General features: G+C 62.5%; 38 protein-coding genes (1 of these 38 only partly in view). 33 read left to right on the plus strand and 5 right to left on the minus strand.

The genetic code is table 11. The features are described from left to right. Positions 1-1,197, minus strand: a 1,197-nt coding sequence (locus BFW87_RS32265) for a retention module-containing protein (RefSeq protein ID WP_254865878.1), incomplete at its 3' end; no start/stop codon positions are given. A gap of 339 nt (positions 1,198-1,536) precedes the next feature. On the opposite strand from BFW87_RS32265, the gene BFW87_RS12140 reads away from it, so the two are divergent. The 10 genes from BFW87_RS12140 (at position 1,537) to BFW87_RS12185 (ending at position 14,537) form a co-directional block, all read left to right on the plus strand. Continuing rightward, positions 1,537-2,895 carry a TolC family outer membrane protein gene (locus BFW87_RS12140; RefSeq protein WP_078740054.1) on the plus strand — a complete coding sequence of 453 codons (1,359 nt, stop codon included), beginning with the start codon at positions 1,537-1,539 and terminating at the stop codon, positions 2,893-2,895. 40 nt (positions 2,896-2,935) lie between these two features. After that, positions 2,936-5,092, plus strand: a complete 2,157-nt coding sequence (locus tag BFW87_RS12145; protein WP_078740543.1) for a type I secretion system permease/ATPase — start codon at positions 2,936-2,938, stop codon at positions 5,090-5,092. Continuing rightward, positions 5,082-6,446 (plus strand): HlyD family type I secretion periplasmic adaptor subunit, encoded by a 1,365-nt coding sequence (locus BFW87_RS12150; RefSeq protein WP_078740055.1) that lies wholly within the window; start codon positions 5,082-5,084, stop codon positions 6,444-6,446. Before BFW87_RS12145 ends, BFW87_RS12150 begins: the two co-directional genes overlap by 11 nt. Before the next feature lie 216 nt (positions 6,447-6,662). Next, complete coding sequence (locus BFW87_RS12155; protein ID WP_078740056.1) at positions 6,663-7,556, plus strand: TauD/TfdA dioxygenase family protein; 894 nt, start codon at positions 6,663-6,665, stop codon at positions 7,554-7,556. A gap of 22 nt (positions 7,557-7,578) precedes the next feature. Further along, entirely contained in the window at positions 7,579-8,430 is an 852-nt protein-coding gene (locus BFW87_RS12160) for an ABC transporter ATP-binding protein (RefSeq protein WP_078740057.1), read from the plus strand. A gap of 12 nt (positions 8,431-8,442) precedes the next feature. Next, positions 8,443-9,291: an ABC transporter permease gene (locus BFW87_RS12165; protein WP_078740058.1), complete on the plus strand. Its 849-nt coding sequence runs from the start codon at positions 8,443-8,445 to the stop codon at positions 9,289-9,291. A 54-nt stretch (positions 9,292-9,345) separates the two neighbouring features. Next, positions 9,346-10,266: a LysR family transcriptional regulator gene (locus BFW87_RS12170; RefSeq protein ID WP_078740059.1), complete on the plus strand. Its 921-nt coding sequence runs from the start codon at positions 9,346-9,348 to the stop codon at positions 10,264-10,266. Between the two features lie 225 nt (positions 10,267-10,491). Beyond that, positions 10,492-12,027 carry an MFS transporter gene (locus BFW87_RS12175; RefSeq protein WP_078740060.1) on the plus strand — a complete coding sequence of 512 codons (1,536 nt, stop codon included), beginning with the start codon at positions 10,492-10,494 and terminating at the stop codon, positions 12,025-12,027. A 15-nt stretch (positions 12,028-12,042) separates the two neighbouring features. Then, entirely contained in the window at positions 12,043-13,101 is a 1,059-nt protein-coding gene (locus BFW87_RS12180) for an HlyD family secretion protein (protein ID WP_078740061.1), read from the plus strand. Further along, positions 13,098-14,537, plus strand: a complete 1,440-nt coding sequence (locus BFW87_RS12185; protein WP_078740062.1) for an efflux transporter outer membrane subunit — start codon at positions 13,098-13,100, stop codon at positions 14,535-14,537. Before BFW87_RS12180 ends, BFW87_RS12185 begins: the two co-directional genes overlap by 4 nt. A 191-nt stretch (positions 14,538-14,728) precedes the next feature. Here BFW87_RS12185 and BFW87_RS12190 read toward each other — a convergent pair whose 3' ends face one another. Further along, the gene (locus BFW87_RS12190; protein WP_078740063.1) at positions 14,729-15,433 is read right to left on the minus strand and encodes a DUF3142 domain-containing protein; all 705 of its coding nucleotides are present in this window, start codon (positions 15,431-15,433) and stop codon (positions 14,729-14,731) included. Continuing rightward, a complete protein-coding gene (locus BFW87_RS12195; RefSeq protein ID WP_078740064.1) occupies positions 15,430-17,595 on the minus strand; it encodes an outer membrane assembly lipoprotein YfiO in 2,166 nt (721 codons plus the stop codon). Before BFW87_RS12195 ends, BFW87_RS12190 begins: the two co-directional genes overlap by 4 nt. Positions 17,596-17,754: 159 nt before the next feature. Between BFW87_RS12195 and BFW87_RS12200 the strand changes: the two genes are divergently transcribed. Genes BFW87_RS12200 through BFW87_RS12215 form a run of 4 tightly spaced genes read left to right on the plus strand, consistent with a single transcriptional unit; the run spans position 17,755 to position 22,462 of the window. Then, a complete protein-coding gene (locus BFW87_RS12200) occupies positions 17,755-18,525 on the plus strand; it encodes an efflux RND transporter periplasmic adaptor subunit (RefSeq protein ID WP_078740065.1) in 771 nt (256 codons plus the stop codon). Next, positions 18,522-19,841, plus strand: a complete 1,320-nt coding sequence (locus tag BFW87_RS12205; protein WP_078740066.1) for an efflux RND transporter periplasmic adaptor subunit — start codon at positions 18,522-18,524, stop codon at positions 19,839-19,841. Before BFW87_RS12200 ends, BFW87_RS12205 begins: the two co-directional genes overlap by 4 nt. Next, entirely contained in the window at positions 19,841-21,937 is a 2,097-nt protein-coding gene (locus BFW87_RS12210) for an HlyD family efflux transporter periplasmic adaptor subunit (protein WP_078740067.1), read from the plus strand. Before BFW87_RS12205 ends, BFW87_RS12210 begins: the two co-directional genes overlap by 1 nt. A gap of 15 nt (positions 21,938-21,952) precedes the next feature. Then, positions 21,953-22,462 (plus strand): GNAT family N-acetyltransferase, encoded by a 510-nt coding sequence (locus BFW87_RS12215; protein ID WP_078740068.1) that lies wholly within the window; start codon positions 21,953-21,955, stop codon positions 22,460-22,462. Here the strand turns inward: BFW87_RS12215 and BFW87_RS12220 are convergent. Next, positions 22,438-22,746 carry a hypothetical protein gene (locus BFW87_RS12220; protein ID WP_078740069.1) on the minus strand — a complete coding sequence of 103 codons (309 nt, stop codon included), beginning with the start codon at positions 22,744-22,746 and terminating at the stop codon, positions 22,438-22,440. The two genes, BFW87_RS12215 and BFW87_RS12220, sit on opposite strands and share 25 nt — an antisense overlap. A 51-nt stretch (positions 22,747-22,797) precedes the next feature. Beyond that, positions 22,798-23,388, minus strand: coding sequence for a phage tail protein (locus BFW87_RS12225; protein WP_078740070.1), 591 nt, complete (start codon positions 23,386-23,388; stop codon positions 22,798-22,800). Between the two features lie 219 nt (positions 23,389-23,607). Here BFW87_RS12225 and BFW87_RS12230 point away from each other — a divergent pair, with 219 nt between their 5' ends. The 19 genes from BFW87_RS12230 to BFW87_RS12320 all read left to right on the plus strand — a co-directional run. Next, positions 23,608-25,221: a glycosyltransferase family 39 protein gene (locus tag BFW87_RS12230; protein WP_078740071.1), complete on the plus strand. Its 1,614-nt coding sequence runs from the start codon at positions 23,608-23,610 to the stop codon at positions 25,219-25,221. Between the two features lie 108 nt (positions 25,222-25,329). After that, a complete protein-coding gene (locus tag BFW87_RS12235) occupies positions 25,330-26,169 on the plus strand; it encodes a sulfotransferase family protein (RefSeq protein WP_176159748.1) in 840 nt (279 codons plus the stop codon). 111 nt (positions 26,170-26,280) lie between these two features. Continuing rightward, a complete protein-coding gene (locus tag BFW87_RS12240) occupies positions 26,281-34,107 on the plus strand; it encodes an Ig-like domain-containing protein (RefSeq protein WP_439848378.1) in 7,827 nt (2,608 codons plus the stop codon). A 41-nt stretch (positions 34,108-34,148) separates the two neighbouring features. Then, on the plus strand, positions 34,149-35,663 hold the full coding sequence (locus BFW87_RS12245; RefSeq protein WP_078740074.1) for a TolC family protein: 1,515 nt from the start codon (positions 34,149-34,151) through the stop codon (positions 35,661-35,663). Beyond that, a complete protein-coding gene (cysC, locus tag BFW87_RS12250; protein ID WP_078740075.1) occupies positions 35,647-36,258 on the plus strand; it encodes an adenylyl-sulfate kinase in 612 nt (203 codons plus the stop codon). Before BFW87_RS12245 ends, cysC begins: the two co-directional genes overlap by 17 nt. A 9-nt stretch (positions 36,259-36,267) precedes the next feature. Further along, positions 36,268-36,513, plus strand: a complete 246-nt coding sequence (locus BFW87_RS12255) for a DUF2789 domain-containing protein (RefSeq protein ID WP_078740076.1) — start codon at positions 36,268-36,270, stop codon at positions 36,511-36,513. Between the two features lie 304 nt (positions 36,514-36,817). After that, complete coding sequence (locus tag BFW87_RS12260) at positions 36,818-37,237, plus strand: MarR family winged helix-turn-helix transcriptional regulator (protein ID WP_078740077.1); 420 nt, start codon at positions 36,818-36,820, stop codon at positions 37,235-37,237. After that, on the plus strand, positions 37,234-39,312 hold the full coding sequence (locus BFW87_RS12265; protein ID WP_078740078.1) for an FUSC family protein: 2,079 nt from the start codon (positions 37,234-37,236) through the stop codon (positions 39,310-39,312). Before BFW87_RS12260 ends, BFW87_RS12265 begins: the two co-directional genes overlap by 4 nt. Beyond that, positions 39,309-39,518 (plus strand): DUF1656 domain-containing protein, encoded by a 210-nt coding sequence (locus BFW87_RS12270; protein ID WP_016969155.1) that lies wholly within the window; start codon positions 39,309-39,311, stop codon positions 39,516-39,518. Before BFW87_RS12265 ends, BFW87_RS12270 begins: the two co-directional genes overlap by 4 nt. After that, positions 39,515-40,405 (plus strand): efflux RND transporter periplasmic adaptor subunit, encoded by an 891-nt coding sequence (locus BFW87_RS12275; RefSeq protein ID WP_078740079.1) that lies wholly within the window; start codon positions 39,515-39,517, stop codon positions 40,403-40,405. The genes BFW87_RS12270 and BFW87_RS12275 overlap by 4 nt, the downstream gene beginning before the upstream one ends. Then, positions 40,402-41,844, plus strand: coding sequence for an efflux transporter outer membrane subunit (locus tag BFW87_RS12280; protein ID WP_078740080.1), 1,443 nt, complete (start codon positions 40,402-40,404; stop codon positions 41,842-41,844). Before BFW87_RS12275 ends, BFW87_RS12280 begins: the two co-directional genes overlap by 4 nt. An 81-nt stretch (positions 41,845-41,925) precedes the next feature. Further along, positions 41,926-42,558 (plus strand): NADH:ubiquinone oxidoreductase subunit N, encoded by a 633-nt coding sequence (locus BFW87_RS12285; protein WP_078740081.1) that lies wholly within the window; start codon positions 41,926-41,928, stop codon positions 42,556-42,558. A gap of 159 nt (positions 42,559-42,717) precedes the next feature. Next, positions 42,718-44,214, plus strand: a complete 1,497-nt coding sequence (locus BFW87_RS12290; protein ID WP_078740082.1) for a YdgA family protein — start codon at positions 42,718-42,720, stop codon at positions 44,212-44,214. A 291-nt stretch (positions 44,215-44,505) separates the two neighbouring features. Beyond that, positions 44,506-46,986 carry a poly-beta-1,6 N-acetyl-D-glucosamine export porin PgaA gene (pgaA, locus tag BFW87_RS12295; protein ID WP_078740083.1) on the plus strand — a complete coding sequence of 827 codons (2,481 nt, stop codon included), beginning with the start codon at positions 44,506-44,508 and terminating at the stop codon, positions 46,984-46,986. A 12-nt stretch (positions 46,987-46,998) separates the two neighbouring features. After that, positions 46,999-48,996, plus strand: a complete 1,998-nt coding sequence (pgaB, locus tag BFW87_RS12300) for a poly-beta-1,6-N-acetyl-D-glucosamine N-deacetylase PgaB (protein WP_078740084.1) — start codon at positions 46,999-47,001, stop codon at positions 48,994-48,996. 2 nt (positions 48,997-48,998) lie between these two features. After that, positions 48,999-50,339: a poly-beta-1,6-N-acetyl-D-glucosamine synthase gene (pgaC, locus tag BFW87_RS12305; RefSeq protein WP_078740085.1), complete on the plus strand. Its 1,341-nt coding sequence runs from the start codon at positions 48,999-49,001 to the stop codon at positions 50,337-50,339. A 2-nt stretch (positions 50,340-50,341) separates the two neighbouring features. Next, complete coding sequence (gene pgaD, locus BFW87_RS12310; protein WP_078740086.1) at positions 50,342-50,824, plus strand: poly-beta-1,6-N-acetyl-D-glucosamine biosynthesis protein PgaD; 483 nt, start codon at positions 50,342-50,344, stop codon at positions 50,822-50,824. 475 nt (positions 50,825-51,299) lie between these two features. Then, complete coding sequence (locus BFW87_RS12315) at positions 51,300-53,024, plus strand: ShlB/FhaC/HecB family hemolysin secretion/activation protein (protein ID WP_078740087.1); 1,725 nt, start codon at positions 51,300-51,302, stop codon at positions 53,022-53,024. Between the two features lie 31 nt (positions 53,025-53,055). Further along, positions 53,056-57,671, plus strand: the 5' portion of a protein-coding gene (locus BFW87_RS12320; protein ID WP_078740088.1) for a two-partner secretion domain-containing protein. It continues 3,787 nt past the right edge of the window; 4,616 of the gene's 8,403 nt are visible here — the first part of the coding sequence; the start codon lies at positions 53,056-53,058; its stop codon lies off the right edge, out of view.

A 57,671-nucleotide genomic window follows, 5' to 3' on the forward strand; every position in this document is an offset into this window, starting at 1 on the left:
GTTGGTCAAGGTGGCGGTGTAAGTAATCTGCCCACCTTCAACCACAGTCTGACCGGCCGTCAGCGTGACAGTAGTGGTATCAACCGAATCAGTAATCGTGGTGACCGCAGGCGTAGTACCCGGCACCAGATTTTCAAAGTTACCGCCAGTCGCGCCAGTAATAGTGGTGCTGACAGTCGAACCATTGTTGTAAACATCGTTAGCCGGGGTATCCACCACCACAGTGCCAGTCGATTCACCGGCTTTGATGGTGATCACCGAGCCATTGCTCAAGGTGACGGTCACCGGCGTCTGCGCCGGGTTGGTCAAGGTGGCGGTGTAGGTAATCTGCCCGCCTTCAGTCACGGTCTGGCCAGCGGTCAGCGTGACGGTGGTGGTGTCGATGGTGTCGGTGACCTGGGTGACAGCTGGCGCCGGGTCAATGGTCAGTACCAGGTTGGTGCCGCCAGTAGTGCCGGTAACATTGACGTTGATCTGGCTCGGGTCGATGTACGGGCTGTCATTCGGTGCCAGCGGTACGTTCACGGTACCGGTCAGTTGGCCGGCGGTGATGGTGATCACCGAGCCGTTGGACAGGGTAATGGTCAGGTCATTGACCGGCGGCTGCGTGACGGTGGCGGTGTAGGTCAGCACGCCGCCAGCTTCGGTGATGGTCGGGGTCGCGCTCAGGGTCAGGGTCGAAGTCTGCAGCAACAGATTGCCGTTGTCGGTGGTGCTTTGTGCGCCAGCGAGCTGGGTTTGCGTCGAGCCGGCCTGGCCAATAGGGGCGGTCGGGAAGCCAATTGTCGGGTCGACACGGCCAGCGGTCGCGTCCAGCACGACGAAGCTGTGGCCGCCGCCCGCGGCGCCATTACCGGCAGCAGCCGGGCCTGCCGCGGTGGCTTCCAGGTCGGTGGTCGGGTCGGCGCCCGCGGCGATGGCTTGCTGCAACTCGGCAACCGACGGCGCGGCTTGTTCGGTGGCAGCGGCCAGGTCGAGGCTGGAGTCAGGCGCATCCGCGCTCCACTGGGTATCGCGACCCAGGTCCAGCGTGCGGCCGTCGGCCAGCTCCAGGCTGACAGCGCCCGAGAGGCCAGTGTCGACCTGGTCGCCCGCGAACAGGCGGTCGCCCTCAATAAGGACGCGGCGCGTCCCTTCCGGAGAAATAACGAAAACTTGACCAACAATGCTTTTGACGATGGCAACAACACTGCTCATTAAAGATTTCTCCGGCGATCCGTTTCTGATGATTTCCATGTGGCCACTGCGGGGGGAGGGCCAAACAGGAGGGGGCGTAGTCTACAAACTTAATGACGTCAATTTATTGGCTAGATTTTTTCGCTATCTAGTTTATGCCAAACTATTGACCTTATGGTCGCCATCCTAAACAATTGGCCCCGTAATGTCACATTGATATTTATGCGGCGAACCGTCCTACATGTGTGAAGCAGTTCCGCTTTTTGAACTTTCCGACGTACGGTCATTACGGTAGCCATTTTCCGACGCAGCCTCCTTAAATGCTGCGATTTGCGACACGAAGTCCTGGGGAATTTTTACATGCGTCTGCACCTGTTCAAGGCAATACCGTTCGCTCTCGCCGCCAGTTTTGTACAAGCTCAAACATTGCCCCAAGCGATGCAGCAGGCATTGGATGTGCACCCGGAAATTCAAGCCGGTGTGAACAGCCGAATCGCCGCCGATTACCAATTGCGCGCTGCTCAAGGTGGTTATCTGCCTCGCGTTGACCTGAACGCCGGTTATGGCCGTGAAGGCACCGATGACTCCAACACTCGCGCCGCCAGCGGGGCGAATGGCAACCAGTGGGACACGCACAACCGCGGCGAATCCAGCCTGCGTTTGCAGCAGATGATTTTTGACGGTTTCGCCACCTCGAGCGAAGTCGGGCGCCAACAAGCCAACGTCAATTCCCGCGCTTACTCGTTGCTGGGTACCTCCGAACGCACCGGGTTGACCGTCGCCCAGGTGTACCTGGACGTGCTGACCCGCCGCGAGTTCGTGCGTCTGGCCGAAGAAAACCTGCGCAACCACGAACGCATCTACGACCAGATCAAACTGCGCACCCAGCGCGGCGTCGGCAACGGTGCCGACCAGGACCAGGCCGAAGCGCGTCTGGCCCAGGCCCGCAACAACCTGATCACCGAGCAGACCAACCTGGCCGACTCCCAGGTCAACTACCTCAGCGCCGTCGGCCAGATGCCCGACCAGCTCGAGCGCCCGGCCCCGTTCATGGCCATGCTGCCGGCTGACTTCAATGAAGCGCGCCGCCAGATGCTGGATAACAGCCCCGTGCTGCGCTCGGCCGAGTCGGACATTTCCGCCGCCGAGAGCCAGTACGACGCGGCGAAGTCGACCTTCTACCCGCGCTTTGATGCAGAGCTTGGCACCAATGCCGACAACAACGTCGGCGGCGATGCCGGCCACAGCAACGGCTGGGAAGCCATGGTGCGCATGCGCTTCAACCTGTTTGCCGGTGGCAGCAACAAGGCTGACCTGCAGTCCAAGTCGTACCAGACCAGCCAGGCCCTGGACATCCGCAACAACGCTCTGCGCCAACTCAATGAAGAATTGGGCCTGGCCTGGAACGCCTTGAACAACGCCAACGCGCAGTTGCCGGTCGCCCAGGAATACGTGAACCACAGCACCCGCGTGCGTACTTCCTACCAGCAGCAGTTCAGCCTCGGCCAACGTACCCTGCTCGATTTGCTCGACAGCGAGAACGAATTGTTCACTGCTTCCCGTCGTCTGGAAGAGATCAAGAACATTCAGTTATTTACTCAATATCGAATCAAGGCGACCATGGGCGAATTGCTCAAAAGTCAGGGTGTAGTCGCGCCGATGGCCTCCGTCGTACAGAACGATGTGAAGCCTAGAGTCCAGCTGCCCGGGATGAATTGAGCCACCCCATAGCCCCATCTGTTAGTCGAGAGTGCACCGCGTGGAATCCGAAGTCAGTCGAGTTCATCTCAGCCATGATCCACGCACGCTACACGACGACCCGTTACTTGACGGGTTGCTTGCGCTCTGTGCCTTGCATCAAAAGCCGGCCAGCGCGGCCATGCTCACCACCGGCCTGCCGCTGCCTTCGCAGCGGTTGAGTGCCGAGCTGCTGCCACGTGCAGCCGCGCGTGCCGGGCTGCAGGGGCGGTTGCTGCAACGCAAGCTCGAACAGATTCCGACCATTGCACTGCCGGCGCTTTTGCTGCTCAAGGACGGGCGCAGTACCGTCCTGGTGGGGTGGCAGGGCGAAGATGAAGCGCGTCTCCTGCTCAGCGAAAGCGACGGCGGTGAAGTGCTGGTCAAGCGCGAGCAGTTGGCCGACGACTACACGGGCAAAGTCTTTTTCGCCCAGCCCCAGCACAAATTCGACGTCAACCACGGCACCCTGATTCCGCGGGCGCGCTCGTGGTTTCGCGACACCCTCAAGCGCTCGCGCTGGCTCTACACCGACGCCATCGCCGCCAGCTTCCTGATCAACATCATCGCCATGGCCGCGCCGCTGTTTGTGATGAACGTGTACGACCGCGTGGTGCCGAACCAGGCCACATCCACTTTGTGGGTGCTCGCGGTGGGTATCTGCGGCGCTTACCTGTTCGACCTGATCCTCAAAAGCCTGCGCAGCCTGTGCCTGGACCTGGCGGGTAAAAAGACCGACCTGATCATCTCGGCCACGCTGTTCGAACGCATCGTCGGCATGTCCATGAAGTACCGCCCGGCGCGGGTCGGCAGCTTCGCCCAGAACATCCACGAGTTTCAGAGCCTGCGCGATTTCCTCGCGTCGCTGACCCTCACCAGCCTGATCGACCTGCCGTTCACCCTGCTGATTTTCCTGGTCATCGCCATCCTCGGCGGGCACCTGGTGTGGGTGCCGGTGCTCGCGTTCCCGCTGGCCCTGGGCATCGGCTACGCCTTGCAAAAACCGCTGGTCGCGACCATGGAGCGCACCATGGCCCTGGCCGCCGAGCGCCAGTCGAGCCTGATCGAAACCCTCGCCGGGCTGGATGCGGTCAAGGTCAACAACGCCGAGAGCGAGCGCCAGTACGGTTGGGAACAGACCATTGGCACCTTGAGCCGGCTTGAGCTGCGGGTGAAGTTGCTCTCGGGCCTGTCGATGAACATGACCCTGCTCATCCAGCAACTGGCTGGCGTGATCATGATCGTGTTCGGCGTGTACCAGATCATCGACGGCAACCTCAGCATGGGCGGCCTGATTGCCTGCTACATGCTCAGCGGTCGCGCGTTGAGCCCGCTGGCCTCGCTGTCGGGCCTGCTCACCCGCTACCAGCAAGCCAAGGTCACCATGACCTCGGTCGACCAGATGATGGAGCTGCCCCAGGAGCGCAATTTCGAAGAGCGCCCCATGAGCCGCCGCACCCTGCAAGGCGCCATTGAATGCCGGGGCCTGAACTTCACTTACCCGAACCAGCAGAATGCCGCGCTGAAAAACATCAACCTGGTGATCAAACCGGGCGAGAAAATCGGCATTATCGGCCGTAGCGGCTCGGGCAAAAGCTCACTCGCCAAACTGATCGTCGGCCTGTATCAACCCGACTCCGGCGCCTTGCTGGTGGACGGCGTGGACGTACGCCAGATCGACGTCAGCGAACTGCGCCACAACATCGGCTACGTCGCCCAGGATATCCAGCTGCTCGCCGGTACCCTGCGCGACAATTTGGTGTCTGGTGCGCGTTATGTAGAAGACGAAATGGTCCTGCAAGCCGCCGAACTGGCAGGCGTGCACGAATTCGCGCGCCTGCACCCCCAAGGCTACGAGCTGCAAGTCGGCGAGCGTGGGCAGAACCTGTCCGGCGGCCAGCGCCAGAACGTCGCCCTGGCCCGTGCGCTGCTGCTCAACCCGCCCATCCTGCTGCTGGACGAACCCACCAGCGCCATGGACAACACCGGTGAAGAACGCTTGAAACAACGCCTGCAAGCCGTGGTGCAAAACAAGACCGTGGTGCTGGTCACCCACCGTGCCTCACTGCTCTCGCTGGTCGACCGCCTGCTGGTGGTCGACCGTGGGCAGATCCTCGCGGACGGCCCGAAAGCCGTGGTTATGGAAGCGTTGAAAAAGGGGCAGATCAGTGTTGCTTAACTCCATCAAAAACGCGGTCGGCCGCTACTTCAAAGGCACCGACTCGTTGCAGGGTCAGCCCCTGCCCGAAGTCAACAAAGCGCTGATCGAAGATGCACCGCGGGTAATCCGCCTGACCATCTGGGCGATCATCGCGTTCTTCATATTCCTGGTGGTGTGGGCGGGTTTTTCCAGCATCGACGAAGTGACCCGTGGCGACGGCAAGGCGATTCCGTCGTCCAAGCTGCAGAAAATCCAGAACCTGGAAGGCGGTATCGTCTCCGAACTGTACGTCAAGGAAGGCCAGATCGTTGAAGCCGGCGCGCCGCTGATTCGCCTCGACGACACGCGTTTCGTGTCCAACGCCGGGGAAACCGAAGCCTTGCGCCTGGCCATGCAACTGCGCGTCGAGCGCCTGAGCGCGCAGGTGGATGACCGCCCGCTGAACATCCCTGACGACGTGCTCAAGGCCGCGCCAAGCCAGGCTGCCAACGAGCGCTCGCTGTATGAAAGCCGCCGTCAGCAGTTGAAAGACGAAGTGGGTGGCTTGCAGGAGCAACTGGTGCAGCGTCAACAGGAACTGCGCGAGTTCAGCTCCAAGCAAGGCCAGTACCGCAGCCAGTTGTCCCTGCAACGCCAGGAAATCAACATGTCCGAGCCGCTGGTGGCCCAAGGCGCGGTCTCCCCGGTGGAAGTGCTGCGCCTCAAGCGTGCCGAGATGGAAACCCGTGGCCAGTTGGACGCCACCACCCTGGCGATTCCCCGCGCCGAATCGGCGATCAAGGAAGTGCAGCGCAAGATCGATGAAACCCGTGGCAAGTTCCGCAGCGAAGCGCTGACCCAGCTCAACGAGGCCCGCACCGAGCTGAACAAGGCCGAATCCACCGGTCGCGCCCTTGAAGACCGCGTCAGCCGAACCCTCGTCACCTCGCCGGTGCGCGGCATCGTCAAACAGCTCTTGGTCAACACTGTCGGCGGCGTGATCCAGCCGGGCAGCGACATGGTCGAAATCGTGCCGCTCAACGACACCCTGCTGGTGGAAGCCAAGATCCGTCCGCAAGACATCGCCTTCCTGCACCCGGGGCAAGAAGCGATCGTCAAATTCACCGCCTATGACTACACCATCTACGGCGGCCTGAAGGCCAAGCTTGAACGCATCGGTGCTGACACCATCACCGATGAAGACAAGAAAACCACCTACTACATGATCACCTTGCGCACCGATCGCAGCCATTTGGGCACCGACGAGAAGCCGCTGCTGATCATTCCGGGCATGGTGGCGTCGGTGGACATCATCACCGGCAAGAAGAGCATCCTGAGCTACCTGCTCAAGCCGATCATCAAAGCGCGGGCCGAGGCGTTGCACGAGCGTTGATCTTCACTGCCTGTACCGGCCTCATCGCAGGCAAGCCAGCTCCCACATTTGAACGTGTTCACAAATCAAAAATGTGGGAGGGGGCTTGCTCCCGATGGGGTCATCAGCTTCACCATAGATTACAACCCTAATGCATATCGATATTCACTAACGGTATTTAAGCGCCCCTTCTTATATCTATAAAGTCACTCCCCTGTCCCACCGGGAGTGCCCCTCATGTCCGCCACCTCTACTGTTCCAACAGCGACCCCATCCACCCAAGCCTTCGAGATTCGGCCGCTCCCCGGCAGCGTCGGCGCCGAGGTTATCGGCCTGGACCTGTCCCGCCCGGTCAGCGACGACGACTTCGCGCGCATCCACCGCGCACACCTGGTTCACCACGTCGTGGTATTCCGCGACCAGCGCATCAACCCCGAACAACAAATCGCCTTCAGCCGCCGTTTCGGTGTGCTGCAGATCCACGTGCTCAAACAGTTCCTGCTGGCCAACCACCCGGAAATCCTGATCGTCTCCAACATCATCGAAAACGGCCAATCCATCGGCCTGGGTGACGCCGGCAAGTTCTGGCATTCCGACCTGTCCTATAAAGAGCTGCCGAGCCTGGGCTCGATGCTGCACGCCCAGGAGCTGCCCTCCGAAGGCGGCGACACCCTCTTCGCCGACATGCACAAAGCCTGGGACCAACTGCCCGAGCATCTGCGCAGCGCCGTGGAAGGCCGCAGCGCCGCGCACTCCTACACCGCGCGCTACAGCGAAACCAAATTCGAAGGCAACTGGCGCCCGACCCTGACCCCTGAACAGCTGGCCCAGGTCGCCGAAGTGGTGCACCCGATTGTGCGCACCCACCCGGAAAACGGCCGCAAAGCCCTCTTCGTCAGCGAAGGCTTCACCACCCGCATCGTCGGCCTGCCCGACGACGAAAGCCGCGACCTGCTGGCCCAGCTCTACGCCCACAGCGTGTTGCCGCAAAACATCTACCGCCACCAGTGGCAGCCCCACGACCTGGTGTTTTGGGACAACCGCTCACTGATCCACTTGGCCGCCGGCTGCCCGAGCCATCTGCGCCGCAAGCTGTTTCGCACCACCATCCAGGGCGATGCGCCTTTCTGATTTGCCGCCACGAGAAGATGAAATGAACGCGCCCCTGCAAGGCCACGCGGCCAGCAACCTCAACACCGTCGGACCGTTGCTGGCGGTGGATAACGTCAGCCTTGAATACCGCACCCCCGAACGCGTAGTGCGGGCCACTCACCAGGTCAGTTTCGAGATCGACCCCGCCGACCGCTACGTGCTGCTCGGCCCGTCGGGGTGCGGCAAGTCCACGTTGCTCAAGTCGATTGCCGGGTTTATCAAACCCTGCGAAGGCGAGATCCGCTTGTTGGGGCAAAAGGTCGAACAGCCCGGCCCCGACCGCATCGTGGTGTTCCAGGAATTCGACCAACTGCCGCCGTGGAAAACCGTCAAACAAAACGTGATGTTCCCGCTGCTGGCGTCGAAAACCTTGAAGCGCCGCGAAGCCGAAGAGCGTGCGCTGCACTACCTCGACAAAGTGGGTCTCAGCGCCTTCGCCGATGCTTACCCGCATACCTTGTCCGGCGGCATGAAAGCCCGTGTAGCCATCGCCCGCGCCCTGGCCATGCAGCCGAAAATCCTGCTGATGGACGAGCCTTTCGCCGCCCTCGACGCGTTGACCCGACGCAAGATGCAGGAAGAGTTACTGCTGCTCTGGGAGGAGGTTCGGTTCACGTTGCTGTTCGTCACCCACTCCATCGAAGAAGCACTGGTAGTGGGCAATCGCATCCTGTTGCTGTCGCCGCACCCGGGGCGGGTTCGCGCAGAAATCCACAGCCATCAATACGACCTGCACAGCCTCGGCGGTGTGGAATTCCAGGCGTCGGCGCGGCGCATTCATCGCCTGTTGTTCGATGAAGCGCCCGAGGCCGAACAAGAGTTGGGCTTCGCCGATATCCGCATCGCTTACTGAAGGGTCAACCCAATGCGCCAGGAATACGAAATTACCCTTGAACCGCTGGTCAGCGTCCCCGTGGAACGCGAGCTGCCCCTGCGCCAACGCCTGTGGCAACAGGGCTGGCTGCGCAAGGGCCTGATCCTGATCGTGCTCGCGATCCTCTGGGAAGCCGTCGCGCGTTATCAGAACAATGACCTGCTGCTGCCGAGCTTCTTGCAAACCTCTCACGCGCTGTTCGACGGCCTGCTCAGTGGCGAATTGCTCAGCAAAGTGAGCATCTCCCTCGCCGTGTTGATCAAGGGCTACCTGATCGGCATCGTGCTGGCGTTCGCCCTGACCACATTGGCCGTGTCCACGCAGCTGGGCCGCGACCTGCTCAGCACCCTGACCTCGATGTTCAACCCGTTGCCGGCCATTGCGCTGCTGCCGCTGGCGTTGCTGTGGTTTGGCCTGGGGCAGAACAGCCTTATTTTCGTGCTGGTGCATTCGGTGCTGTGGGCCTTGGCGTTGAACACCTATTCCGGGTTTCTCGGTGTGTCTGAAACCCTGCGCATGGCCGGCCGCAACTATGGCCTCAAGGGCATGCGTTTTGTGCTGTTCATCCTGATTCCGGCGGCGCTGCCGTCGATCCTTGCGGGCCTGAAAATCGGTTGGGCGTTTGCCTGGCGTACGCTGATCGCCGCCGAACTGGTCTTCGGCGCCACCAGCGGCAAGGGTGGGCTGGGCTGGTACATCTTCCAGAACCGCAATGAGCTGTACACCGACAAGGTGTTTGCCGGGCTGGCCGTGGTGATTCTTATCGGCCTGCTGGTGGAAAACCTGGTGTTCGACACCTTCGAACGGCTGACCGTGAAGCGCTGGGGCATGCAGCGCTAGTAACCCTGCTAGGATTGCACGCAATTCACTCTTCACCGACCACGAGTGCTTGGCATGCAACTACCGGACATGAACCTGCTGGTCGCCCTCGACGCCTTGCTCGACGAGGGTAGTGTGGTTGGCGCTGCGCGGCGGATGAATTTGAGCCCCGCCGCCATGAGCCGCACCCTCACGCGCATTCGTGACGCCGTGGGCGATCCGATCCTGGTGCGCGCCGGTCGCGGGCTGGTGCCGACGCCCAAGGCCCTGCAGTTGCAAAGCCAGGTGCGCAATGTGGTGGAGCAGGCGGCGTTGCTGTTTCGCTCGGCCGATCAAGTGGATTTGAGCACCTTGCGTCGTCGCTTCAGCGTGCGCGCCAATGACTTCTTTGTCGGCGTGTATGGCGGTCGTCTGTTCGACACCATGGAGCGCGTGGCCCCGCTGTGCGAACTGTGCTTCGTGCCCGAAGGCGACACCGACGACGAAGCCCTGCGCGAAGGGCGGCTGGACTTGCGCGTCAGCAATACCAGGCCGCCCAGTCCGGAAGTGAAGGTGCAAAACCTGTTCTCCACCACCTTCGTTGGCCTTGCGCGCGAAGACCACCCGCTGTTCGACGAAGAAATCACCGCCGCGCGTTTCGCCAGCTACTCCCATATCAGCATCTCGCGACGCGGCATCGCCCGAGGGCCGATCGACACTGCGCTGCATGATCTCGGCCTGGAGCGCCGCGTGGCGATGATCGCCCCGGGCTTTCACGGCGCGATGTTCATGCTGCCCGACTCGGACTTGCTGATGCCGGTGCCCAAGGAAGCGCTGTTAAGCGCCAATCGCCTGAAACTGCCATTGCGCGCGTTCCAGTTGCCCATCTCCTTGCCGACGCTGACGTTGGCCCAATCCTGGCACCCGCGCTTCGACAAAGACCCGGCCCACAAATGGCTGCGCGAAACCATGCGCGAGAGCTGCCATGCCACTTGGCTCGAAGCCCAACCCACCTAAAAGTGAACTCGGTCAATGTGGGAGCTGGCTTGCCTGCGATAGCGGTCTGTCAGTCAGCCCAGTGATGTCTGGTCCAACGCTATCGCAGGCAAGCCAGCTCCCACAGATTCCGTTGGTTGCTGATAGTTGCGTCTGGCGCACTTATAAACTGCCAACAAGTAACTTTTTGTCATGTGTGCGCCTGATTAAACTGCTCGGGTATTTATCATTCCGAGTTACCTGTTCATGACTTCCCTCGCTGCCCCCGCCCTCCAGGCCGCAGCCAAACCTACTGCCCTGAGCCCGCCTGTGTTTGATCTGCGGATCATCATCGGCCTGGTCGGCGTATTGCTGGCCGTGCTGGTGTCCGGTCTCAACGAAATGGTCACCAAAGTCGCGCTCGCCGATATCCGCGGTGCGCTCTACATCGGCTTTGACGAAGGCACCTGGCTGGTCGCCGCTTACACCGCCACCTCCGTCGCGGCGATGGCCTTTGCACCCTGGTGTTCGGTGACGTTTTCCCTGCGCCGGTTCACGCTGTGGGCCATTGGTGTGTTCACCGTATTGGGCATCCTGTGCCCGTTTGCGCCGAACTACGAAAGCCTGCTGGTGCTGCGTACCGTGCAAGGACTGGCCGGTGGCGCGTTGCCGCCGATGCTGATGACCGTGGCACTGCGTTTCCTGCCTGCCAACGTCAAACTGTATGGCTTGGCAGGCTATGCGCTCACCGCCACCTTCGGACCAAGCCTGGGCACACCGCTGGCAGCGCTGTGGACCGAGTACGTCGGCTGGCAATGGGCGTTTTGGCAGATTGTCGCGCCGTGCCTGCTGGCCATGGCCGCCGTTGCGTATGGCTTGCCGCAAGACCCGGTGCGCCTGGAGCGCTTCAAACACTTCAACTGGCGCGGCCTGCTGCTGGGCTTCCCGGCGATTTGCATGCTGGTCATCGGCCTGTTGCAGGGCAATCGTCTGGACTGGTTCGAGTCCGGTCTGATCACCTTTTTGTTGTGCGGCGGTACGCTGCTGCTGGTGCTGTTCATGGTGAATGAATGGTCGCAGCCCATTCCGTTTTTCAAGTTACAGATGCTCGGCCTGCGCAACCTGTCCTTCGCGCTGATCGTGCTGGCAGGCGTGCTGATGGTGCTGACCTCGGTGATCCTCATCCCGTCGAGTTTTCTCGCCCAGGTGCAGGGTTATCGCCCGCTGCAAACCGCACCGGTGATGCTGCTGATGGCGCTGCCGCAATTGATCGCGCTGCCGCTGGTGGCGGCGCTGTGCAACCTGCGCTGGGTCGATTGCCGGTGGGTGCTCGGGATCGGCCTGAGCATGCTGGTGCTGTGTTGCGTGGGCAGTTCGCAGCTGACGTCGGAATGGATTCGCGATGATTTCTACGGCCTGTACCTGCTGCAAATCTTCGGTCAGCCCATGTCCGTGTTGCCGCTGTTGATGTTGTCCACCGGCAGCATCCAACCGATGGATGGGCCTTTCGCCTCGGCGTGGTTCAACACCATCAAAGGCCTGGCGGCCGTGATCGCCACCGCCGTGCTGGACACGTTGACCACGCAACGTCTGCACTTTCACTCGACGATGTTGGTGGACAGCCTGGGCAACTCGCCCCTGGCCGACAGCGACGCGGCGGGCCTAGCCCACCGCCTGCATGAGCAGGCGGTCGTGCTGACCTCTTCGGATCTTTATTACGTCATGGCCGCCGTCGCGGTGACGTTGATTCTGCTGATTTTCTGGATGCCGACGCGGATTTTTCCACCGCGCGCACCGACCTAGCCAAAGGGTTTTTTCATGAAACGCAAAGACAAAATTGCCGTCTCCGTCATCGCCGTGTTTGCTGTTGGCGTGCTGGTTTATCTGGTTGCGCCGGGCCTGCTGGGCAGCAAGCGCCAGACCACCAACGACGCCTTCGTCGCCGCTGACTTCACCCTGGTGGCGCCGCGCGTGGCCGGTTTCATCAAGGAAGTGCTGGTGGAAGACAACCAGCGCGTCAAAGCCGGGCAACTGCTGGCGCTGATCGACGACCGTGATTTCCGCGCCGCCGCCCAAGCTGCTGACGCCGACACGTTGGTCGCCCAGGCCCAACTGAAAAACGCCACCGCGACCCTGGAACGCCAAAGCTCGGTGATCGCCCAGGCCCAGGCGACCGTGGCAGCAGACCGCGCCGAAGTGTCGTTCGCCGAGCATGAACTGAATCGCTACAACCACCTCGCCGGTGTCGGCGCGGGCACCGTGCAGAACGCCCAGCAAGCCAAAACCCGTATCGACCAGGCTACCGCGCGCCTGGCCAATGCCACGGCCGTGCTGGCGGCAGAACGCAAGCAGGTGGAAATACTCACCGCCCAGCGCGACGCCGCCGAGGGTGGACTTAAACGTGCTCAGGCCGCGCTGGAGTTGGCCAGTTATCAACTGTCGTACACGCGCATCGTGGCGCCGGTGGACGGCATGGTCGGCGAACGCGCGGTGCGGGTCGGTGCCTATGTGACGCCGGGCAGCAAGATCCTCGCGGTCGTGCCACTGGCCGAGGCCTTTGTGGTGGCCAATTTCCAGGAAACCCAGCTCTCGCACATGCACGCCGGCCAAGCCGTGCAAGTGCGCGTCGACAGCCTCGACGGCGAACTGCTCAACGGCCATCTGGAAAGCCTGGCACCGGCCACCGGCGTGACCTTTGCCTCGGTCAAACCCGACAACGCCACGGGCAACTTCACCAAGGTGGTCCAGCGTATTCCGGTGAAGATTGTGCTGGAGCCGAATCAGCCGCTGACTGAACGCCTGCGCGTCGGCATGTCGGTGGAAGCCAGCGTCGACACCCAGCCGGTCGCGCAGCAGCGTGAGGTGGCGCAGCAATGAAACACTTCGCCTGGCTCACCTTGAGCCTGATCAGCCTCAGCGCCTGCACCGTCGGCCCGGACTTCCAGAAGCCTCAGAGCCCGCACGTCACGCAATGGGCCGAACCCCAGGGTCGCCAAGCCGCCAGCCGCGCCGTGACTGACCCGTTGCAGGAGCGCTGGTGGGATGTGTTCCACGACGAGCAACTCTCGGCCCTCACGCGCCGCGCGCTCACCGACAACCTCGACCTGAAACTGGCCAGCAGCCGCCTGCAACAAAGCCGCGCCGTGCGCCAAGTGACCACCGCCGAGCGCTACCCTAACGTCAACGCGACAGGCGATTACCTGCGCCAACGCAACAGCGCCAAAGGCCTGAGCGACCCGTCCAACAACAACGGCCAGTCCGCCTACAACCAATGGGACATGGGTTTTTCTGCCGCCTGGGAGCTGGACTTCTGGGGCCGCGTCAAACGCGAAACCGAAGCCGCCGACGCCACCCTGCAAGTCGCCGAAAATGACCGCCGCGCCGTGTTGCTCTCGGTACTTGCCGAGACCGCACAGGACTATATCCAACTGCGCGGCGTGCAGAACACCCGCGCCGTCACCGAGCAAAACCTCGATGTCGCGCGCCACAGCCTCAAGCTCTCGCAACTGCGCTTGGCCGACGGCGTGGCAACGGATTTGGACGTGGCCGAAGCCGCCGCCCAAGTGGCTGCCATCGAAGCGCGCCTGCCGGATTTACAGCAGCGCCAGGATCAGCTGATCAACGCCCTGAGCCTGTTGATGGGCGAGCCGCCACAGGCGCTGCACGCGCAACTGTCCAAGGATGCCGCTGTACCGCAAACCCAGCGTCAGGTCGCGATCGGCCTGCCCTCCGAACTCGCCGAGCGTCGCCCGGACATCCGCCAGGCCGAAGCGCGCTTGCATGCCGCTACTGCGAATATCGGCGTGGCCAAAGGCGATTTCTACCCGCGCATCACCCTGTCCGGCAGCCTCGGCTCCCAAGCCCTGCAACTCTCGGATTTCGGCTCGTGGGGCTCCCGCGCGTTTGCCTTCGGCCCGCAATTCAGCTTGCCGATATTCAACGGCGGGCGCCTGCAAGGCATGTTGAACTTACGCGAAGCCCAGCAACAGGAAGCCGCGCTGGCGTACCAGCAAACCGTGCTGCGCGCCTGGCATGAAATCGACGACCAACTGACCCGCTACAACGCCAGCCAACTGCGCCGCGACAGCCTCGCCGAAGCCGTGCGCCAAAACCAGATCGCGCTGACCACGGCGCAACATCAATACGTGGAAGGCGTGGTGGATTTCATCAACGTGCTCACCGTGCAAAGCGCGTTGCTGGCGACGCAAGAGCAGTGGGTGGAAAGCTCTACTGGCGTGTCGTTGGCTATGGTGGGGTTGTACAAGGCATTGGGTGGGGGCTGGCAATCCGTCTACCCCACTCCCGCAGGCTGAACTCAACCTCCTGTGGATGATTTCCTGTGGCGAGCGGGCTTGCCCCGCGTTGGGCTGCGCAGCAGCCCCAAAACCAGACGCCGCGTTCTGCCTGAAAACGCGCGGTGAATTCATTGGGGTTGCTTCGCAACCCAACGCGGGGCAAGCCCGCTCGCCACAACGGCGCTGTTTTCCTGGGTGGTGCTGTGTGATCACGGATTCTGCAAAAACACCACATACCCCCGAAACCACTCATTCCCCTTTAAATACCCTGGCGCTTCCCACTCTCCGCCCTGAATCAACCCCACCTTGAACGGCAGCCCCAGCCGGTTCATCCGCGGCAAATACGCTGCGTAATCCGGAACGCTATGGCGGCCCTGATACGTCTGCACCACCACTTCATCCACCACGCCTTTGAGCTGGGCGATGGCGGCCGGGTCGGCGTTGCTGCTCCAGTCCATCAGGCCGGTGATGCTCAGTTTCAGGTCGGCGGGCAGGCGCTGGCGCAGGTTGCGCAGGAAGTCGGCGTATTCGTGCAGGTATTGGGTGCGGGCGTCGAAGTCGATCTGGATGCCGACCACCGGGTTGCCCGCGTCGCGCCAGCGTTGCACTTGCCCGAGCAGTTGGGTGTAGACCTGTTTCGGCCAGTGCAGGGTGTGGGCGCGGTAGACCACCCAGATGTCGCCGCGGGTGAAGCGCGGCACGCTCATGCCTTGGGCGATCAGTTGCACGCCGCGCTCGGGCGCGCGGCGGGTGGAGTTGATCTGGCCTTGAAGGATGTACAGGGTTTTCGCCTGTTTGAGCACAGGCTGGGGCGTGACGCCGCTCCACAGCCAGAAGGCGTCGTAGTCGCGGGCGTCGACGGCGCCGAAGGCCGGGCTTGCCAGCAACAGCAAGCCGAGCCACAGGTGCTTCACCAGTAGTACTGCAGCGATTTGCCCCACTGGGTGTCGGCAAAACCGGTTTTCAGCTGGCGGAACCAGGCTTTGCGCACCGCCGGTTCGACGTCGACCCCGCCGCAGCTGTTATAGCCGGACGGTGAATAGCAGTTGATGGCGCGAAACAGCGCATACGCCTTGTCATTTTTCGGCGCTTTGGCATTGGCGATCACCTGCTTGTAGCCGTCGAGCCGCGAGAAGGTTTCACCCGGAAACTGCGACGCGGTGCTGCCAAGGCTGCCGGCGGCGCGCGCTTGCTCAAGTGGCATGCCATCCAGGCCGTTGCGCAGGATGAACTCGCCGAAGCAGTTCAGGCCTTGCGGGTTTTTCGCGTCGCTTTGCAAGGTGGCGGCCGTTTGCGCGATGCTCGGGCAGGCATAGCCAGACTCGGCTTTGTCACCGTTCCATTGGAACAGTTTCAGGCTCTGACCGGAGGTGTAGACGTAACCCAGGCTGGTGCCCAGCTTGTCTTCAGGCACTGGGGCCGGCAGTTGCTTGAGGTCGTCGGCGAAAGTGGCGAAGTGGCCGCGCAGCAGGTCTTTGTAGAGCAGCACGAATTGCGCGGTCTCACGTTCCACGGGGTCGCTGGCCTTGGCGATTTGCTGGCGCAGCAGGTCGGGGCCGGCGACGTTGCGCAGCAGGATGTAACGCACCTGCTTGGCGCTTATCGGCGAGTCGGCGGCGAACACGTTGGCCAACTGGCCGCTGCGCTCGTAGTTCATGGCTAGGGCCAATTCCAATTGATCGCGTTGCAGCGGCAGTTTGGCCAGCGGCAGCAATTGCAGCCACAGCGCTTGCGCGCCTTTCCAGTCGCTTTTGGCTTCCAGGGCGAGGGCGCGCAGGGTTTGCTGGCTGAAGGCGAAGTAGTTCAGGCTCGACGGCACGCTCTGCGGCAACAGCTTCAAGGCAGCGTCCGGATCATGTTCGGTATACAACGCGCTTACGGCGAGCAAGTAGTCGTAGAGGTCCGGCTCGCTTGCGAACGCGGCTTTCTGCTTTTCCAGGTCGCTGCGGGCGAGAGCCGGCTGGCCGCCGCCGCGCATGACCATCAGGTCGCTGACAAACTGAATCATCGGCGTCTTGACGGTTTCGCTGTTGACCATCAGGAATTTAAGGTCGGTTTCTTCCACCAACTCGTCCAGGCTCACGTTGCGCTGCGCATCCGTCGCCTGGGTCAACTGCCAGGCGTACGCCTCGGCGAGCTTGTCGTGGTCGTATTGCAACCAGTACACACGGCGCAACAGGCCGCGCGCGGAGGCGGCGTATTCGCCCTGTGGATAAGTGTTCAGGTAGGTGTCGAAGCCACGGCCAGCATCCGCCAGTGCAGATTTATCCACACGCTCAGGCAGCGGCACGCCCTCTTCGTCGTAGACATTGTCCTGAGCCAGGTTCAGCGCATTGCGCGCGGTCATGTACAGCGCCGCCTCTTTCAGCCACGGCGAAGACGCGTTTTGCAGGGCGACGAAGCCCGTTCCGGCTTCGGCAAAACGTCCGGTATAGAAGTCGGCAGCCGCTTGCAGGTAGGTGCTAAAGAGTTGGCCTTGCGGCGACTTGATGGCTTGCGGCGGTTCTATCACCGGGCCGGTCCACTCACACGCAGTGAGCAATTGCAGACGCGCTTTTATCAACAGGTCGCGCTCGACGGCAGGCAGGTCGGCCTTGATCACCTGGCTGACAAATGCATTGGCGCTGGCATCGTCATTGCTGCGGCAGCGGCTGCCCTCGCCATTGAGGAAGGCATCGCCGGCGGCTTTTTTATCGGTGCGTGTAATGCCCAACGGTTCGATCAGGGCATCCAGCGTGAGCGCCTTGGGATCGACCGGAGGGCTCTCGGCCTCAGCTTCGCCGCGCGGGACGAGGCGGTACACCGGAAACGGTACCGGGCCGAAGCCTTGAGACAAATCATCTTCGCTCAAGGCGTTGGGGGTCAGCGGCGTGTTCTTTTTGTCGGCCAGCAGCAGGCGCAGGTTGACCCGGCTGTCGTTGCCCGGGCTCAGGAAGGGCAGGTTGCTGCACGTTTCCAGCGTGTCACGCGACACACGCCAATCGGGGTAGCACGAGTCGTCCGAACTGGCCTGGGCCTGTTGGGAAATGCCGGCGAGCAACGCGAGTGCCAATGGTGACAAAAAGCCGATGCGCATGACGTGTCCTTGATCCTGAGTCCTTGGAGGGGGCCAATCATAGCGTGAACCGACAATGGCTTCGGTGAAGGCCTACACAAATTGCTGATTTGTCCGATTTTGGGTAGTGGCAATTTAACCTCCCTGACATAGACTGCCCTCATCGTCAGGGAGGATCGTATGAAGCATTTGCGAATATGGACGTTGAGCATTACCTGCCTGATGGGCACGGCCTGCGTCGTCATGGCGGACGACCCGCTGCTGGATCACCCGCCTGCGGTTGCCACCGGCACGGATGAGGCGCGCGGCGTGTTACGCGCCCGTGACCAGGCGATGTTGGCCAGCGAGTTGTCGGGGCGCATCGTCGAGCTGCCGTTCAGCGAAGGCGAGTCATTCAAGAAAGGCGACACCCTGGCGCGGTTCGACTGCTCGGCCTATCAGGCCCAGTTGAATGCAGCCCAAGCGTCCAGCCGTGGCGCCGGTGAAGAACTGGCCCACAACAAACAGCTGGCGGCGCTCAATTCGGTCGGGCGCTTTGAAGTCGCCCGCGCCGAAGCCAAACTCACCGAAACCCAGGCCCAGTCCCAGGTCTACCAGGTGCAGGTCAAACGCTGCAGCGTGCTGGCGCCGTTTGACGGGCAAGTGGTGCAGCGCAAGGTCCAGCGCTACGAGAGCGTATCGGCTGGCGCGCCACTGCTGGAAATCGTCGACAACCACAGCCTGGAAATCCACCTGCTGGTGCCCTCGCGCTGGATGGGCAAGCTCAAGCCCGGCCAGACTTTCAGCTTCACGCCCGATGAAACCGGCCAGGCGTTCAGCGCCACGGTCAAACGCCTCGGCGCGCGTATCGATGAAGGCAGCCAGACGCTGCTGCTGGTCGCTACTCTGCCCAACGCCACGGGCTTGATGGCGGGCATGAGCGGCACCGCCCATTTTGCGCAACTGCAATGAACGCGCCTCTGCCGGGCAACACCGAGCGCGTGTTCGCGCAATTTCTCGACCTTGAGCGCCAGACCCGCGCCGCACGCACCACCGAGCAACTGGCCTACAGCCTGGTCAATGACAGCCAGCCGCTGTTCGGCTATCGGCACGCGGCGCTATTGATCGCCGGCAAGGTGCAGGCGGTGACGGCGGTCAGCAGCGTTGACCCGAATGCGCCGTTTGTAGCCTTTGTCGAACAGGCCGTGGCGCAATTGCACAAACGCGGGCTGGGCCAGACCGCCCGCGTGGTGCCGGCCGAGCAGTTGAGCGAGGCAGTGCAGGCTGACTGGCAGAGTTTGTCTGCCGGCCAGGTGTTCTGGTTGCCGCTAATCGATCCCCAGGGCCGCGTGTTCGGCGGTTTGTGGCTGGCGCGGGAGACGCCGTGGAACCCGGCTGAGCAAGTGCTGCTGGCGCAACTCGGCGACACCTACAGCCATGCCTGGCATGCGTTGCAACCGCGCCAGCCCTGGCGCCTGCGCCTGACCCGCAAGCGCCAGGTGGGCGTGGTCGTCGTGTTGCTGTTGTTGCTGCTGATTCCGGTGCGCCAATCGGTGTTGGCGCCTGCCGAAGTGGTGCCGTTGGCCGGGCAAGTGGTGGCCGCGCCGCTGGATGGGGTGATTGCCGAGTTTTTGGTCAAACCGAACCAGACGGTCAAAACCGGCGACCTGTTGCTGCGCTTTGAGAGCACCACCCTCACCGCGCAGGCGGATGTGGCGGCGCGCGCCTTGGGCGTGGCCGAGGCTGAACTCAAGGCCAATTCCCAGCGTGCGTTTGCCGATGCCGAATCGAGTTCGCGCATCGACCTGCTGGCGGCGCGCGTCGAGCAAAAACGCGCCGAACGCGACTACGCCCGCGAGCTGCTCAAACGCAGCGAAGTGCGCGCCGAACGCGACGGCATCGCTGTGTTCGCCGACGCCGAGCGCTGGACCGGCAAACCGGTGCAGACCGGCGAGCGCCTGTTGCAGATCGCCGACCCCGGCCAGGCCGAGTTGCGCATTGAACTGGCGGTGGGCGATGCGATTGCTTTGGCGCCCAACGCTCAGGTGGCACTGTTTCTCGACAGCGACCCGTTGCAACGTCATCTCGCCACGTTGCAACGCGCGGCCTATGAAGCGCAGCCCACGCCGGGCGGGCAACTGGCCTATCGCCTGGATGCGCAGTTCGATGAAGCGCCGCCGCGTATCGGCCTGCGCGGTACCGCGAAAATCTTTGGTGATCGCGCGCCGCTGGCCCTCTATCTATTGCGTCGGCCGCTGGCGGGCCTGCGTCAGAGCGTCGGCCTCTGATGAACCTGCCCAAATTGCGCGAAGACCTGCAACTGTCGAGTGCCGGTGCGGCGCTGGATGGCTCGCCGCGCTGGACCCTGGCCGACCCGGTGCGCGGGCGCTATTTCAAACTTGGCGCCACTGCCATTCGCTTGCTGCGCCACTGGTCATTGGGCGATCCGGAAAAAGTCCTGCAAGCCGCCAACCGCGAGCCGGGTTTGCCGCTGGGCGGCAGCGAAGTGGAAGAGCTGCTGGTTTTTTTGCGCGCCCACGACCTGATCACCGCCCTCGACCCGCAGCAGCGCGCCAGCTACCTCTATAAATCCGCCGCGCAGAAACAGAGCCTGGGCAAAGTCCTGCTGCATCAATACCTGTTTTTTCGTATTCCGCTGTGGCGTCCGGATGCCTTTCTCAACCGCGCCTGGCCGTGGCTGGCGCGCTTCGGCCCGGGGCTGTTGCGCTACGGTTTGCCGATCATTCTGGGGCTTGGCATCTTTCTGGTGGCGCGGGATTGGCAGCGCTTTCTGGCGACTTTCCCGCACCTGTTCAGCCTCGGCGGCGCGCTGGCGTTCGGCGTGGCGCTGTTCTTCGCCAAGCTGTGCCATGAATTTGGCCATGCCTTTATGGCCAAGCGCGCGGGGTGCCGAGTGCAGAGCATGGGCGTGGCGTTCATGGTGCTGCTGCCGATGTTCTACACCGACGTGAGTGATGCCTGGCGGGTCAATGACCGCCGCGCGCGGCTGATGATCGGCGCCGGCGGGGTGATGGCCGAGCTGCTGCTGGCGTGCATCGCCTTGCTGGTGTGGTCGCTGCTGCCGGACGGCCCGGCGCGCACGGCCGCGTTCATGCTGGCGAGCGCCACTTGGCTGACGACTTTGGCGATCAACCTCAACCCGTTCATGCGCTTTGATGGTTACTTTTTGATCAGTGATTTGTGGGGGGTGGATAACCTGCAAGGCCGCGCCTTTGCGCTGTGCCGCTGGCGCTTGCGTGAGCTGCTGTTCGGCTATGGCGAACCGGCGCCGGAGCCTTGGTCGCCGACGATGCAGCGGCGCTTGCTGGGGTGGGGCTATCTGGCGTGGCTGTGGCGCGCGGCGCTGTTTTTGGGGATCGCGCTGGCGGTGTATCACCTGTTCTTCAAGCTGCTCGGGATTTTCCTGATGGTGGTGGAACTGGTGTGGTTCATCTTTTTGCCGATTTTCAAGGAGTGGCGCGAGTGGTGGAGCCGCCGCAGCCAGGCCCATGCGCCACGGGTGCTGCTGAGCAGCCTGGGCGTGGTGCTGATCGTGCTGGCGCTGGTGGTGCCGTGGCGCAGCGCGGTTGAGCTGCCGACCATGCTTGACGCCGGCCGCGCCAGTGCGCTGCATGCGCCGGTGGCGGCGCGGGTCAAGCAGTTGCGCGTGGTGGACGGGCAGGTGGTGACCCAGGGCCAGGTGCTGATTGAACTGGAGTCGCCGGACCTGGATGCGAGGCAAAGCATCGTGCGCCGCGAAGTGGACATCTTGCAGTTACAGATGCGCCGTCAGGCCGGGCGCAGTGAAACGGCGGCGGACGCCGGCATCAATGATCAGCGCCTGTCCCAGGCATTGGCCGAATACCGTGGCCTGGCCGCCCAGCGTGAGCGCCTGCTGCTGCGCGCGCCGCATGCCGGCACAGTGCGCGATGTGTTGCCGCAACTGAGCGTGGGCCGTTGGCTGTCGCCCAAGGACCCGCTCGCGCAAGTGGTGGAAGAGGGCGCGCGCCTGCGCGGTTACTTGGCCGAGGCCGAGCTGTGGCGCGTGGCGCCGGGCGCGACCGGGCGATTTATTGCCGATGACCCGATGCACGCGGCCATCCCGGTAGAGCTGACGGATATCGACGCCAACGGTGTGGCCTATCTGGACCTGGAGGCGCTGACCTCCGACCACCACGGGCCGATTGCGGTGCGCCGCGATGAAAACCAGCGCCCAGAGCCTGTGCAGGCGCAGTACGGCGCGCGCATGAAAAGCTTGCAAACCCTCGAGACGCCGCATCAGCCGCTGCGTGGTGTGGTGGTGTTGCAAGGGCGCAGCGAATCGGTGTTGGGCGTGGCCTGGCGACGCGCGGCGGCGTTGGGCGTAAGGGAAAGCGGTTTCTGACAGGAGTTGAATGCCATGTTGAACAAAGACACTGCCCTGGGCCTGGTGGTGCGCCCTTCGCGCGATACCGACGGGCCGTTTTTGCACAGCCTTTACCGCTCGGCGCGTGCGGATTTGCAGTGGATCGACGGTGAGCAGGCGTTGGTGGAAGAGGTGATCGCCCAGCAATTCCAGGTGCAGGAAAAGGGCATGGACGAGCATTTTCCGGGGGCGCTGCACTATGTCATCGAAAAACTCGGCACGCCCGTCGGCGCGTTGAGTGCCGACTTCGGGCCCCATGAAATCCGTGTGCTGTACCTGGCATTTATCCCGGCCGCGCGCGGTCAAGGCTTTGGCCGCGCGGTGCTGCAAGGTGTGCAACAGGCCGCCACGCAGGTGCTGTGCCCGGTGACCACGGTGGTGTGGGCGAGCAACCCCCACGCGCGCCAGCATTACCTGGCGCTGGGGTTTCGGGTAGAGGAAGAGACGCCCGCCGCGCAACGCCTGGCGTGGTACCCGGCTCAGTTGAACACGATGCAGAAATAGCCCCGCCCGCTGTCGCGGCCCATCGCGGGTTCGCGGGACACAAATACGTCTTCAAGGCAGGCTGCCGCCAATGGCAAACGGCACAAGCCATCAACGAAATCTGTGGGCTCAAGGCTTTCCAGCAACACGCGGAATGCGCCGCGCGGGCTGCCGGGAAACGTGGCTTTGGGTGCGTCCGTGAGGCTTTGGACCTGGATCGGCAGCGCCGAGCCGTCGGGCAGATACAAGACGCTGGTGCGATCCAGCAAAGGCCGGAAGTGTTCCGGGGTAACCAGGTTCAGCATGGTGATCTCCGCTTCACAAGTGCCGGAGCCCGCAGGCCCCGGCCAGGGGGGTTAGCTACGCGACGGAAAGATCCCGTTCAGGGCAATGCTGAAGTTGATCGCCAGAAACGGGTTCATGATGCCCAGGGGTTGGCCTTGGCCGGTGGGGGTGATTGCGCCTCCACCTACGGTGTTACTGACCCCTTGGAGCGCTACAGGCGTGGCGCCTTGCTGGTCCGAATAGATCGAAGCACTGCCCGGGCCGCCGCCGGAAGCACCGATAAATGAGTTGGTCGCGGTGGGTAACGTCACCGGGTTAGTGGCGGGGACGGCCAGTTGCACCGACGTGGTGACGGTAATCGGTGCAATGGCGTGCGTATGGGTGGGCAGGTTAAGCAGGGTGGCGGTCACGGATTCTGTTCCGGAGACTTGCCCGATAACGCGAGGTGTGAGGCCCGCGCCGGGGCCTTGGCCGATGGGCATGCGGCCTTGCAGGTTGGGCAGCAGAAAGGTTGTGGTGCCATTGCCGCCGTAGATAACGCCGAGCAGCGAAAACAACGCCTGGTATTGGGCGATAGGCATGGCCTGGCCATTGCACAGGGCCCAGTCCCTGGGCGCGAAATCAAATGCAAAGGGTTGAATGGTGCCGATAAATACTTCCATGGTTCGCGCATCCTTATGGTTGGCTATACGGTGTGTGACGCCAAGTGATCTGGTGTCATCGCAGAGCGTAGTCGCAGCTTTTACGCGCCGCTCGGCGGTTGCGAAACAGCGAGCGAAACCGGGGCTTTTGTCCTAGAGTGGCGCTTGTTTAAGTAGGTGGCGCTTGTTTAAGTATGTGCAGGGTTTGCCCGGCAACCGGGCAAGGTCAGAGGAATTGAGGTGCGACGGTCTGTGGTAGAACAAGACGACAAAGTGACGGCATTTACCGCAGTCAATCGCCTCTCGGACGCCTGGGAAGGTGCCGGATGGCTCAGCCGTTTGTGGTGGGTGCCGATTCTGGCGCTGGCCCTGGCGGTACGTTTCTATGGCCTGACAGCGGCGGCGATCTGGGGTGACGAAGGCTCAAGCCTGCTGCTCAGCGAATACGCCATGGACGACCTTTGGTTTCACGCCGCCCATGACGTGCACCCACCCCTGTACTTTTTCATGCTGCGCGGCTGGATCGAGCTGTTTGGCGACAGCATCTGGTCGATTCGCAGCATGAGCGCCATTCCCGGTGTGGTCGCCGTGGGCCTGGGCGTCTGGCTGACGCGCAAACTGTCCACCCGGCGAGCCGCAGTGCTGGCGGGCGTATTGCTGGCGCTGTTCCCCTCTGCCGTGCGCTACAGCCAGGAAGTGCGCATGTACTCCTTGCTGGCCGTGTGGCTGCTGGGCGCCACGCTGGCGCTGGTGTACTGGGTGCGTCAACCCGCACGCACGCGCTACCTGGCGGTGTATGTACTGCTGATGGCGGCCGGGTTCTATACCCATTACTTCACGGCGCTGTGCGTGCTGGTGCATTGGGCTTACCTGGGGCTGTTGTGCCCGTCCCAGGCCCCTGGCCAGCGCCTGATACTTCGCCCGTCGTGGTGGTGCGCCAATGCGCTGATTGTGGCGTTGTACCTGCCCTGGCTGCCGAACCTGCTGGATCTGGTGCAGCATGTGGAACAACTCAAGGTCGGCGGTGATATCGGCTGGGAAGACCCGGTCACGTTGATTTCCGTACCGTCGATGATCTGGCAGTTCACGCTTCAGGACGAAGGCGTGGGTTTCTGGCGTCCACTGTTCTGGCTGTTTCCGCTGCTGTTGATCGGTGTTGTGGTCGCTACCGCCTGGCAAGATCGCGAGCGTCATTACCCGGCCCGTTTGCTGGCGTTGTTCCTGCTGCTGCCGTTACTGCTGGTGTATGCGGTGTCGTTCGCCTCGCCGGTATTTATCGAGCGCTACCTGACGGTGTACGCCCTGGGCTTGCCGATACTGGTGGCCCTGGCCATTGATCGCATGCCCACGCGCCTGTCGTTGTTGGGCGGGGCTTTGTTCATACTGTTCGTCGGCGTGGAGCTGCTGGGGCTGAAGAACAACGCCACGGTGGATGGGCATGATCAATTCAACACACCGGTGGAGTTCGTCAACCGTAACTACCAGGAAGACGACCGCATCGTGCTCAGCGACATGATGTGGTACCTCAGCTACGTGTATTACGACCAGACCGACGCCCAACTTCAGCTCTACACCCCGCCAAAGCCCGATGGCACGCCCACCCGTCCGAACGCTTACGGTTTCGGCACCCTGGTGGATCAGGACGGCGGTCGCATTTATCTTGACCGTCTGTCGGCATTACCGGCGGACACACGCCGCGTCTGGCTGATCAGCAGCAACGAAATGCCGGATGATTTCGCGCCGATTCCCGACGGCTGGAAACAACTTTTGCAGCAGGACGGCGGCGGGGCGCGGGCGCGCTTGTTTGTGCTGTGTCGCGGGCCAGAGCCCTCGCAGCCAGAGGGCTGCCGCTAATTTCGAATCGGCATTAAACGAATGCCAAAATAGTGGCAAATGACCACTAGTCGGCACTGCAATCCTCAGCTACGCTTCGGCCACAAATGGATTTTGTCCTACACGGTGGTGAACGGATTGCAGTATCACTTTATCTCGGGTTTGCCCCGCTCCGGCTCGACCCTGCTTTCTGCCATTTTGTTGCAGAACCCGCGTTTTCACGCAGGCATGAGCAGCCCCGTAGGCACTCTGTTCAATGGCGTGCTGGCGCAGTGCAGCGCCGGCAGCGAGTTTGGCGCGGTGATTGACGCCAACACCCGTCGCCGCCTGCTACGCGGCCTGTTCGATTCCTACTACGCCGACAAGGCCACGCCGCTGGTGTTCGACACCAACCGCCAGTGGTGCGCGCGTATGCCAGCGCTGCATGATTTGTTTCCCCAGTCCAAAGTCATTGCCTGTGTGCGCAATGTCGCCTGGATCATGGACAGCCTGGAACGGCTGTACCGCGCCAACCCCTTCGAAAACACCAAGCTGTTTGGCGATGATGTCGAACGCAACACGGTGTACAGCCGTTGTGAAACCCTGGCGCAGCGCAATCGCTTGGTGGGCTTCTCGTGGGCGGCGCTCAAGGAAGCCTATTACGGCGAACATGCGGACTCATTGCTGATTGTCGATTACGACCTGCTCAGCCAGGCCCCGGAGCGAGTGCTGCGGCTGGTGTACAACTTTATCGGCGAGCCGTGGTTCGAGCATGACTTTGACAACCTCGTCTACGACGCGCCCGAGTTCGATCAGGCGCTGGGTGTATCCGGCTTGCACAAGGTCCAGCCCAAGGTGCGCCTGCAGCCACGGCGCACTATTTTGCCGCCGGACCTGTTCCAGCAATACACCGAGTTGTCGTTTTGGCAGGACGGCTCAGCCAGTGCCGCCAATGTGATTCGTATGAAGGCCAATGCCGCGATCAACTGATCGCGGCATTTTTATTCTTTCCCAAAGAACGTTCGACGCCGGGTGAGCAGCATGTGGTGGAGCAATCGCAAGTCGCGGGTTAGCGAAGTAGCACGGGCGCGGGTCGCGCCCATGATCATGCCTCTTGAACCGCGCATGCTGTTCGACGGCGCCGTCGCCGCCACGGTGGCCGACGTGGCGCAGCCCGACAGCCACCCCACCGCTGACGCGGCCAAGGCGCCGACCGGCGACCATCCCGCCGCGAGCAAAGACACCCATGGCCAAGCCGACGCGCCGGCCGCTGCGCCTGTGGCCGTGGCGGGGCAAACCGTGGTGTTTGTCGACGCCCGGGTAAAGGACTCCGCCAGCTTGCTGCAAGGTGTCGCGCCCGGCACCCAGGTGGTGCAACTGGACGGCAGCAAGGACGGCCTGCAGCAAATTGCCGATTACCTCGATACGCATCAAGGCGTCAGCTCGGTGCAAATCATCGCCCACGGCAACGCGGGCGATCTGTGGCTCGGGACCACCTACCTGTCGGCTGATAACGTGGCCGCCCGCAGTGCGGTGCTGGGGCAGATCGGCAAGGACATGAATGTTGGCGGCGACATCCTGATCTACGGCTGCTACACCGCCGAAGGCGAGCGCGGGCTGAATTTCGTCGATTCCCTGGCGCAGTTGACCGGCCGTGACGTGGCGGCTTCAACCAACCGCACCGGCGTGGGCGGCGATTGGGACCTGGAGATCGCCACCGGCACCATCGAAAGTGCCAACGTGCTGTCGACCAAAGCCATGAGCGACTACCAGTGGGGCCTCGCCACGTGGACCGCGACCAACAACGCAAACACCGGGGTGGGTTCGCTGCGTGCGGCAATTGCGTCGGCGCAAAATGGCGATATCGTCACCTTCAGCAGTGGCATGACAGTGCAGTTGACCTCGGAATTGCTGGTCAATAAGAACATCACCGTGGACGGTGACCTGAACAACGACGGTGTGGCGGATGTGACCCTCGACGGTCAGTACCGCAGCCGCGTAATCGAAATCACCTCCGGCAGCACGGTCACCCTTGATGGCTTGGTCATCACTCGGGGCCTGGTTTCCGGTACCGGCGGCAACGGTGGTTACGGCGCAACCGGCGCCATGGGCGGCGGGATTTTCAACGCGGGTAACCTGACCCTGAATAACGTCACGGTCACCAGCAACGCCGCGGCGGGCGGCGGTGGCGGCGGCGGGGTCACGGGTGCGTTTTATGGCGGTGCAGGTGGCGGCGGCGGTGGCCTTGGCGGTCAGGGTGGCGGCCATGGCGGCACCGCCGGGCCGGGCACTGGCACATTGGGCGGGCAAGCCGGCAGCGGTGGCGTGGGCGGTTACGGCGGCGGCTATGACGCGACGCACATGGGTGGGCGCGGCGGTTCCAGCACGGGCGGCGCTGGTGGTCTGGGGGTTTCTTATTACAGTAACGGCGGCAATGGCGGTACGGCCAGCAACGGCACGATTTCCATCGGTGGCGGCGGTGGTGGTGCGGGTTGGGACAAGGTTGGCGGTGTTGGCGGCAATGCTGCCGGCGGCATTTACAATGCATCCACCGGCACCCTGAAAATTATCGGCACTTCGGTCATCAGCAACAACATCGGCGCGGGTGGCGGTGGCGGTGGCGGCAGCGGCCAGGGCAGTAACAACCTGAACGGCGGCGACGGCGGGCGTGGTGTGGGCGCAATCTGGAACCAGGGCGGCACGGTGCTGATTACCTCGTCCAACTTCAGTGCCATCAGCGGCAACGCGGCCGGCAGCGGTGCGGGCGGTGCAGAATTGGGCGGTGGCGTTACCGGCAGTGTGCCGACCGCTCTCGCGGCGATCTACAACAACGGCGGCACTCTCAACACCGCTTACGTCGAACCCCCTACCGCCACCATCGTACTCGCCGATACAGCCTTGAAAATCGGTGAAACCTCGCTGGTGACCATCACCTTCAGCCGCGCGGTGAGCGGTTTCACCAACGCCGACCTGACCATCGCCAACGGCACGCTGACCTCTGTGAGCAGCAGCGACGGTGGCCTCACCTGGACCGCGACCTTCACGCCGACCAGCAGCATCACCGACAGCACCAACGTCATCACGCTCGACAACACCGGGGTGACCGCCATCAACGACGGCGTTGCGGGCGTCGGCACTACCACTTCCGTCAACTACGCCATCGATACCGTGCGGCCGACCGTCACCATTGTGGTCGCCGACACGGCATTGAGAGTCGGCGAAACGTCGCTGGTCACCTTCACGTTCAGCGAAGCGGTCACCGGCTTTACCAACGCCGATCTGACCATCGCCAACGGTACCCTGACGGCAGTCAGCAGCAGCGATGGTGGCATTACCTGGACGGGGACGTTCACACCGACCGCGAGCATCACCGACACCACCAACCTGGTGACGCTGGACAACACCGGCATCGCCGATGTGGCGGGTAACGCCGGGAGTGGCACGACCGACTCGAACAATTACGCGATTGATACCGTACGTCCAACGGCGACCATTGTCGTGGCCAACACCAACCTGGCGCTGGGCCAGACGTCTCTGGTGACCTTCACCTTCAGCGAGGCGGTGAGCGGTTTCACCAACGCCGACCTGACCATCGCCAACGGCACGCTGACGGCAGTGAGTAGCAGCGATGGCGGCATTACCTGGACGGCCACCCTCACGCCAACCGCCAGCATCACCGACACCACCAACCTGATCACGCTGAACAATACCGGCATCGCTGACCTGGCCGGCAACGTTGGCAGTGGAACGACCAACTCCAACAACTATGCCATCGACACCGCACGTCCGACCGCCACGATTGTGGTGGCCGACAACGCGCTTAAAATCGGTGAAACCTCGCTGGTGACCATCACCTTCAGCGAAGCGGTGACCGGCTTTACCAACGCCGACCTGAGCCTCGCCAACGGCACGCTGACGGCGGTGAGCAGCAGCGACGGCGGCGTCACCTGGACGGCCACCTTCACGCCGACCGCCAGCATTGCCGACGCGACCAACCTGATCACGCTGAATAACACCGGCGTCGCGGACCTGGCCGGCAATGCGGGCAGTGGCACCACGGATTCGAACAATTACGCCATCGACACCGTGCGTCCGACGGCGACCATCGTGCTGGCCGACACTAGCCTGCGCATCGGCGAAACCTCGCTGGTCACCATCACCTTCAGCGAGGCCGTCAGCGGTCTTACCAACGCCGACCTGACCATTGCCAACGGCACGCTGACGGCGGTGAGCAGCAGCGACGGCGGTATCACCTGGACGGCAACTTTCACCCCGAGCGCCAGCATCACCGATACCACCAACCTGATTACCCTGGACAACACCGGCATTGCCGACCTGGCGGGCAACGCCGGCAGCGGTACCACCGACTCGAACAATTACGCGATCGACACCCAGCGCCCGACTGCGACCATCGTGGTCGCCGACAGCACCCTCAGTGCCGGTGAAACCTCGCTGGTGAGCATTACCTTCAGTGAAGCCGTGTCGGGTTTCACCAACGCCGACCTGAGCATTGCCAACGGCACGTTGACGGCGGTGAGCAGCAGCGATGGCGGCATCACCTGGACGGCGACTTTCACGCCTACGGTGGGCATCAACGACGCGTCCAACCTGATCACCCTGAATAACGCCGGCGTCGCCGACTTGGCAGGCAACGCCGGCAGCGGCACCACCAACTCCAACAATTACACCATCGACACTGTGCAGCCGACCGCAACCATCATCGTGGCCGACACTGCGCTGAAAATCGGCGAAAACTCGCTGGTGACCATCACCTTCAGCGAGGCGGTCACCGGTTTCAGCAACGCCGACCTGACCATCGCCAACGGCACCTTGAGTGCGGTCAGCAGCAGCGATGGCGGCATTACCTGGACCGCGACGTTCACGCCCACCACCAGCATTACCGACGCCAGCAACCTGATCACGCTGGACAACAGCGGCGTGCAGAACGCGAGCGGTAACGCTGGCAGCGGCACCACCGATTCGAACAATTACGCCATCGACACCGTGCGTCCGACCGCCTCCATCGTGGTGGCCGACACCGCACTCGGCGTCGGCCAGACCAGCCTGGTAACCATCACCTTCAGCGAAGCCGTGACCGGTTTCACCAATGCCGACCTGACCATCGCCAACGGCACACTCAGCGCGGTGAGCAGCAGCGACGGCGGTATCACCTGGACGGCCACCTTCACGCCGTCCGCGGGTATCACCGATGCCACCAACCTGATTACGCTTGACAACACCGGCATTGCCGACGTGGCGGGCAACGCCGGCAGCGGTACCACCAACTCCAACAACTATGCGGTCGACAGCCAGCGCCCGACCGCGACCATCGTGCTCGCCGACAGCCAGCTCAGTGCCGGTGAAACCTCGCTGGTGACCATCACCTTCAGCGAAGCGGTGACGGGTTTCAACAATGCTGATCTGAGTATCGCCAACGGCACACTGAGTAACGTCACCTCCAGTGATGGCGGTATCACCTGGACCGCGACCTTTACCCCTACTGTGGGTATCAAAGATGCCACCAACCTGATTGTGCTGAACAATACCGGTGTCACCGATCTGGCCGGCAACACCGGTACCGGTACTACCAGCTCACCCAACTACACCATCGACACCGTGCTGCCGACCGCCACCATCGTCGTTGCCGACAACGCGCTGAAAATCGGCGAGACCTCACTGGTGACCATCACCTTCAGTGAGGCCGTCACCGGTTTCAGCAACACCGACCTGACCATCGCCAACGGCACGTTAAGTGCGGTCAGCAGCAGCGACGGCGGCATCACCTGGACGGCGTTCTTTACGCCGACCACCAGCATTACCGACGCCACCAACCTGATCACGCTGGACAATAGCGGCGTGCAGAACGCGAGCGGTAACGCTGGCAGCGGCACCACCGACTCCAACAACTACGCGATCGATACAGCGCGCCCGACCGCGACAATCGTGGTGGCGGACACGGCCCTCGTCGCAGGCCGGACCTCACTGGTAACCGTGACCTTCTCCGAAGCCGTCACGGGCTTCACCAACGCCGACCTTACGGTTGCCAATGGCACTTTGAGCGCGGTGAGCAGCAGCGATGGCGGCATTACCTGGACGGCGACCTTCACGCCGACAGCCGGTATTACCGATACCACCAACTTGATCACGCTGAACAACACCGGCATCAATGACTTGGCTGGCAACACTGGCACCGGCACCAACGACTCCAACAACTACAGTATCGACAGCCAGCCGCCGACCGCTACCATCGTAATTGCCAACCCACTCTTGACCGCCGGCGGAACCAGTCTTGTCACGGTCACATTCTCGGAAGCGGTGACGGGTTTCGACAACAGCGACCTGTTGGTTGGCAACGGCAGCCTCAGCACAATGACCTCCAGCGATGGCGGCCGCACCTGGACCGGCGTGTTTACGCCCAACGATGGCCTCAATGCCACCGGCAATGTGATTACCTTGAATAACGCCAGCGTGAATGACCTTGCGGGGAACGCCGGTTCGGGCTTGATCAGCTCCAACGCGTTCAACATCCAGACCTCGCACCCTACGGCAACCCTTGAGATCTACGACACGGTCATCAATAAGGCCGAAATACAAATCGTAACGGTGCGTTTCTCCGAGGCGGTTCAGGGCTTTAATCTGAACAGTTTGCGGGCCCCTAATGGCACATTCAGCCAATTGACCCGTTACAGCGACACACTTTATACGGCTGTGTTCACGCCGAATGCGAACGTGATGGCGCCCAATAATGTCATCACGCTGGACACCAGCACCGTTCAAAACGCCAGCGGCAACAGAGGCACTGTAAATGCGGTGTCGCCGGTTTTTGCGGTAGACACCGTTATACCCACGGCCACCTGGAAGCTTTCCGATACCTTGCTGGAGCCGGGCGAGACCGCCAGCGTCACCGTGACCTTTTCCGAGCCGGTCACCGGGTTCGACAACCGCGCCATCGTCAACCTGCAATCAGCCACACTGAGCCAGTTCTATAGCCTCGATGGTGGCGTCACCTGGCAGGCGACACTGACCCCGACGCCGGGCGCTGGCTCCTCGGGGAGCTATCTGATTGGTTTGTCCCTGGCTTATGTCAAGGACCTGGCCGGCAATACCAATTACTCGTTCGATGCAGGCTCAATGATCTCCTATCAGGTCGATCACGCGCCGCTAAGTGCCCACGTCTACCTGAGCTCCGAGCGTTTGACGGTGGGCGGGTCGAGCACCGTTTCCATCTACTTCAACAAGGCGGTCAGCAACTTTGACCTGAGCGACCTCAGTGCCGACAACGGCGTGCTGTCCAACCTGCGCACCAGTGACAGTGGCTTCAGCTGGCAGGCAACGCTTACACCGTTCACCAATACCACCAGCACCCAGAACGTGGTGCGGCTCAACAATGCCGGCGTGACCTACTACGGTGGCAGCACGGGCGCGGGTATCACTACCTCACGCAATTACATCGTGGACACCCAGCGCCCGACCTCCACCATTGTTGTCGACAAGACCAGCCTTGGCGGCAGCGAGCAGGCGACGGTGACCATCACCTTCAGCGAGGCCGTCGAGTTCTACAACGGCCCGCTGGCGCAGAACGCCTGGCTGAGTGGCCTGAAAACCGTGGACGGTGGCATCACCTGGACCGCAACACTGACACCGCAACGGCACATCGACGACACCAGCAATGTCGTGAGCCTGGACAATACTCAAGTACGTGACCTCAACGGCAACGCGGGTTTGGGTACCAGCACATCCAACAATTACGCGATTGATACCCGCCCGGCCACGGCCACGATTGTGGTCGATAAGGCCGAACTCGCCACCGGCGATACGGCCAACGTCACCATTACGTTCAATGAGGCGGTTTCAGGCCTCAAACTGGAAAACCTGAGTGTCGGCAGTGGTGTGCTGAGCAACCTGAAAAGTGTCGATGGCGGCCTCACCTGGACGGCCACGCTGACACCTAAAGATCATCTGCAGAACTGGTATGACACGGTGGTACTCAACGGCAAAGGCGTGACGGATGCGGCAGGTAACACGTCAGCCGGCACGTTTGCCTACTCGAACTACTTTGCCGTTGATACCCAAGGCCCGCAGGTGTACATCGAAGTGTCGGGTACCCAACTCAAGGCCGGGCAGGGCACCGAGGTGTTTATCTGGTTCAGTGAGCCCGTGCGCGGCTTTGACCTGTCCAGCCTGAGCGTGCAGAACGGCACGCTCTCCAATCTGCAAAGTGGCGAGGGCGGCTATTACTGGACCGCGACGCTGACGCCGAACAACAACGTGAATGTCGCCAGCAACGTTATCAGCATCGACAACAGCGCGATCCGCGACTTGGCCGGCAACGCCGGCGAAGGCATCAGCCAGTCCAACGCCTACGCCATCAACAGCGTCACGGTGACGGCTGACCCGTTGACCCTAACCGGTGGCGTTGCAAGGCCTGTCGTCGACATACCGCACCTGCCGCTGCAACCGGACGTCTTCACGTCGCCATCCGGCAACCTCGGTTCACCCCTGACATTCGCGCCGTTGTTTGAACAGCGCGTACTGGGCGACGGTATCCGCCCGCTGGGTGACATTTTTATCAACAAGGGCGCCATCAGCCCAAGTTTTATCGCCCAGGTGTTCACCAGCAGCGATAACTTCGGCGACGGTTCCGGCAAAGGCTTCCTGGGCTTCGGCGGCGGCGATGGCGGGGTGTTTGGCTCAAGCACCTTGTCGAGCCTGTTCAACCGTGAAACCGGCGGCGATGACAGCGGCCTCAAGGCATTCGACAGCCGATCGATCAAAGGCCAGGGCGACCCGGCCCACGGGCTGCGCGGCGTATTTGGCGCGCCGAGCCTCGGCCAGCAATTGCAGCAGATCAAAGACACCGAACAACGTCAGGTGATTGACCTGGCGCATGCACTGCAACAGGTCGGCATCAGCGAAATGCAGGCTTGAACATACTTAACTCAAGGCGCAGGAACAGGGGCGGTCCAAGGATGAAAACAGGTCATAAGGTGTTCGGCACCAGTTTGCTGGTGTTGGCGATCAGCGGTTGTGCGGTCACCAGCGAGCCGATTGAGCGCAGTGTCAGTGAGCAGCGAGCCCGCAGCGATCTGCAAGGCATGTACAAGGACCAGGAGCCATTGAACGGTCCGTTGACGCTGCATCAGGCCATGGCCCGTGCGGTGAAATACAACCTCGAAGGCCGCTTGAAAGTGATGGAGGAGGCGCTGGCCAAGCGACAGTCCGACCTCTCAAGTTTCGACATGCTGCCGCGCATGGCGTTGTCCGCAGGCTATGCCGGGCGCAACAACACCAACGCCTCCAGCAGTCAGAGCGTGCTCAGTGGCAACCAGTCCCTGGAACCTTCCACCTCCCAGGACCGCGACCGTCGCGTGGCGGACCTGACCATGGTGTGGAACGTGCTCGACTTTGGCGTGAGCTATATCAGCGCCAAGCAGCAGGGCGACCAGCGGCTGATCATCCAGGAACGTCGGCGCAAGGTGATCAACACCATCGTGCAGGACGTGCGCTCGGCCTACTGGCGCGCCGTGGCCGCCGAACGCCTGCTGACCCAGATCGACAGCCTGATGGCACGGGTCGACCAGGCCCAGACCAACAGCCAGAGCATGAGCGAACAGCGCATCGGCGACCCGGTGCAGGCGCTCGGCTATCAGCGGTCATTGATCGAAGCCACGCGCCAATTGCAGGAGCAGCGCCGCGCGTTGTCCCTGGCCAAGACCGAACTGGCGACCCTGATCAACCTGCCCATGGGCACCGACGTAAAGCTGGCCACTCCGGATGGCTACAGCGTGCCGCAACTGAAGGTCAACCTCGCCAGCCTGGAACAGGAAGCCCTGGCCAACCGCCCGGAACTGCGCGAGCAGGACTACCAGACTCGCATCAGCGCTGCCGAAACCCGCAAAGCCATGCTGCGCCTGCTCCCGGGCCTGGAGTTCTCCGCTGGCGGCCACTACGACAGCAACTCGTTTCTGGTCGACAACCGCTGGGCCGACTATGGCGCCAAGGTCACCTGGAACCTGTTCAACGTGATCTCCGCGCCTGCCGCCATCGACGTCGCCAAGGCCGGTGAAGAAGTGGCTACCGCCCGTCGCCAGGCCATGTCTATCGCCGTGCTCGCACAAGTCTACGTGGCCAACGCCAACTATCAGGACGCCGTGCGCCAGTTCAAGACCAACGAACAATTGGCGAACATCGACGGGCAAATCCTCACCCAACTGCGCAACCGTCATGAAGCGGCAGGCCTCGGTGAACTCGACTTGATCCAGGGTGAACTCAACACCCTGCAAGCCGACTTGCGCCGCGACCTGGCCTACGCCGATTTGCGCAATGCCTACGGCCAGATCTTCGCCAGCGCCGGGCTCGACCCGCTGCCCGAACAGCTGGACTCCGACCGCGTGCAATCCATCGCGACAGCGCTGGCCAGCCGTGAATCCGCTTGGGCTGCGGGCAACATCACCACGCCGGTGCCACGTGCCGTCGCCCAGTAACCTGGTGGCCCCGACGGCGAGCATCACTCGCCGTCAGCGCGAGGCACGCAACGGGCATCGCGGCGTGGCGATCCTGCTCACGGGGTTGCCTGCTTCGGGCAAATCGACCCTGGCCCAGGGGCTGCAAGCGGCGCTGTTCGAGGGCGGCCGACACAGCCTGGTGCTCGACGGTGATGCCTTGCGCGGCGGCCTCAACAAAGACCTGGGGTTTGCCGACAGCGACCGGGTGGAAAACATCCGCCGCGCCAGTGAACTGGCGGCGTTGTTGGTGGAGAACGGGCAAATCGTGGTCCTTGCGATGATCGCGCCGCTGGTTGAGCTGCGCGCGATATTTGCCGAGCGCCTGGGCGCCGACTATCGGGAGGTGTGGTGCAGTGCGTCATTGGCCGTGTGCGAACGGCGCGACCCCAAAGGGCACTACGCCCGTGCGCGCCGGGGCGACTTGCCGGGGTTCACCGGCATTGGTTCGCCTTACGAGCCACCGCCGCATGCGTCGCTGGTGCTCGATACCGGCGCGCTGTCGGCGCAACAGTGCGTCGAGCAATTGCTGGCGTGGCTGGCGCCTGGGTTAGACTCGGGGAAACCGTCTGAGTAGGAACCCGCCATGGAATCGCCAGTGCACAGCTTGCCGTCCCTCTTCAAGCAGCTCGGGTTGCCGGATGATCCGGTGAGCATTGAGAGGTTTTTGGCGGTGCATTCGCCGCTCAAGCCGGAGCTGAAATTAGCCGATGCGTTTTTCTGGACGCCCAGTCAGAAAGCTTTCTTGCGCGAGGGCATTCGGGACGATGCGGATTGGGCGGAAGTGGTGGATGAGTTGAACGTGTTGTTGCGCCGGGGGCGAGCGGGGTGAGCTTTGTCTATCAAGCAACGTGGAACCAAATGTGGGAGCTGGCTTGCCTGCGATGGCGGTGTGTCAGTCGATATCTACCTTGACTGAACGACCGCCATCGCAGGCAAGCCAGCTCCCACGCTGATTTTGCAATGCTGAAAAATCCACGCTCACGACCAAACCCGCTTTACTTATCTGCAGTACCCACCGCCCATCACAAATTTGTTTCAAAACTTGACGACATTGGATCCATCGACCATATTGATAGTTAGCAAACTAACTGTATGCGAACTATCCAGTGTCCCAATCCCTCGAACAACTCCAGATGAACCTCAGCAGCAGCATGGTGGTGGGCGCCCGTAACTGGCGCAAAATCTGCCAGACCACGCTGGTGAGCTATGGCATCTCCGAAGCCTGCGCCGTGCCGTTGTTGATGATCGGCCGCTTGGGCGATGGCGTGCATCAAGTGAAAGTGGCCCAGGCGTCCGGGATGGAAAGCCCGTCACTGGTGCGCCTGCTCGATCAGTTGTGCGCGGGCGGTTATGTGTGCCGCACCGAAGACGTCCACGACCGCCGCGCCAAGGCCTTGAGCCTCACCGAGCGCGGCCGCGAGCTGGTACAGGCAGTTGAAGTGCAACTGGTGCGTCTGCGCCAGGAAGTGCTGGCCGACATCGCTCACAGTGACCTGGAAGCTGCGCTGCGCGTACTGCGCGCCTTCGAAGCGGCCGAGGTGATGAGCTCTTGAACGGCTTTTTTACCGGCATGCCGCCTGCGAAAGACTGGTTCTACGGCGTGCGCACCTTCGCCGCCTCGATGATCGCCTTGTACATCGCCATGCTCATGCAAATGCCGCGTCCGTATTGGGCGATGGCCACGGTGTATATCGTCTCCAGCCCGTTTGTCGGCCCCACCAGTTCCAAAGCGTTGTACCGCGCCATCGGCACCTTCATGGGGGCGGCGGCGGCGGTGTTTTTTGTGCCGATGTTCATCCAGACGCCCTACGTGCTGGTGGTGATCATTGCGCTGTGGACCGGCACGTTGTTGTTTTTGTCGCTGCACCTGCGCACCGCCAACAGCTATGCGCTGATGCTGGCCGGCTACACCTTGCCGCTGATCGCCTTGCCGGTTGTGGATAACCCGCTGGCGGTGTGGGACGTGGCGGAGGCGCGCACTGAAGAAATCTTCCTCGGCATCGCTGTGGCGGCCGTGGTGGGCGCAATGTTCTGGCCGCGTCGCCTGATGCCGGTGTTCGATGGCTCGGTGGCCAAGTGGTTTGCCGATGCGCAGGTCTATAGCCAGCGCTTCCTGACGCGCAATGTGGACGTCGAAGAAATCAGCACCCTGCGCGGCGGCATGGTCGCCACGTTCAACACCCTTGAATTGATGATCGGCCAGTTATCCCACGAAGGCGCGCGGCCGCAGACGGTGCGCAATACCAAGGAATTGCGCGGGCGCATGATCCACCTGTTGCCGGTGGTCGATGCGCTCGACGATGCGCTGTACGCCATCGAGCACCGCGCGCCGGAGTTTCTTGAGCAGATGGAGCCGATTCTGCAGGCCACCGCCGAGTGGCTTGAAAACACCAGAGACAGCGCGCCGATGGAAAGCTGGCGCGTCTTGCGCGATCAAGTCGACGCCCTGCAACCCCAAGGCGAAGCGCTGGACGACCGCCACACGTTGCTGTTCTCCAACGCGCTGTATCGCCTCGGCGAGTGGATCGATTTGTGGCAAGACTGCCGCAGCCTGCAAGCCGCCATTCAGTGTGAAAGCCAGGACGCCTGGCGCGCCGTGTATCGCCATTGGCGCCTGGGCCGGCTCACGCCGTTTCTCGACCGTGGCATGATGTTCTATTCAGCGTTTTCCACCGTCACCGCGATCATCGTCGCGTCGGTGCTGTGGATTTTGCTGGGCTGGACCGACGGCGGCAGCGCGGTGATTCTGGCCGCAGTGGCCTGCAGCTTTTTCGCTTCGATGGACGACCCTGCGCCGCAGATTTACCGGTTCTTTTTCTGGACCGCCATGTCGGTGCTGCTCGCCAGCCTCTACCTGTTTCTGGTACTGCCCAACCTGCACGACTTCCCGATGCTGGTGCTGGCGTTTGCCGTGCCGTTTATCTGCATCGGCACGCTCACCGTGCAGCCGCGCTTCTACCTCGGCATGCTGCTGACGCTGGTGAACACCTCGTCTTTTATCAGCATCCAGGGCGCCTACGACGCCGACTTCCTCAACTTCGCCAACGTCAACCTGGCCGGGCCTGTGGGCTTGTTGTTTGCCTTTATCTGGACGTTGATCGCGCGGCCCTTCGGCGCTGAATTGGCCGCCAAGCGCCTGACCCGTTTCAGCTGGCGCGACATCGTCAGTTTGACCGAGCCTGCGACCCTGGCCGAACACCGGCACATGGCCGTGCAAATGCTCGACCGCCTGATGCAGCACCTGCCGCGTCTGGCCTTGATCAATCAGGACACCGGCAGCGCCCTGCGCGATTTGCGTGTGGCGCTGAACCTGCTCGACTTGCTGGCCTACTCGCCACGCATCTACGGCGTGCCGCGGGTGTTGCTCAACCAGGTTGTGGAAGGCGTCGGCGGCTATTTCAAAGCCTGCCTGAAGGCAGGTGAACGCTTGCCCGCGCCGAGCGGTCTGCTGATGACCCTGGACCGCACGCGTCGCGCCCTCAATGGCCAGGGCCTGCAAAACGAAGATGACACCCGCCTGCACCTGCTGCACGCACTCGCTGGTTTGCGCCTGTCGTTGTTGCCCGGCGTGGAATTTATCGGCGGCGCCGAGATGGAAGCGCCGCTGCCTGATGGAGCGCCTTTATGATCGGTGATCTGGACATCAGCGGGGTATTCCTGCCCACGCTGCTGGTGCTAATGGGCATTACGTACGTGTTGTTTCTGGTGGTGCACGGGCTGTTGACGCGCATTCACTTCTATCGCCTGGTCTGGCACCGGGCATTGTTCAATGTGGGGCTCTACGCGCTGTTGCTGGGCGCGGTGGACTCACTCAGTCGATACCTGATGACATGAAAAAACCTTTTTTGACCATTGGCCGTGTCGTCCTGACGCTGTTGATCGTGACGTTTGCGGTCGTCGTTGTGTGGCGCATGGTCATGTACTACATGTTTGCCCCGTGGACCCGTGACGGGCACATCCGTGCCGACATCGTGCAGATCGCCCCGGACGTGTCCGGGCTGATCCAGCAGGTGGATGTGCGCGACAACCAGCTCGTAACCAAGGGCCAGGTGCTGTTCGCCGTCGACCAGGACCGCTTCAAGCTGGCCCTGCGTCAGGCCCAAGCCGCCGTGGCCGACCGCCAGGAAACCCTGGCCCAGGCCAGCCGCGAGTACAAGCGTAACCGTGGCCTGGGCAACCTGGTGCCGAGCGAGCAACTGGAAGAAAGCCAGTCCCGCGTGGCGCGTGCTCAATCGGCGTTGGCCGAGGCGCAAGTGACGGTGGACGCGGCCCAGCTCAACCTCGACCGCTCGGTGATTCGCAGCCCGGTAGACGGCTACGTCAACGACCGCGCGCCGCGTGCCCAGGAATTCGTCACCGCAGGGCGCCCGGTGTTGTCGGTGGTGGACAGCAATTCCTTCCATATCGACGGCTACTTCGAAGAAACCAAGCTCGACGGCATTCATGTCGGCATGGCCGTGGATATCCGCGTGATCGGCGACAATGCGCGCCTGCGCGGCCATGTGCAGAGCATCGTCGCCGGTATCGAAGACCGCGACCGCAGCAGCGGCTCCAACCTGTTGCCCAACGTCAACCCGGCATTCAGCTGGGTGCGCCTGGCCCAGCGGATCCCGGTGCGCATTGCGTTTGATGATGTACCGGCGGACTTTCGCATGATCGCCGGGCGCACGGCCACGGTGTCGATCATCGGCGATAAGGTCAAAGACGGAGAGAAACCATGAAGCGGCTTCTGGCAACCGCTGCGTTGGGGTTGTTGCTGTCGGCCTGCCAAGTGGTGGGCCCGGATTACAAGCTGCCGGAAAAGTCCGCCGTGAACCGTGGCGACCTGCAAGGCCAGCTCGCGGGCGAGGGCAACAATGTGGTGTCGGCGCCAGTGCCGGCGGACTGGTGGAAGCTCTACAAAGACCCGCGTCTGGATGAGCTGGTGCGCCAGGCCATGGCCTCCAACACCGACCTGCGCGTGGCCGCCGCCAACCTGCAGCGCGCGCGTTATCAGACCGAACAAGCTGAATCCGCAGGCGGCTGGAGTGTCGGCGCCAAGGCCGAAGCCCAGCGCCTGCAGGAATCCGGCGAAGCCTATCTGCTCACGGAAAAAGTCCCGGTGGCCAACATCGGCAGCGCGAGCATTACCACCTCTTACCAGTTCGACCTGTTCGGCACCTTGCAGCGCGGCATCGAAAGCGCCCACGCCAGTGCTGACGCGGCTCAAGCGGCCGCCGATATCGCGCGCATCACGCTGGTGGCAGATGTGGTGCGTTCTTACACCCAGGTGTGCGCGGCCAACGAGGAGCTGGCGATTGCCAACGAATCCCTCGACCTGCAAGCCCAGAGCACCAAATTGACCCAACGCCTGCGCGACGCCGGGCGTGGCGATGAAACCCAGGTCACGCGGTCGCAAACCCAATACAAATCCCTGCGCGCCGACATGCCGCGCTACGAGGCTGCGCGTCAGGCCGGGCTGTTCCGCCTGTCGATGCTGTTGGCCAAGCCGCTGGATCAATTACCCGCGGGCACCGGCACCTGCGCTGAGCTGCCGCACATCGCCCAGTTGTTGCCGGTGGGCGACGGCGCGACGCTGCTCAAGCGCCGCCCCGACGTGCGCCAGGCCGAACGCCAATTGGCGGCAGCCACCGCGCGTATCGGCGTGGCCACCGGCGCGTTGTACCCGGACATCAGCATCGGCGCCACCGTGGGCACCGTCGGTATTTTGGGCGACCTGGGTACGCCCGCCACCAACCGCTGGGGCTTTGGCCCGCTGATCAGTTGGACCGTGCCGACCAACGGCGCCCGCGCGCGCATCCACGAAGCCGAAGCCGCGACCCAAGGCGCGCTGGCGCACTTCGACGGTGTGGTGCTCAACGCCATCCGCGAAACCCAGACCGGCCTGGCGCAGTACACCGCCCAGTTGCAGCGTCGCGATGCGCTGGCCGATGCCGGTGAGTCGGCCAAGGAAGCGTCGGAGCAGACGCACCGCTTCTTCCAGGCCGGCCGCGCGTCGTTCCTGGCCGACCTGCAAGCGACCCGCACCTACACCGACGTGCGCGCGCAGCTGGCGGCCGCGAACACTCAGGTTGCCATGAGCCAGATCGATCTGTTCCTCGCCTTGGGCGGCGGCTGGGAAAGCGGACGAACGCAAGCGTCACAGCCCGGCAAACCCTGAGCGAAACGCTATGCTTGGTCAGGTGAGGCGCCGTGACGCTTCATCTGACACTGCTCGCGTTTGCTCATGGGGATTCCAATAATGAAAAACCCTTATGCTCCCGCTTTCTGGTGCGTGTTCTTCGCACTGGTGTTGTTATCGGCTGCCTATTTCTACGGCGTCATGCTCGCTCACCAAATCGACAAGGCCATGGTGTTTCTCGACAGCGCCTGCCTGGTGATCGGCACCCTGTCCATCGGCGTGGTCGCCTGGGCGTCTTATCAAAACCAACGGGTGAAGCGGCGCTTGCTTGAACAAGGCAAGACCCGCGTGGCGATCTGGGACACCAAGGTGGCGCTGCGCCGCGTCGAAACCGTGTTCGACCGCTATTTCTGGGGCAGCTACTGGCAGCCTGGACGAACGTTTCAGGAAGTCATGGGCGAACTCACCGGCACGCCCCTGGAAAAAAGCCTCGAAGCCCTGAAAAAACAATGTGTATTGCTCGATCAGCAGGTCGCCGAGGGCAGGCATTGGCTGAATAACGCGCGGGAATTATCCGACGTCGCCAACCAGATGGCGCGCGAACGCTACCAGCTGGACTTCTGCGACCCCAAGGCCGACACCCCGGGCAATGCCGTGATTCACCGCGAGTTTGAGGTGCTGGTGTACACCTGGACGGCACGCCTGAAGAGTTTTGATCATCAGCTCGATGAGATTGAAACCGAGTATTCCTGAGCCGCGAGGTGAACCAACTGCCGACCTTGCCCCTCTGAAAAGCTGGGCCGTTTCCGGCCGCGAGTGCTAATCTTCCCCCGTTTTCGGCGGGCTTGAGCCAACCCCCTCAGGGTTCAAGGAAGACAGCCCACTTCTCACAGGATTTGATCAGGTCACTTCATGAATAAGCCAGCAGTTGTTTTCTTGGGTTTTGTTGTCGCCATCGGTGCCGTCAGTGCAGGCGGTGCCTGGTACACCGGTAAACAGCTGGAGCCGGTCCTGCAAACCGCGATCCAGAACGCCAACAAAGAACTGCAGACCTCCATGGCCGGCGTCGATGGCTCCGTGAGCCTGGAACTGGTGTCCCTGGACCGTGGCCTGTTCAGCAGCACCGCCCACTACCGCCTGAAAGGGCAAGGCAGTGTGTTCGGTGAAGACAACCCGAACCCGGAACTGCTGTTCGTCGACCATATCGAACACGGCCCGCTGCCGTTCTCGCGCCTGGTGTCGCTCAAATGGCTGCCGGTCATGGCTACCAGTCACTACGAACTGGAAAAGAACGCCACCACTGAAAAATGGTTCGCCGCCAGCAAAGACGTGTCGCCGCTCAAGGGCGTGGCCAACATTGGCTACAACCGTTCGGTCAACGGCAACGTCGAGCTGCTGCCTCTGGAGTTCAAGGACGACAAGTCCTCGGTCAGCTTCAGTGGCGCCAACCTGGACTTCGACGGCACCGCCGAAGGCCAGAAGGTCAAGGCTGAGGGCTTCATGAACAGCCTCAAGGTCTCGGTAATCGATGCCAACGGCGCGCCGTTCGACGCCGAACTGTCTGGCCTGACCATTGCCAGCAACCTGGAAAAATCCGCCTTTGGTTTCTACACCGGGCAAAACACGGTTGAGCTGACTGACACCAAGGTCACCTTCGGCCCGCAGAAAGCCGTGCTGACCCTCAAGGGCTTCGAGCAGAAAGACTCCAGCGACATCAAAGACAACAACCTGGCCGGCCGCGTTGACTACAAGATTGACGAGATTGGTTACCAGGGTAAGCCGGTCGGCTCCGCCGCCATGGCCCTGAGCATGAAGAATGTCGACATCCCGTCGATGCTGGTGCTGACCAAGCTTTACCAGGACAAGATGCAGCCGGTGCAAGCTGCCGCCGCCGCCGGCCAGCCGGTGCCTGAGCTGCAACTGACCGAAGCCGAGCAGACCCTCGCCGAAGCCAACGTCAACCAGGCGCTCGCCGCCAAGCCGCAAGTGGCCGTGGAAAACCTGTCGCTGAAAACCACCCACGGAGAAAGCAAGTTCAACCTGATCCTGGACCTGACCAAGCCGGCCTCCATGGAGCTGCCGCCGGTTGAGCTGGGCAAGCAAATGGTTGCCCTGCTGGACGCCAACCTGACCCTGTCCAAGCCGATGATTGGCGACGTAGCCGGCCTGCAAGCGCAGGTCGGTGGCGTGACCGACCCTAAAGCCATCGAGCAGCAATCGCAGATGGCGGCCGAAATGGTCAGCGGCATGGCGGTGGGTACTCAACTGGCCACCCTGGTGGGTACCGACGTAGTGTCCAAACTGCACTACGCCAACAATGAAGTGACTTTCAACGGCCAGAAGATGACCGTCGAGCAGTTCCTTAGCTTCATCATGGCCAAAGCCGGTGCAGTCAGCGGCGCGCAATAATTGCCCAACCGCTTAACCCTGTGGGAGCGGGCTTGCCCGCGATGGCGATGTGTCAGTCAGCACTTGATTGGCTGATAGACCGCCATCGCAGGCAAGCCAGCTCCCACATTTGTTTGTTTTCAGCCCACCAGCCAATTCTGAACAATTGTTCCGATTTGAGCATCCCCCTACATTCCTAAGGGATAGTTCCTACAGGAAAGCTTGGCCGGGTCACTAGACGCCGGCACCCTGATGCGTAGTGCTCAGGGCCACCCATCGTTACAGCTTTCCTTGTGTAAGGAAGCTCACGATATGTTGCGAACCCTACCCATCAGTGCTTCAGGTCGGTTGCGACTGCTCATCGGGGCAGCCTTGTGCAGCCAATTGCTGATACCTGCCTTCGCCATGGCCGATCCGGCCTACGACGCCCTGATCATCCAGGCGCGCAACGGCAACTTCACGCCAGCCCTCGCGCAACTGCGCCAACTCCCTGCCGAGCGCCAGACGCCAGGGCAGATCAGCGATCACTTGGTGATTGCCGGGTGGGCCGGGCAAGACGCTGAAGTGCTGAAGGTGTACGAAGCCCAAGGCAAAAATCGCAACTTGACCACCCAGGCGCTCGCCACGGTGGCGCGTACCTATCGCAATCAAAAGCAGTGGCCGCAGGCCCTGGCGGTTTACCAGCAGGCGCTGCTGCGCGAGCCGAACAATATCGACCTGCAGCTGGGCCTGGCCCTGACCCAGGCCGACGGTGGCCAAACCGCTGAAGCGGTGCGCCGCACGCGCGCGCTGGTGGCTGCCAACCCGAATGACCCCAACCGCCGCATGGCCCTGGGTTATGCGCTGACCCGCGCAGGCCTGAATTACGACGCCCTGTTCGAATTCGACCAGGCCTTTATCCGCGCCGGCGACAAGCCGGAAGTGGTGCGCGAATACATCGTCGCCCTGCAAAAGGCGCGTTTGCCGGAACCGGCGTTGCGCCTGTCGGCCAAACACCCGGGTGTGCTCGACGCCGTGACCCAGCGCCGCCTGGAAGGCGACCTCGCCGCCGAGCGCGTGCGCATGGCCGAGTACGCCACGCGCACGGAAAAAGAACGCTACGTGGTCGCCGACCGCGCCCTCAGCGACTACGACAAATTGCTCGCGCGCTGGACCCCGGACGCCAGTGCCCACGATGACGTCGTGCGCTGGCGCATCGACCGCCTCGGCGCGCTCAAGGCGCGCGCGCGCACCGCTGATGTGATCCGCGAATACCAGACCCTTAACGGCGAAGGCGTACAGCTGCCCACTTATGCGCTGCGTTGGGTTGCCGCGTCTTACCTCGACCAGCGCCAACCGGAACAGGCCGAACCGCTGTATCGCGAGGTATTGACCGCCCCGGACGCCGACGCCAGTTACCGCGTCGATGACAGCACCGCGCTGTTCTACGCCCTGCTCGAAAGCGACAAAGTGGATGAGGCGCGCGCAGTGGCCAACGACTTGGCGAAAAGTCAGAACCCACGGGTTGAACTGAAGGGCTTGCCAATCGGTAACCCCAACGACAATTGGATGGACGCCCAGCAGCTGTCGGCCCAGGCCGGCACTTACGGCGGCGACCTGCAAGGCAGCGAAACCGGGCTTGAAGCCCTGGTGGCCAAAGCCCCGGGCAACGTCGGCCTGCGCCTGGCCCAGGCCGATATGTACCGCGCCCGCGACCTGCCACGGCGCGCCGAAGGCACCCTTAAGGAAACCGAAGCCCAGGCCCCGCGTGACATTGGCCTGGAAGTGTCCCAGGCCTACACCGCCATGGACCTGCAGGAATGGCGTCAGATGGACGCGCTGACCGACGACGTGCTGGCGCGCAACCCGGACAACCGCCAGGTGCAGCGCCTCAGCCGCCTGCGCGATGTGCACGACATGGCCGAACTGCGCGTCGAGGCCTACACCGGCAAGAGCTACGGCGGCGGTAACAACAACGACGCTGGCGCGGTGGCCGGCAGCCGCGACTGGGGCATTGAAAGCGTGCTCTACACGCCGCCTATCGATGAGGACTGGCGCCTGTTCGCCGGTGCCGGCTACGCCACCGCCGACTTCAACGAAGGCACCGGCCAGCACCGCTGGCAGCGTGTGGGCGTGGAGCGGCGTACCCGCGACATGACCCTGGAAGCCGAAATCTCCAACCATTCCTACGGCTATGGTTCCAAGCAAGGCGCAGCGGTGTCGATCACCCGCGACATCAATGACAACTGGCAGTACGGCGGCAGCCTGGGCTACCTCCTGACCACCACGCCGCTGCGCGCGTTGAATGACAACGTGACGGCCAACGGCGGCAGCGGCTTTATCCGCTGGCGTCAGAATGAGAGCCGCGAGTGGAAACTCTCGTTGAGCCCCTCGCACTTCAGTGATGGCAACAACCGGCTCGAAGCCTTGCTCACCGGTCGCCAGGGCATCTACAGCTCGCCGCACGTGCAAGTGGACCTGGGCCTGGAAGTCGGTGCCAGCCGCAACACCAAGGACGACACGGTGTACTTCAACCCCAAGTCCGACCTCAGCGTGTTGCCCACCGTCACGGTCAATCATGTGCTCTATCGCCGCTACGAAACCCAGTGGAGTCAGCAGTTCCAACTCGGCGCGGGTACGTATAGCCAGAAGGATTACTCCACGGGAGGCGTCGGCTTGATCGGCTACGGCCAACGTTTTCGCTGGAATGACGTACTGGACGTCGGCGCCAACCTGAGCCTGATCAGCCGCCCGTATGACGGCGATCGCGAACGCGATCTGCGCCTGCTCATCGACCTCACTTACCGTTTCTAGAAGAGCCTGACCATGACTGTTCTCAGCCGTTGCTTACTGGTCCTGGGTGTAGTGCTCGCCAGCGCTTGCGCCCAGCAGCCCGCGCCTTACACGCCCCCCGCCGAGCGGCCGACTCCGGCCAATGAAACGCCGTGGCCGAAAAACCACTTCTTGGGCATCGCCTACCACGACATCGAAGACCGCGACCCGGATCAGGCGGTGGTGGCGGTGCGCACCGAGCGTTTGATCGACCAGTTGGCCTGGCTGCGCGAGAACGGCTACCAGCCGGTCAGCGTCGACCAGATCCTGGCCGCGCGCAGCGGCGGGCGAGAGTTGCCGCCCAAGGCCGTAATGCTCAGTTTCGACGACGGCTATTCAAGCTTTTACACCCGTGTGCTGCCAATTCTGCGCGCCTACAACTGGCCCGCCATTTTGGCGCCTGTGGGCTACTGGATTGACACGCCGCTGAACAAACCCGTCGACTTTGCCGGCACCCCCCGGGCCCGGTCCGACTTCCTGACCTGGGAACAGGTGCGCGAAATTTCCAAGTCGAACCTCGTGGAAATCGCCGCCCACACCGACGCCAGCCACACCGGCATCCTGGCCAACCCGCAGGGCAACCTGGAGCCGGCTGCCGCCACCCGTCGCTATGACGCCACCACCGGCAAATACGAAACCGAAGCCCAATTCCAGGCACGCATGCGGGCCGACGTGACCGCCATCACTAACAAACTGCGTGCGGTCACCGGCAAGGCGCCGCGCGTTTGGGTGTGGCCTTATGGCGCCGCCGATGGCACCTCACTCGCGGTAGTGGGCGAGCAGGGCTATCAGATGTCGCTGACCCTGGACGACGGCCTTGACGACCTCGCCAACCTCCAAAGCAGCCCGCGTTTCCTGGTGGCTTCCGACCCGGATGGCGAGCACTACGCCAACGCCATCGTCGGCACTCAGTCCAAGACCTCCATGCGCGTGCTGCACGTGGACCTGGACAACGTCTACGATCCGGACCCGGCCCAAGAGGCGCGCAACCTCGATCAGTTGATCCAGCGCGTGGTCGACATGGGCGCCAGCACCGTGTTCCTGCAAGCGTTCGCCGACCCCAAGGGCGACGGCCTGGTGCACTCGCTGTATTTTCCCAACCGCCACCTGCCGGTGCGTCAGGACCTGTTCAACCGCGTGACCTGGCAGCTGCGCACCCGTGGCCATGTGGCCATTTACGCCTGGATGCCGGTGCTCAGTTTTGCCCTCGACCCGGCGCTGCCGCGCGTCACCCGCTGGGACCCGAAAACCGGGCAGGTCGGCATCGACCCGGACCAGTACAAACGCCTGTCGCCGTTTGATCCGAAGGTGCGCCAGCAGATCGGCGAGATCTACGAAGACCTCGCGCGCAACACCTCGATTGACGGTGTGCTGTTCCACGATGACGCGCTGTTCTCCGACTTCGAAGACGCCAGCCCCGCAGCGCTCAAGGCCTACGCCGCCAACGGCCTGCCGAGCAGCATCGCCGCACTGCGCGCCGAACCGGCCGTGATGCAACGCTGGACCCGCTTCAAGAGCCGCTACCTGATCGATTTCACCCAGGAGCTGACCGCCAAGGTCCGCGCCATCCGTGGGCCACAGGTGCAGACCGCGCGCAATATCTTCGCCGAGCCGATGCTCAACCCGGCCAGCGAAACCTGGTTCGCGCAGAACCTTGATGATTTCCTCCAGACCTACGACTGGACCGCGCCGATGGCCATGCCGCTGATGGAAGGCGAGACGCTGAAGAACTCCAATGCGTGGCTTGAAAAACTCGTGGCCACCGTCAAGGCACGGCCCGGCGCGTTGCAGCGCACCGTGTTTGAACTGCAAGCCAAAGACTGGCGCACGAAAGACGCGCCAAACATCGACGGCGCGCAGATGGCTGAATGGATGGGTGTGCTCAAACGCCAGGGGGTCAGGAGTTTTGGCTACTACCCGGACAACTTCCTGGAAAATTCCCCGGACCTGAAGACGGTACGTCCGGCCCTTTCCAACCAATGGAACCCTTGACCATGTTCGACAGAATCCTGGCTTTATTCGTGTTGGCGCTGGTGTTGGGTGTGCCCCTTGGCCTGATTTTCCTGGTCACCGGGCAGTTCCTGATGGACTTCGTGTTCTTCTACCCGCTGTTCATGTCGGCGCTGTGGATCGCCGGCGGCCTGTACTTCTGGCTGCACTGGGAGCGCCACTGGCCGTGGAAGGAAGACACACCGGCGCCGACGCTGGCCGGCAACCCGCTGATCTCGATCATCGTGCCTTGCTACAACGAGGGCGATAACGTTGCCGACACCATGCATGCCGCGCTGGACCAGTTGTACCCGAACATCGAAGTGATCGCGGTCAACGACGGCTCCAAAGACAACACCGCTGAGGTGCTCGACGCCCTGGCCTTGCAGCACCCACGCCTGCGCGTGTTGCACCTGGCGCAAAACCAGGGCAAGGCCGTGGCCTTACGCATGGGCGCCGTGGCGGCACGCAGCGAGTACCTGGTGTGCATCGACGGCGATGCCTTGCTCGACAAAAACGCGGCGGCTTATATGGTTGCGCCGATGCTCGATAACCCGCGCCTGGGCGCCGTGACCGGCAACCCGCGTATCCGCACGCGTTCGACCTTGATTGGCCGGGTGCAGGTGGGCGAGTTCTCCTCGATCATCGGCTTGATCAAGCGCACCCAGCGCGTGTTTGGCCGGATCTTTACGGTGTCGGGTGTGGTGGTGGCGTTTCGCAAAAAGGCGCTGGACCGCATCGACTACTGGTCCACCGACATGATCACCGAAGACATCGATGTGAGCTGGAAGCTGCAGCTGGATCACTGGGCCATCTTCTACGAGCCCCGCGCACTGTGCTGGATCCTGATGCCGGAAACCGTCGGCGGCCTGTGGAAGCAGCGTCTGCGCTGGGCCCAGGGCGGCGCCGAAGTGCTGTTCAAGAACATCCGTGGCATCTGGCAATGGCGCCATCGCTACCTGTGGCCGCTGCTGTTCGAATACTGCCTGTCCACCGGTTGGGCCTTCACCTTTCTGCTGTCAGTGATCTTCTGGGGCCTGGGCAAATTCATGGTGCTGCCGCAGGCCATTGCCGTGGAGTCGCTGATGCCACCGGCGTTTACCGGCCTGGTGCTGGCGATGGTGTGCCTGCTGCAGTTTGCGGTGAGCATCCTGATTGACCGGCGCTACGAAAAAGACCTGTGGAAGACCCTGTTCTGGACCGTGTGGTACCCGATGGTGTTCTGGCTGGTCAGTTTGTTCACCACCCTGGTCAGCTTTCCCAAGGTGCTGTTCAACCAGCATCAGAAACGCGCGCGCTGGGTCAGCCCGGACCGCGGTATCAAACCCCGCGAAGAGGAGGCGTGATCATGAAACTGGTCAGAACTCGCCAAAACACACTGATGTGGATCATCGATGTGCTGCTGACACTGCTCGCCTGGGCCGGGCTGGTCTGGCTGCTCGCGCGCGGCATGAGCGCCATGCTCGAGACCCACGGCGGCCCGCGCCTGGACGCGCCGATTTTCGCCGCGCTCAACACCTTGCAGATCTACCTGTGGATCGCGCTGTTCAACGCAGTCATCCTGATCAGCTGGGCACGTTATCAACAGCGCCGAGGGCGCAAGTTCGCCCAGCGCCGGGCTGAGGCGGATGCGCTCAGCGACAAAAGTTTGAGTGAGAGTTTTAACCTGGGCGACGGCCACCTGGAACAGTTTCGCAAGCCGGGTGTGCTGGTGATCCACAACGACGAAGAGGGCGGTGTGGAAGACGTTAAATCCCACGTTTCTCGCGACGTGGAGCGCCCGGGCCTGGCCCTGGTGCCGGGCGCAGAAAAAGACAAAGGCGCCGGTTAGAAGACCGATCGTTCCCACGCTCTGCGTGGGAATGCATCTTGTGACGCTCCGCGTCACCTCCCATGGCTTGAGATAATCGCGAAATTCTGGACGCGGAGCGTCCGTGGCTGCATTCCCACGCGGAGCGTGGGAACGATCATCGACCTGCTTCGCCTGGCATTCCGATAAATGGGATCCAATTCACAAAATACCCGCGAACTTTTCTGTATTCCCCGGTACTAACCTATCTCGACGCTTAGTTGATGGCCAAATAATGGCGTTCAATCAGCTATTTGTCGAATCGCTATCAAAACAGTTGCCGCCTGTCGGATTAAAAATTCCAGAAATGGGCTGTAACGCTTTTTTGATAATTTGTTTTTGTTATTTATCAACGGCTTACAAACTTTATTAGTGCGAAAGTCCAACTAGTCCAGCGCCTTGGACCTGCGGAAGTTCGATGTTAGTTTGCCGCCCCTTGAATTTCGACGGATCGAACATGTCTTCGTTATTACCACGGACTCGGTATTTGCTGTGCACTTTCCTGCTCGCTTACATGAGCCTGAACAGTGCAAACGCCGCCCCCACGCCAGGGGATCAAGACCTGATCCGCGATCGGCAAAACCGCCTGCTCGAAGAGCAGCAGCGCCGTCTTGAAGAACTCAAGGAACTGCCCGGTAAAGAAGCCAAGCCCCAGGCTCCGGCCGTGCCGGTGGACACGCGTTGCTTCCCGATCAAAGACATCGAGCTCAAGGGCGCCGACAGCTTGCCCGCCCCGGACCGCGAGCGCCTGCTCAAGCCCTACATCGGCCAGTGCCTGGGCGTGTCGCAGCTCAATGAACTGCTCAAGACCATTACCGATTACTACATCGCCAAAGGCCGCGTCACCAGCCGCGCCTACCTGCCGCAGCAGGACCTTTCCAGCGGCCACCTGCAGGTGCTGGTGGTCGAAGGCAAACTCGAGGCCTTGAAAAGCGCCGACGGCAGCAGCGTGACCGACCGCGAACTGGCCATGGCCTTTCCCGGCAAGGTCGGCGAGGCGCTCAACCTGCGCGAAGTCGAGCAACTGGTGGACCAGTTGAACCGCCTGCCCTCCAAGCAAGCACAAATGGAGCTGACCCCCGGCCGCCAGATCGGCGGCAGCGACGTGGTGGTCAAGAACACCCCGCAAAAGCCCTGGCGCGCCAGCCTGTCGCGCAATAACGACGGCCAGAAAAGCACCGGCGAACAGCAATGGGGTGCGGGCCTTGAGTGGGACAGCCCGCTAGGCCTCGCCGACCAACTGGTGCTGCGTGGCGGCCACGATGCGGTCAGTGACCATCAGAAAACCTCGAAAAACAGCATGCTCTACTACAACCTGCCGTGGGGCTGGTGGAACTTCAGTTACACCTACAGCCAGAGCGATTACCGCGCCGTGGGCGATGCAGACACCTTCAAGTTCAAACAGTCGGGTGACAACGAGAACCACCAGTTTCGCGCCGAGCGGGTGATCCATCGCGACGACGTGAGCAAAACCTCGCTCAACGCCGGGGTCGCGCATTTGCGCACCAACAACTACATCAACGATGAGCGCCTCGGTAACAGCAGCAACCGCCTGAGCGAGCTGCAACTGGGCATCAACCACGGCCGACGCATCGGCAACGCTTTCGTCAACCTCGACCTCGGCATGCAAAACGGTATTGGTGCTTTCGATGCGCAAAACAGCCATCAAGGCCGTAACCAGTTTGGCGATCTGAACCCCAACCCGCGCTACCGCAAATACACCGCCACCGTCAGCTACCTGCAGCCGTTTTCGTTGTGGGGGGAGTCGTTCAGTTTTTCCAGCCTGGCCACCGGCCAACGCAGCGAAGACGTGCTGTTCAGCCCGCAGCGCATGAGCCTTGGCGGCTCCTCCTCGGTACGCGGTTTCAAAGACCAGCAGCTCACCGGCGACAGCGGCGGCTACTGGCGCAACGACGTGCGCTGGGCCCGCCCGGTGACCTGGGACTGGATGCGCCCCGCCTTTGCCGAATACGGCGCCAGCGTCGGCTACGACCAGGGCGTGATCAGCAACGGCCGCTACAACGGCGAAGTGCACGGCCGGGTCTCGAGCAACTCTCTGGAGTTATTCGCCCGTGGCAAATACGTCAGCACCAGCGTGACCTTTGCGCATTCTTTGGAACGCCCGGCAGTGATGAGCGAGCGCGAAGCGCCGATCTACTTCCGCATGGATTTCTTCCTGTAATTCAACGCCCCGTTACATCGAGAATTTGACAATGGATGTTCGCCACTTTGCCTTTCTGGCCCGCCAACCTTCTGCTGCGCTGAAGCCGCGAGACTCGTTCTTCGGCCTGCCCAAACGCGGCTTGGTGCTGATCCTCGCCAACGCGCTGTTCTGGCAGCCGCTGCTGGCGCAAGCCGAAGGCATTGTGGTGAGTGCGCCGGGTACCACCGTCGGCCAAGCCGGCAATGGCGTGCCCGTGGTGAACATCGCCACGCCCAATGGCAGTGGCCTGTCCCACAACCAGTTCAAGGACTACAACGTCGGCCCCAACGGCGTGATCCTCAACAACGCCACCGGCGCGGTACAAAACACCCAGCTGGGCGGCTACATCGTCGGCAACCCCAACCTCAAGGGCGGCGCCGCCAGCGTCATCCTCAACGAAGTCAACGGCGGCAGCCCCAGCCAGTTGCGCGGTTACACCGAAGTGGCGGGGCAGGCGGCCAAGGTCATCGTCGCCAACCCCTACGGCGTGACGTGCAGCGGTTGCGGGTTTATCAACACGCCCAACGTGACCCTCACCACCGGCAAACCGGTGCTCGACGCCAGCGGGCAGTTGCAGCGCTACCAGGTCGACGGCGGCGCCGTGACCATCGACGGCGAAGGCCTGAATGCGAGCAACGTCGACCGCTTCGAAATCATCACCCGCTCGGCCAAGATCAACGCACAGATCAATGCCCGAGAACTGGCCGTGATCGCCGGGCGCAACGACGTCGATGCGAAAACCCTGGCCGCCACCCCGCGCGCCGATGACGGCAGCGCCAAACCTGAACTGGCGATCGACTCCTCAGCCCTGGGCGGCATGTACGCTGGCGCGATCAAACTGGTGGGCACCGAAGCCGGTGTGGGCGTGAAGCTCGACGGCACGCTGGCGGCCAGCGGCGGTGACATCCAGCTGGATGCCAACGGCCACCTGAGCATGGCGCAAACCGCTGCCACCGGTAACGTCAAGGTCACCGCGCAGAGCGTCGACCTCACTGACAAGGTCTACGCCACCGGGAATGTGCAAGTGACCAGCGCCCAAGCCCTGGTCAACCAGAAAAGCATCGCCGCCGGCCAGCGTATTGATCTCAGCGCGGCCAGCGTGACCAACGCCGGCATCATCGAAGCAGGCGTGGCGCCGGACAACAGCCGCAACGCCAGCGGCGACCTGGCGATTAACACGCAAACCGTGAACACCACCGGCAACCTGCTCGCCAGCCGTTCCCTGGCAATCACCGCCGCACAAGCGCTGACCAACCAAGGCAGCATCATTCAAGGTAAAACCGTGAGCGTCAGCACGGCCAGGCTGACCAACCAGGGCGCCACGGCTCGGCTGTACGGCGAGCAGAACCTGGCGATCAGCGCACCGGCTGTTGCGAACCTCGGCGGCTTGATTCGCTTCGGTGAAGGCCAGTCCGCCACGCTCAACAGCGCTTCACTGGACAACCGCCAGGGCCGCATCGAAATGGCCGGCGGTAATCTGGTATTGGTCAGTACCGACTTGAACAACGCGGGCGGCCAAGTCGTCGCCAACGACCTGACGGTGTATGCCGGCAACCTCAATAACCAGAACGGCGTGATGGTGGCCGGCGCGCTGACGGTGAACACCCGCGACCTCGACAACAGCCTCAAGGGCCTGATCCAGGCGGACAACGGCGCGCTGAACCTCAACGTCGCGAATGCCTTCAACAACAGCCAGGGGTTCGCCCAGGCCAGCTCTGACCTCAGCCTCAACGCTGGCAGCCTCAGCAGCAACGCCAATGGCGTGCTGAGCGCCAACACCGGCAAGTTGACCCTCGTCACCGCCCAACAGCTCAACAACGCCCAGGGCCGCTTGCAAGCCGGGCAGGGCGACATCGAACTGCACGCCGCCAACCTGAATAACCAAAGCGGCGTGATCGTCGGCCAGCAACTGCTGCTCGACGTGACCGGTGGTGACATCGACAACCGCGCCGGGCGCGTGCTGGGTGACAAACTTGACGTGCGCGCCTCTGGCCTCGACAACCGCGACGCAGGCCTGCTGGCCGGTGGTGCGCAAGGGGTGAGCCTGTCGCTCAAAGGGCCGGGCCAACTGCTCAACGCTCAAGGCCGCATTCAAAGCGAAGGCCTTTTGCAGTTGCACGGCGAAAGCCTGGACAACAGCGCTGGCGTCCTGCTCGGCCAATCGGTCGACCTCACCGCACAGACCTTCACCAACAGCAACAAAGGCGCGCTGGTCAGCGATGGCGGCGACATCACCTTCAACGTCAGCGACCTGTTGACCAACGCCGGCGGCACCCTCGATGCCGGTGAGCGCAGCATTCTGGTCCAGGCCCTCACCACCCTCGACAACCGCGGCGGCACCTTGCGCGGCAACCGTCTGGACATCACCGCGCAACACCTGAACAACGACGCCGGGCAACTGCTGGCCGGCAACCAGGGCCTGAGCTACAGCGGCCAGGACGTGTCGAACCGCAAAGGCCTGATCCTGAGTGGCGGCGCGCACACCCAGCTGGACACCGGCAGCCTGGATAACACCGGCGGCACCGTGCAAGGCGACACCCTGACCGTCACCGCCAACACGGCAGACAACGGCGGCGGTGGCCTGATGGCCAGCCTGGTCGGCAACCTGCAACTGACCGTCGAGGCCTTGGCCAACCGGGGCGGCAAGTTGTTCGGTAAAGAGCAGGTGACTGTCAGCGGCAACACTTTCGACAACAGCGCGGGCGGCCAGCTCAGTGGCAAACAGCTCAACCTGACCTCGCGCGACACGTTGACCAACACCGGCGGCCTGATCGAAGCCAACGAAGGCCTGACCCTCACCGGCGGCAACCTCGACAACAGCGCCGGCGGGCAAGTGCGTGCGCTGGCCGGTGCCAACAGCCGCCTTAACCTCAGCGGCGCACTCAACAACGCGAGCGGCATCCTCGAATTCGGCACCCACGCTTTCAGCCTCGACGCTGCCAGCTTGAACAACACGTCCGGTCAATTGCAGCACGCAGGCCTGGGCCTGTTCCACCTCAACACCGCCAGCCTCACCGGCGGCCAGGGCACCATCAATGGCATGGGCAGCGCCGACTGGGCATTCGGCAACGTCGATGGCCTGGGGCGTGTGCAACTCAATGAAGTACTCACGTACAAAAGCGCCCAGGGCCTGACCCTCAAGGCGGGCGACCGCATGGCCAGCGGCAAGGGCCTGATCCTCGACGTGGCCAGCCTGAACAACGGCGGCGAACTGCTCAGCGACGGTGATCTGAACATCACCACCGGCGACATGACCAACAGCGGCCGTGTGTCGGCCCTGCAAACGCTGGCGGTGGCGGCGAATAACCTCAGCCAGAACGGTGGGCGGCTCGCGGGCGTGAACACCCAGCTCAAACTGGGCGGCACCCTGGATAACCTCGGCTTCCTCACCGCGCGTCAGCAGTTGGATATCGCCGCAGCGCAAATCGACAACCGTGGCACCCTCGGCGCCCAAGGCGCGGTGAACCTTACCGCCGTCAACGGCATCACCAACGCGGCCGACTCGCTGGTGTTCAGCGGCGGCGATATGACCCTGCGCGCCAATGGTTTCAGCAACCTCTATGGCGACGTCTACAGCAAAGGCAACTTGAGTTTTGCAGCGGTGGATGGCGGCAAAGCGGTGCTGTTCAGCAACCGCTCCGGCACCGTGGAAAGCGAAGGCTCCATCGGCATCAATGCAGGCTTTATCGAAAACGCCAAAGACGCATTCGAACTCGGGCAGACGCTGACCACCGGCAGCCTGAGTTGGATCTGTCACCAGCACTGCGGCGAGAGCGACAACTGGGAGCGTGGCGAGATCACGATCTACGAGACGTACCTTGAGGCGGCGACCAAGGATTCGGTAGCGGCGCGCCTGGTGGCTGGCAAAAACATGCTGGTGCAAGGCGACAATGTGCAGAATCGCTACAGCCTCATGGCCGCCAATGGCGACCTGAGTATCACCGCCGGTGACCTGCTGAACCAGGGCGCCGCGACGCGCACGGGGCAGCGCACGCTTGTTGTCAGCACGCCAGGTCACGTTTCCGACGATTTGTTTGAAAGCATGCAATATATCGACGTTCCCGCGTTCAATGCGGCCACGGCGGCTGGGCATTTCGACAAGGCGCGTTTCGAAGAACTGAAAAACCGCTCACCCAATAGCTGGCCTTTCGCCCAATCAAGCGACGTTACCACCTGGACCGACAACGGCGGCCCAGGCTACGCCGCCACGATTCAAGCGGGCGGCACCGTCAACCTCAACGTCACCCGCACCCTGCAAAACGGCACGCTGCATAACAACACCCTGGCGCAGTTGACTGGCACCCTGGGCGGCGACCAGACCGGCATCCCCGTGGGCGGCATCAACATCAACCTGAGCAAACACGCCAACGACCCGAGCGCCCAAGCCGCCGGTAGCGTGTTGCCGGTTGCCAGCGTCGCCCCCGGCGGCGGCTTCGTGCCCGTGGACTACACCGGCACGCCGTTCGCCGCGGTTGACCCGACCACCTCGCCGTACTTCCAGACGCCCAAGGGCGACTACGGCCTGTTCGTCAAAAACCCGGACCCGACCAGCCATTACCTGATCGAGACCAACCCAGAATTTGCCACCGCTTCGGGCTTCTTCAGCTCCGACTACCTGCTCGGCAA

This window comes from Pseudomonas fluorescens, assembly GCF_002022275.1.
GTDB lineage: Bacteria > Pseudomonadota > Gammaproteobacteria > Pseudomonadales > Pseudomonadaceae > Aquipseudomonas > Aquipseudomonas fluorescens_AJ.

Excerpts from the sequence above, each read along its gene's own strand:
- BFW87_RS12205 (WP_078740066.1), top strand. The coding sequence starts at position 18,522 with ATGAACGCGCCTCTGCCGGGCAACACCGAGCGCGTGTTCGCGCAATTT.
- BFW87_RS12260 (WP_078740077.1), top strand. The coding sequence starts at position 36,818 with ATGAACCTCAGCAGCAGCATGGTGGTGGGCGCCCGTAACTGGCGCAAA.
- BFW87_RS12160 (WP_078740057.1), top strand. The coding sequence starts at position 7,579 with ATGAACGCGCCCCTGCAAGGCCACGCGGCCAGCAACCTCAACACCGTC.
- BFW87_RS12175 (WP_078740060.1), top strand. The coding sequence starts at position 10,492 with ATGACTTCCCTCGCTGCCCCCGCCCTCCAGGCCGCAGCCAAACCTACT.
- BFW87_RS12240 (WP_439848378.1), top strand. The coding sequence starts at position 26,281 with ATGATCATGCCTCTTGAACCGCGCATGCTGTTCGACGGCGCCGTCGCC.
- pgaD (WP_078740086.1), top strand. The coding sequence starts at position 50,342 with ATGAAACTGGTCAGAACTCGCCAAAACACACTGATGTGGATCATCGAT.
- BFW87_RS12280 (WP_078740080.1), top strand. The coding sequence starts at position 40,402 with ATGAAGCGGCTTCTGGCAACCGCTGCGTTGGGGTTGTTGCTGTCGGCC.
- pgaB (WP_078740084.1), top strand. The coding sequence starts at position 46,999 with ATGACTGTTCTCAGCCGTTGCTTACTGGTCCTGGGTGTAGTGCTCGCC.
- BFW87_RS12170 (WP_078740059.1), top strand. The coding sequence starts at position 9,346 with ATGCAACTACCGGACATGAACCTGCTGGTCGCCCTCGACGCCTTGCTC.
- BFW87_RS12180 (WP_078740061.1), top strand. The coding sequence starts at position 12,043 with ATGAAACGCAAAGACAAAATTGCCGTCTCCGTCATCGCCGTGTTTGCT.
- BFW87_RS12315 (WP_078740087.1), top strand. The coding sequence starts at position 51,300 with ATGTCTTCGTTATTACCACGGACTCGGTATTTGCTGTGCACTTTCCTG.
- BFW87_RS12195 (WP_078740064.1), bottom strand. The coding sequence starts at position 17,595 with ATGCGCATCGGCTTTTTGTCACCATTGGCACTCGCGTTGCTCGCCGGC.
- BFW87_RS12165 (WP_078740058.1), top strand. The coding sequence starts at position 8,443 with ATGCGCCAGGAATACGAAATTACCCTTGAACCGCTGGTCAGCGTCCCC.
- BFW87_RS12185 (WP_078740062.1), top strand. The coding sequence starts at position 13,098 with ATGAAACACTTCGCCTGGCTCACCTTGAGCCTGATCAGCCTCAGCGCC.
- BFW87_RS12220 (WP_078740069.1), bottom strand. The coding sequence starts at position 22,746 with ATGCTGAACCTGGTTACCCCGGAACACTTCCGGCCTTTGCTGGATCGC.
- BFW87_RS12275 (WP_078740079.1), top strand. The coding sequence starts at position 39,515 with ATGAAAAAACCTTTTTTGACCATTGGCCGTGTCGTCCTGACGCTGTTG.
- pgaA (WP_078740083.1), top strand. The coding sequence starts at position 44,506 with ATGTTGCGAACCCTACCCATCAGTGCTTCAGGTCGGTTGCGACTGCTC.
- pgaC (WP_078740085.1), top strand. The coding sequence starts at position 48,999 with ATGTTCGACAGAATCCTGGCTTTATTCGTGTTGGCGCTGGTGTTGGGT.
- BFW87_RS12285 (WP_078740081.1), top strand. The coding sequence starts at position 41,926 with ATGAAAAACCCTTATGCTCCCGCTTTCTGGTGCGTGTTCTTCGCACTG.
- BFW87_RS12210 (WP_078740067.1), top strand. The coding sequence starts at position 19,841 with ATGAACCTGCCCAAATTGCGCGAAGACCTGCAACTGTCGAGTGCCGGT.
- BFW87_RS12270 (WP_016969155.1), top strand. The coding sequence starts at position 39,309 with ATGATCGGTGATCTGGACATCAGCGGGGTATTCCTGCCCACGCTGCTG.
- BFW87_RS12225 (WP_078740070.1), bottom strand. The coding sequence starts at position 23,388 with ATGGAAGTATTTATCGGCACCATTCAACCCTTTGCATTTGATTTCGCG.
- BFW87_RS12255 (WP_078740076.1), top strand. The coding sequence starts at position 36,268 with ATGGAATCGCCAGTGCACAGCTTGCCGTCCCTCTTCAAGCAGCTCGGG.
- BFW87_RS12140 (WP_078740054.1), top strand. The coding sequence starts at position 1,537 with ATGCGTCTGCACCTGTTCAAGGCAATACCGTTCGCTCTCGCCGCCAGT.
- BFW87_RS12155 (WP_078740056.1), top strand. The coding sequence starts at position 6,663 with ATGTCCGCCACCTCTACTGTTCCAACAGCGACCCCATCCACCCAAGCC.
- BFW87_RS12215 (WP_078740068.1), top strand. The coding sequence starts at position 21,953 with ATGTTGAACAAAGACACTGCCCTGGGCCTGGTGGTGCGCCCTTCGCGC.
- BFW87_RS12200 (WP_078740065.1), top strand. The coding sequence starts at position 17,755 with ATGAAGCATTTGCGAATATGGACGTTGAGCATTACCTGCCTGATGGGC.
- BFW87_RS12245 (WP_078740074.1), top strand. The coding sequence starts at position 34,149 with ATGAAAACAGGTCATAAGGTGTTCGGCACCAGTTTGCTGGTGTTGGCG.
- BFW87_RS12290 (WP_078740082.1), top strand. The coding sequence starts at position 42,718 with ATGAATAAGCCAGCAGTTGTTTTCTTGGGTTTTGTTGTCGCCATCGGT.